46 protein-coding genes, 1 tRNA gene and 1 riboswitch are annotated in these 57,671 nt (G+C 48.5%); of the genes, 42 read left to right on the forward strand and 5 right to left on the reverse strand.

Annotation, left to right across the window (positions count from 1 at the left end; genetic code table 11):
• Positions 1-211 precede the first annotated feature (211 nt).
• The 17 genes from QZV31_RS05985 (at position 212) to thiC (ending at position 25,663) form a co-directional block, all read left to right on the forward strand.
• Positions 212-1,372, forward strand: a complete 1,161-nt coding sequence (locus QZV31_RS05985) for a glucose-1-phosphate adenylyltransferase (RefSeq protein ID WP_093730911.1) — start codon at positions 212-214, stop codon at positions 1,370-1,372.
• Between the two features lies 1 nt (position 1,373).
• Positions 1,374-2,483 carry a glucose-1-phosphate adenylyltransferase subunit GlgD gene (glgD, locus tag QZV31_RS05990; RefSeq protein ID WP_176760518.1) on the forward strand — a complete coding sequence of 370 codons (1,110 nt, stop codon included), beginning with the start codon at positions 1,374-1,376 and terminating at the stop codon, positions 2,481-2,483.
• Between the two features lie 10 nt (positions 2,484-2,493).
• Positions 2,494-4,908 (forward strand): glycogen/starch/alpha-glucan phosphorylase, encoded by a 2,415-nt coding sequence (locus tag QZV31_RS05995; protein ID WP_295359038.1) that lies wholly within the window; start codon positions 2,494-2,496, stop codon positions 4,906-4,908.
• A 141-nt stretch (positions 4,909-5,049) separates the two neighbouring features.
• Positions 5,050-7,032, forward strand: a complete 1,983-nt coding sequence (glgB, locus tag QZV31_RS06000; protein ID WP_295359040.1) for a 1,4-alpha-glucan branching protein GlgB — start codon at positions 5,050-5,052, stop codon at positions 7,030-7,032.
• Entirely contained in the window at positions 7,029-9,101 is a 2,073-nt protein-coding gene (glgA, locus tag QZV31_RS06005; protein ID WP_295359042.1) for a glycogen synthase GlgA, read from the forward strand. The genes glgB and glgA overlap by 4 nt, the downstream gene beginning before the upstream one ends.
• Before the next feature lie 189 nt (positions 9,102-9,290).
• Positions 9,291-12,890 carry a 4-alpha-glucanotransferase gene (malQ, locus tag QZV31_RS06010; RefSeq protein WP_295359044.1) on the forward strand — a complete coding sequence of 1,200 codons (3,600 nt, stop codon included), beginning with the start codon at positions 9,291-9,293 and terminating at the stop codon, positions 12,888-12,890.
• 694 nt (positions 12,891-13,584) lie between these two features.
• Positions 13,585-14,964, forward strand: coding sequence for a tagaturonate epimerase family protein (locus tag QZV31_RS06015; RefSeq protein WP_295359046.1), 1,380 nt, complete (start codon positions 13,585-13,587; stop codon positions 14,962-14,964).
• A gap of 34 nt (positions 14,965-14,998) precedes the next feature.
• Positions 14,999-15,724 (forward strand): NAD-dependent protein deacylase, encoded by a 726-nt coding sequence (locus tag QZV31_RS06020; RefSeq protein ID WP_295359048.1) that lies wholly within the window; start codon positions 14,999-15,001, stop codon positions 15,722-15,724.
• Positions 15,725-15,954: 230 nt separating this feature from the next.
• A complete protein-coding gene (rpsF, locus tag QZV31_RS06025) occupies positions 15,955-16,239 on the forward strand; it encodes a 30S ribosomal protein S6 (RefSeq protein WP_093730905.1) in 285 nt (94 codons plus the stop codon).
• 30 nt (positions 16,240-16,269) lie between these two features.
• Entirely contained in the window at positions 16,270-16,731 is a 462-nt protein-coding gene (locus QZV31_RS06030) for a single-stranded DNA-binding protein (protein ID WP_295359051.1), read from the forward strand.
• Between the two features lie 21 nt (positions 16,732-16,752).
• Positions 16,753-16,983 carry a 30S ribosomal protein S18 gene (gene rpsR / locus QZV31_RS06035; protein WP_093730903.1) on the forward strand — a complete coding sequence of 77 codons (231 nt, stop codon included), beginning with the start codon at positions 16,753-16,755 and terminating at the stop codon, positions 16,981-16,983.
• 323 nt (positions 16,984-17,306) lie between these two features.
• Positions 17,307-19,469: a GGDEF domain-containing phosphodiesterase gene (locus tag QZV31_RS06040; protein WP_295359054.1), complete on the forward strand. Its 2,163-nt coding sequence runs from the start codon at positions 17,307-17,309 to the stop codon at positions 19,467-19,469.
• A 258-nt stretch (positions 19,470-19,727) separates the two neighbouring features.
• Positions 19,728-20,657, forward strand: a complete 930-nt coding sequence (locus tag QZV31_RS06045) for an exopolyphosphatase (protein WP_093730901.1) — start codon at positions 19,728-19,730, stop codon at positions 20,655-20,657.
• 89 nt (positions 20,658-20,746) lie between these two features.
• The gene (serS, locus tag QZV31_RS06050; RefSeq protein ID WP_295359056.1) at positions 20,747-22,033 is read left to right on the forward strand and encodes a serine--tRNA ligase; all 1,287 of its coding nucleotides are present in this window, start codon (positions 20,747-20,749) and stop codon (positions 22,031-22,033) included.
• A gap of 18 nt (positions 22,034-22,051) precedes the next feature.
• Entirely contained in the window at positions 22,052-23,155 is a 1,104-nt protein-coding gene (locus QZV31_RS06055; protein WP_093730899.1) for a hypothetical protein, read from the forward strand.
• A gap of 16 nt (positions 23,156-23,171) precedes the next feature.
• A complete protein-coding gene (locus tag QZV31_RS06060; protein WP_295359059.1) occupies positions 23,172-23,963 on the forward strand; it encodes a YgcG family protein in 792 nt (263 codons plus the stop codon).
• Between the two features lie 23 nt (positions 23,964-23,986).
• A riboswitch (TPP riboswitch) is annotated at positions 23,987-24,117 on the forward strand.
• Positions 24,118-24,349: 232 nt separating this feature from the next.
• Entirely contained in the window at positions 24,350-25,663 is a 1,314-nt protein-coding gene (gene thiC, locus QZV31_RS06065) for a phosphomethylpyrimidine synthase ThiC (protein ID WP_295359061.1), read from the forward strand.
• Positions 25,664-25,940: 277 nt separating this feature from the next.
• Here the strand turns inward: thiC and QZV31_RS06070 are convergent, their stop codons facing one another.
• The gene (locus QZV31_RS06070) at positions 25,941-27,230 is read right to left on the reverse strand and encodes a diguanylate cyclase (protein WP_295359063.1); all 1,290 of its coding nucleotides are present in this window, start codon (positions 27,228-27,230) and stop codon (positions 25,941-25,943) included.
• A gap of 303 nt (positions 27,231-27,533) precedes the next feature.
• Here QZV31_RS06070 and htpG point away from each other — a divergent pair, with 303 nt between their 5' ends.
• The 4 genes from htpG to QZV31_RS06090 all read left to right on the forward strand — a co-directional run bounded on the left by htpG (position 27,534) and on the right by QZV31_RS06090 (position 33,231).
• Positions 27,534-29,531 (forward strand): molecular chaperone HtpG, encoded by a 1,998-nt coding sequence (gene htpG, locus QZV31_RS06075; protein ID WP_295359065.1) that lies wholly within the window; start codon positions 27,534-27,536, stop codon positions 29,529-29,531.
• A 183-nt stretch (positions 29,532-29,714) separates the two neighbouring features.
• Positions 29,715-30,491, forward strand: coding sequence for a heparan-alpha-glucosaminide N-acetyltransferase (locus QZV31_RS06080; protein ID WP_295359067.1), 777 nt, complete (start codon positions 29,715-29,717; stop codon positions 30,489-30,491).
• Between the two features lie 75 nt (positions 30,492-30,566).
• Positions 30,567-30,642: transfer RNA gene (locus QZV31_RS06085), tRNA-Ala, on the forward strand.
• A 372-nt stretch (positions 30,643-31,014) separates the two neighbouring features.
• Positions 31,015-33,231 carry an EAL domain-containing protein gene (locus tag QZV31_RS06090; RefSeq protein WP_295359068.1) on the forward strand — a complete coding sequence of 739 codons (2,217 nt, stop codon included), beginning with the start codon at positions 31,015-31,017 and terminating at the stop codon, positions 33,229-33,231.
• Between the two features lie 99 nt (positions 33,232-33,330).
• Here QZV31_RS06090 and QZV31_RS06095 read toward each other — a convergent pair whose 3' ends face one another.
• The 4 genes from QZV31_RS06095 to QZV31_RS06110 form a co-directional block, all read right to left on the reverse strand.
• A complete protein-coding gene (locus QZV31_RS06095; RefSeq protein WP_295359069.1) occupies positions 33,331-33,819 on the reverse strand; it encodes a hypothetical protein in 489 nt (162 codons plus the stop codon).
• Positions 33,820-33,855: 36 nt separating this feature from the next.
• Positions 33,856-35,145: a dicarboxylate/amino acid:cation symporter gene (locus QZV31_RS06100; protein ID WP_295359071.1), complete on the reverse strand. Its 1,290-nt coding sequence runs from the start codon at positions 35,143-35,145 to the stop codon at positions 33,856-33,858.
• Between the two features lie 275 nt (positions 35,146-35,420).
• Positions 35,421-36,485 carry a site-specific integrase gene (locus tag QZV31_RS06105; protein WP_295359072.1) on the reverse strand — a complete coding sequence of 355 codons (1,065 nt, stop codon included), beginning with the start codon at positions 36,483-36,485 and terminating at the stop codon, positions 35,421-35,423.
• Between the two features lie 155 nt (positions 36,486-36,640).
• Positions 36,641-37,066 (reverse strand): helix-turn-helix transcriptional regulator, encoded by a 426-nt coding sequence (locus QZV31_RS06110; RefSeq protein WP_295359074.1) that lies wholly within the window; start codon positions 37,064-37,066, stop codon positions 36,641-36,643.
• A gap of 162 nt (positions 37,067-37,228) precedes the next feature.
• On the opposite strand from QZV31_RS06110, the gene QZV31_RS06115 reads away from it, so the two are divergent.
• From QZV31_RS06115 to QZV31_RS06215, 21 genes are all read left to right on the forward strand, one after another.
• Positions 37,229-37,432 (forward strand): helix-turn-helix transcriptional regulator, encoded by a 204-nt coding sequence (locus QZV31_RS06115; protein WP_295359076.1) that lies wholly within the window; start codon positions 37,229-37,231, stop codon positions 37,430-37,432.
• Positions 37,433-37,518: 86 nt separating this feature from the next.
• The gene (locus QZV31_RS06120) at positions 37,519-37,695 is read left to right on the forward strand and encodes a hypothetical protein (RefSeq protein ID WP_295359078.1); all 177 of its coding nucleotides are present in this window, start codon (positions 37,519-37,521) and stop codon (positions 37,693-37,695) included.
• A gap of 255 nt (positions 37,696-37,950) precedes the next feature.
• Positions 37,951-38,217: a hypothetical protein gene (locus QZV31_RS06125; RefSeq protein ID WP_295359080.1), complete on the forward strand. Its 267-nt coding sequence runs from the start codon at positions 37,951-37,953 to the stop codon at positions 38,215-38,217.
• A gap of 268 nt (positions 38,218-38,485) precedes the next feature.
• Positions 38,486-40,552, forward strand: coding sequence for a VapE domain-containing protein (locus QZV31_RS06130; protein ID WP_295359082.1), 2,067 nt, complete (start codon positions 38,486-38,488; stop codon positions 40,550-40,552).
• A 273-nt stretch (positions 40,553-40,825) separates the two neighbouring features.
• Positions 40,826-41,041 (forward strand): hypothetical protein, encoded by a 216-nt coding sequence (locus QZV31_RS06135; protein WP_295359084.1) that lies wholly within the window; start codon positions 40,826-40,828, stop codon positions 41,039-41,041.
• Between the two features lie 11 nt (positions 41,042-41,052).
• The gene (locus QZV31_RS06140; RefSeq protein ID WP_295359086.1) at positions 41,053-41,214 is read left to right on the forward strand and encodes a hypothetical protein; all 162 of its coding nucleotides are present in this window, start codon (positions 41,053-41,055) and stop codon (positions 41,212-41,214) included.
• Between the two features lie 1,039 nt (positions 41,215-42,253).
• Positions 42,254-42,454, forward strand: a complete 201-nt coding sequence (locus QZV31_RS06145; RefSeq protein ID WP_295359088.1) for a hypothetical protein — start codon at positions 42,254-42,256, stop codon at positions 42,452-42,454.
• 152 nt (positions 42,455-42,606) lie between these two features.
• The gene (locus QZV31_RS06150) at positions 42,607-44,115 is read left to right on the forward strand and encodes an aminotransferase class I/II-fold pyridoxal phosphate-dependent enzyme (protein ID WP_295359090.1); all 1,509 of its coding nucleotides are present in this window, start codon (positions 42,607-42,609) and stop codon (positions 44,113-44,115) included.
• 100 nt (positions 44,116-44,215) lie between these two features.
• On the forward strand, positions 44,216-44,860 hold the full coding sequence (tmk, locus tag QZV31_RS06155; protein ID WP_295359092.1) for a dTMP kinase: 645 nt from the start codon (positions 44,216-44,218) through the stop codon (positions 44,858-44,860).
• Positions 44,861-45,091: 231 nt separating this feature from the next.
• Positions 45,092-46,138 carry a DNA polymerase III subunit gene (locus tag QZV31_RS06160; RefSeq protein WP_295359094.1) on the forward strand — a complete coding sequence of 349 codons (1,047 nt, stop codon included), beginning with the start codon at positions 45,092-45,094 and terminating at the stop codon, positions 46,136-46,138.
• 125 nt (positions 46,139-46,263) lie between these two features.
• Positions 46,264-47,112, forward strand: coding sequence for a stage 0 sporulation family protein (locus QZV31_RS06165; protein ID WP_093730919.1), 849 nt, complete (start codon positions 46,264-46,266; stop codon positions 47,110-47,112).
• Between the two features lie 64 nt (positions 47,113-47,176).
• Entirely contained in the window at positions 47,177-47,995 is an 819-nt protein-coding gene (locus tag QZV31_RS06170) for a methyltransferase (protein WP_295359096.1), read from the forward strand.
• 239 nt (positions 47,996-48,234) lie between these two features.
• A complete protein-coding gene (rsmI, locus tag QZV31_RS06175) occupies positions 48,235-49,074 on the forward strand; it encodes a 16S rRNA (cytidine(1402)-2'-O)-methyltransferase (RefSeq protein WP_295359098.1) in 840 nt (279 codons plus the stop codon).
• A 140-nt stretch (positions 49,075-49,214) separates the two neighbouring features.
• A complete protein-coding gene (gene metG / locus QZV31_RS06180) occupies positions 49,215-51,524 on the forward strand; it encodes a methionine--tRNA ligase (protein ID WP_295359100.1) in 2,310 nt (769 codons plus the stop codon).
• The gene (locus QZV31_RS06185; protein WP_295359102.1) at positions 51,525-52,313 is read left to right on the forward strand and encodes a TatD family hydrolase; all 789 of its coding nucleotides are present in this window, start codon (positions 51,525-51,527) and stop codon (positions 52,311-52,313) included. It begins immediately after the preceding gene.
• 23 nt (positions 52,314-52,336) lie between these two features.
• Complete coding sequence (locus tag QZV31_RS06190) at positions 52,337-52,984, forward strand: nitroreductase family protein (RefSeq protein ID WP_295359104.1); 648 nt, start codon at positions 52,337-52,339, stop codon at positions 52,982-52,984.
• A gap of 106 nt (positions 52,985-53,090) precedes the next feature.
• Entirely contained in the window at positions 53,091-53,627 is a 537-nt protein-coding gene (locus QZV31_RS06195; protein WP_093730917.1) for an HAD-IIIA family hydrolase, read from the forward strand.
• A gap of 133 nt (positions 53,628-53,760) precedes the next feature.
• Positions 53,761-54,579, forward strand: a complete 819-nt coding sequence (locus QZV31_RS06200; protein WP_295359106.1) for a VanW family protein — start codon at positions 53,761-53,763, stop codon at positions 54,577-54,579.
• A gap of 139 nt (positions 54,580-54,718) precedes the next feature.
• Complete coding sequence (locus QZV31_RS06205; RefSeq protein WP_295359108.1) at positions 54,719-55,387, forward strand: hypothetical protein; 669 nt, start codon at positions 54,719-54,721, stop codon at positions 55,385-55,387.
• A 212-nt stretch (positions 55,388-55,599) separates the two neighbouring features.
• Positions 55,600-56,793 (forward strand): ABC transporter substrate-binding protein, encoded by a 1,194-nt coding sequence (locus QZV31_RS06210; protein WP_093730884.1) that lies wholly within the window; start codon positions 55,600-55,602, stop codon positions 56,791-56,793.
• 183 nt (positions 56,794-56,976) lie between these two features.
• Entirely contained in the window at positions 56,977-57,576 is a 600-nt protein-coding gene (locus tag QZV31_RS06215; RefSeq protein ID WP_093730883.1) for a hypothetical protein, read from the forward strand.
• Positions 57,577-57,671 lie beyond the last annotated feature (95 nt).

The raw sequence follows: 57,671 nt of genomic DNA on the forward strand, positions 1-57,671 counted from the left end.
ACGCGTCGAAAGTACTGGGCTGGAAGCGGCCTGGGAGGATAGATTGTTGCCGGTCAGAGACGAAGCCCCCGTACTACACGTGCGGGGGCTTTTACTATGCGAGAATAAATTCTTTATAAAAATAAGAAGATTAGTCTTTTGTTATATCTTTATTCTGCATTTTTTGGTATAATAGGTACAGTGGGAAAATCTGTGCGTAAGGGGTGATTACATGCAGAGAACGGAATGCCTGGCTATGATTTTGGCAGGCGGTAAAGGAAGCCGTTTAGGAGTTTTGACAAAAAATGTGGCAAAACCGGCGGTATTGTTTGGAGGTAAATACCGGATCATTGACTTCACATTAAGTAATTGCCGTAATTCCGGGATAAGTACAGTTGGCATCTTAACCCAGTACCAGCCGCTGGAACTGAACTGGTACATCGGCAACGGCAGCAGCTGGGACCTGGATTCCGAACGCGGAGGGGCTTTTATCCTGCCCCCGTATATGAATGACAAGGATTCCTCCAACTGGTATCAGGGTACGGCAGACGCTATTTTTCAGAATCTGAATTTTATGGATATGATTGATCCGGAGTATGTTCTGGTCTTATCAGGCGACCATATTTATTCCATGGATTACGCAAAAATGCTGGCGTTCCATAAAAAACACAAAGCGAAAGCTACGGTCAGCACAATTCAGGTACCGTTATCGGAAGCTTCCCGGTTTGGCATCATGAATACAGATCCAAACCTGCGGATCAGAGAATTTGAGGAAAAACCGAAAAATCCGAAAAGTACGCTGGCTTCCATGGGAATTTATATTTTTAACAAGGAAGTGTTGAAAGAGTACCTGATTGCAGACGCAAAACGAAAAGACTCAGACCACGATTTCGGGAAAAATGTAATTCCGGCCATGCTGAATGACAAGCTGCCGGTTTACGCATATCCTTTTGAAGGCTACTGGAAAGATGTGGGAACCTTTGAAAGCTTGTGGCAGGCCAATATGGATCTGCTGGCAGACGAACCGCTTTTGAGCCTGAATGATCCGAACTGGAGGATCTATGCAGGCAACCATTCTTTCCCGCCTCATTATGTGGGACCGAAAGGACAGTTGCACAGTTCGCTGGTGGGCGAAGGCGCGGCTATTTCCGGCAAGGTTTCTCATTCGGTAATTTTCTATAATGTGGTAGTTGAAGAAGGAGCCCAGGTTACGAATTCCGTTATCCTGCCGGGAACCGTAGTAGAGAAAGACGCGGTAATCGACAGAGCCATTATCGGAGAACGCTGCCGTATCTGTGCCGGTGTACAGATTCAGGGGACCAATTCCGAGGTGGCTGTATATGGGAATGATGAAACCGTAAAAGCGGAAAGAAAAGGAAAGGGGGCAAAATAACATGTCAGATATTTTAGGATTGATTAATTTGCAGTGCCCCAATACGATGAAAGAATTAAACGCAAAGCGGCCATTGGCCTCTGAACCCTTTGGCGCTAAATTCCGGCTGATGGATTTTGCGCTGAGTAATATGGTCAATGCCGGAATTGATACGGTGGGCCTGATTCTGCCTTTCCATTCCCGTTCCGTGCTGGATCACGTACGTTCCGCAAAGGAATGGGATCTGGCCCGCAAACAGCACGGCCTGTATTATTTGCCCATGGATGAGGAAGAAGAGCTTCTGCATCCGAAGGAAGGCGATATTTACAGCTATTACAAGAACCTGCGTTACGTAGAAGCCGGGCAGAGGAAGTATCTGCTGCTTTCCGGCTGCGATGTGGTAGCTAATATTGACTATGAAGAAGTATTGCATTTCCATCGTAAACATAACGCAAACATTACTCTTGTATATAAAAAGCAGGATGCAGATTGTCCGGGAGAAGGTTATGTTTTGAAAACCAAGGCCAACGGACATGTTACCGGTATGAAAAAAGCCGAAAACGTCAAAAAAGATGAGAATCTGTTTTTAGGCGGCGTATTGATTGACTGTGAATTGTTCCTCCGGATGATCCGCCGGGCTAATTTCGGCGGCAAATGGAAATTCTTTAATGAAGTGCTGGCCGACAATGTGGAAAATCTGCGTATTTTCGGTTTTTCTGTGAAAGGCTATGCCAAACGGATCAATTCCATTGACAGCTATTTCCAATCCAGCATGGACATGCTTAAACTGGAGAACTGGCGGGAAATTTTCCATCAGGATAACCGTATTTATACAAAGATAAAAGACGAAGCGCCGGCAAAATACATGGAAGAAGCCCGCGTTACCGATTCCCTGGTGGCTAACGGCTGCATCATTGAAGGAACGGTGGAAAACAGTATCCTCTTCCGTAAAGTGCGGGTAGGCCGTAATGCCGTGATCCGCAACAGCATTATCATGCAGAACACAAATGTGGGAGAAGACGCAGTCCTTAATTATGTCATCTGCGACAAGGACAGGGAAATTCAGCCGGAAGCGGTATTAGAAGGAACAGAAAAGGAGCCATTGTGTATTATTAAACACGAGGTACGGTAAATATCAGATTATGCGAACCTGGAAAACCAAAAAAGAATTTAAAAAGTTATTTATTGAAAAGGCAGAAGTTTTATTTGAAAAAAACGTAAAAGAGTTATCCCACAGGGAAGTGTACCAGATTATTGCCACCATGATCAAAGACCTGGTGAGCGACGACTGGATTCAGACGGAAAAAATTTATAATCACAAACGAGTCCGTCAGGTTTACTATTTTTCCATTGAGTTTTTACTGGGCCGTTTGCTGAATACAAATCTGCTGAATTGCGATATGGAGGAATTATGCCGCAGCGCGTTGCAGGATTTTGGCTTTGATCTGGAAGACATATTTCCGGAAGAGCCGGATCCCGGCCTGGGTAACGGCGGGTTAGGCCGTCTGGCTGCCTGTTATATTGATTCCATGGCGGCCCTGCAGTTACCGGGACACGGATGCAGCATCCGGTATCAGTACGGACTGTTCGATCAGCGCATCATTGACGGGCAGCAGGTAGAACTGCCGGATGCCTGGCTGCGAAACGGCTTTCCCTGGGAAATCAAAAAATCAGATAAGGCAGTAGACGTTCGTTTTGGCGGTCATGCTTACATGCGCCCCGGAAAAGGGGGAGCGCTGGTCTGCGTTCACGAACAGTATAATACGGTGCGGGCTGTACCGTATGATGTTCCGGTGCTGGGATATCAGAATCGTACAGTGAATACGTTACGCCTCTGGAAAGCAGAGTACACGCGGGAAAATATGTACGGCCAGCTTCGTTACGGTGATTACCGAAAGGCTCTGCAGTATAAAGATCAGGCCCAGCAGATTTCTCGTTTCCTGTATCCCAATGATTCAACGTATGAAGGCCGCAAACTGCGGCTGATGCAGGAATATTTCTTTGTTTCCGCAGGCCTCCAGAGCATTATGCGCCATTATAAAAAGCATTATGGTTCCCCGAAATTATTTGACCGATATATTGCACTGCATATCAACGATACCCACCCGGCCCTGATTATCCCGGAACTGATGCGTATCTTAATGGATGAAGAAGGCCTGAGCTGGGAAGATTCCTGGCGCATAACTACGAATTCCGTAGCCTATACCAACCACACCATCCTGCCGGAGGCGTTGGAACGCTGGTCCATACCCATGTTCCAGGAGCTGTTGCCCCGTATTTTCCTGATTGTAGATGAAATCAACAGACGCTGGCTGGAAGCCGTGCAACAGCGTTTCCCCGGTCAGGAAGACAAAGCCCGGGAGGTCGCGATCCTCTGGAACAACCAGGTGCATATGGCCAGTCTGGCCGTAGTGGGAAGCCATAGCATAAACGGTGTGGCCAAACTGCATTCTGAAATTTTGAAGATTAACACATTAAAACCGTTTTATACATGGTTCCCGGAACGGTTTAACAACAAGACCAACGGTGTTACTCATCGCCGCTGGCTGATTGAATCGAATCCCCAGTTAACGGAACTTATCTGTGATACCATTGGGAAAGACTGGATTCACGCTCCGGAAAAACTGCTGGCGCTGGAACCCTTCGGTAATGATGCGGCATTCCGGGAGCGGCTGGCTGAAGTAAGGCAGAAACGTAAAGAAATTCTGGCAGAGTATCTGCTTAAGGAAAGAAATATTACGTTAAATCCTCACTCCATCTTCGATATCCAGATTAAGCGGATGCACATGTATAAGCGGCAGCTTTTGAATATCCTGCATGTGTATCATCTGTACCGGCAGCTGGTGGAAAATCCCGGTATGGATATAATTCCCCGGACCTTTATTTTCGGAGGCAAGGCGGCGGCCAGTTATGGGGAAGCAAAGATTACCATCCAGCTGATCAACACCGTGGCCCGGCTCATTGATCAGGATTACCGGGCGGCCAGAAAACTGAAAGTGGTGTTTTTGGAGAACTATAATGTGTCCCTGGGACAGAAGCTGTTCCCCGCTGCCGATGTCAGTGAACAGATTTCCACCGCCAGCAAGGAAGCCTCCGGTACTGGCAATATGAAATTTATGTTCAACGGGGCCGTTACCCTGGGCACTATGGACGGAGCCAACGTGGAGATCCATCAGGAAGTCGGGGACGAGCACAGCGTGATTTTCGGGCTGCGGGCGGACGAAGTGCAGCGGTATTATCAGGAAGGAGGTTATTCCTCCTGGGATATTTATAACAGTGACGCAGATGTCCGCCGGGCGTTGGAAGTATTGGAAGAAAATCCCATGTTCGGACAACTGCGGGAAGCGTTGCTTGACCGCAATGATGAATTCTTTGTATTGAAAGATTTTAAATCCTATTGTGCAGCCCAACAGGAAATTGAACGGCGTTACCGGGATACGGATGGCTGGTTCCGTTCCAGCACCGTAAACATCGCCCATGCGGGACATTTTTCCAGTGACCGGTCCATTCAGGAATACGCTGATGAAATCTGGAATCTGGATGCAGTTAAAATTTAAGGGACACTGATTTTAAAAGGATACCGGTTGCCCGGAACAACGAGTCAGCCGGGAGAACCGGAATGCTGGCGGACTGATGCCCGGAGCACTCATTAAATCCGTGTTTCCTTAGAAAAATTTTAGAAGTAACGAGGAAGTATTATGCGAATCAGTGCGATTGATGCGTACAGTACCTATCTGTTCCATCAGGGGACCAATTACAGCAGTTACCGTCTGTTTGGCGCCCATTTAACCAGCTGGAAACAAAAATCCAGCGTCCGCTTCTGCGTCTGGGCGCCCCATGCCCGGGCGGTCAGCGTGGTGGGGGACTTTAACGGCTGGGATGCCAAGGCGACGCCTATGGAACGAGCCAAACAGGGCATCGGCCTTTGGGTCGCCTATGTTCCGGAATTGAAAGAAGGGTCGACCTACAAATATGCGATTGAAACCGCATCAGGAGAGGTTATTTTAAAAAGCGACCCCTACGGGTTTGCCGCGGAACTACGCCCGAATACCGCTTCCATTGTGAAGAACCTGCACTATCAGTGGCATGATAAGAGCTGGCAGAAAAGCCGGAAGGACTATGATTCCTATCATAATCCCATGCTGATCTATGAAGTGCATCTGGGTTCCTGGAAGCGGGACGCTTCGGGCAAGGTGATGACCTACCGCGACATAGCGGAGCCACTGGCGCAGTACGTGAAAGAGATGCACTATACCCATGTGGAACTGATGCCTTTGTGCGAATATCCTTTTGACGGCTCCTGGGGTTATCAGGCGACCGGGTATTTTGCCGCTACCAGCCGCTACGGCTCGCCGGAAGATTTCATGTATCTGGTAGATACGCTGCACAAAAATAAAATCGGCGTGATTTTAGACTGGGTACCGGGGCACTTCTGCAAGGATGCCCACGGTCTGCGGCATTTTGACGGAGAACCTTTATATGAGTCCGGGAATCCCATGCTGGCGGAGAACAAAGACTGGGATACCATGAACTTTGATTACGGTCGGCCGGAAGTGCAGAGCTTCCTGATTTCCAGTGCCTGCTTCTGGCTGGAACAGTTCCACCTGGACGGGCTGCGGATCGATGCGGTAGCCAACATGCTGTACCTGGATTACGGGAAAAAACAGGGAGAGTGGCAGGCTAACAAATACGGCGGCCGGGAAAACCTGGAAGCGGTAGACTTCCTGCGCAAACTCAATACAGCTGTATTTAAAAATATTCCTCACGCATTGATGATTGCGGAAGAGTCCACGTCCTGGCCCATGGTCTCCGGACCGGCGGACAAGGGCGGGCTGGGGTTCAACTATAAATGGAACATGGGCTGGATGAACGACATGTTGCGGTATATGTCCATGGATCCCCTGTTCCGGAAAGGTTCCCAGAACCTGATTACCTTTTCGCTGTACTATGCCTTTGCGGAGAATTTCATCCTGCCCTTAAGCCACGATGAAGTAGTGCACGGCAAACATTCCCTGCTGGACAAGATGCCGGGGGATTACTGGAAAAAATTTGCCGGCCTGCGGGCATTTTACGGATATTGGATGAGCCATCCCGGGAAAAAGCTGCTGTTCATGGGCGGTGAGTTCGGCCAGTTTATTGAATGGAAATTTGATGACAGCCTGGACTGGCATCTGCTGGATTACCCGTCCCATCAGGAGATGCAGCGGTACATGAAAGCCCTGAATCTGTTTTACAACCAACACCCGGAATTCTGGCAAATTGATTATAACTGGCAGGGTTTTAACTGGATCAGCTGTGACGATAACGACAACAGCGTTATCAGCTTTTACCGGAAGGGTAAGGAACAGAAGGACCAGACTATCGTAGTTTGTAATTTTACGCCGGAAGTACGCCGGAATTACCGGATCGGCGTGGAAGACGCAGGAACGTATAGGGAAATTTTCAACAGTGACAGTCCGGAATTCGGCGGTTCCGGGGTAAGTAATCCGGGTCTGATCGAGAGCGAAGCGACTCCCTGTCATGGAAAAGAACAATCGATTACCCTGACACTGCCGCCGTTGGCAGTGCTGTATATAAATTTCAAAAAGAAAAAAATTACAAAGAAGAAGAAGGGTGAAAGCAAAGCAGAAATAGTTCAATCCCTTCCGATTCTTTCACAGAAAGGCGGAATTAAAAAATGAAAGTATTATTTGTTGCATCGGAGGCAGCTCCGTTTATCAAGACCGGCGGACTGGCCGACGTGATGGGAGCCCTGCCCAAAGCACTGCAGGCCCTGGGGGTAGAACCGGCTCTGGTGATCCCCAACTATGAAGGTGTCGGCGAAGAATATAAAAACGCAATGGAAACCGTGTTTGAAGGATCGGTGGACCTGTCCTGGCGCAACCAGTATCTGGGTGTGAAAAAGCTGGTGCAGGACGGCATCCCCGTGTATTTCATTGACAATGAATACTATTTTAAAAGAGATAAACTGTACGGCTACGACGATGATGCGGAACGGTTTGCCTATTTTTCCAAAGCGGCGCTGACCCTGCTGCATTACATCGATTTCAAACCGGACGTGATTCATACCAACGACTGGCATACCGGCCTGCTGGGCGCCTACCTGAAAGAAGATTTCATGCAGGATCCCTACTTTCAGGGGATGAAAAACGTTTACACGATCCACAATCTGAAATATCAGGGCGTATTCGGCCGGAATATTGTGGAAGATGTGCTGGGACTGCCCCTGCACCTGTTGTATAACGGCAACATTGAAAACGACGGTGATGTGAATTTCATGAAAGCCGGCATGTGTTATGCTGACTTTATCACTACGGTGAGCCCTTCATACGCGGAAGAAATTACCTATCCGTATTTCGGCGAAGGGCTGGAAGATTATGTGGCGCTGTGTGCGGGAAAGATCAGCGGTATTTTAAACGGTCTGGATGAACAGGAATATAATCCGGAAACGGATCCACATATCCCTGTCCGCTTTGACGCATCCAATGTGCTGGTGAAAAAGCCCCTGGCCAAGGAAGCCCTGCAGCGTGAACTGGGGCTGACGGTAAACCGGGAGATCCCGGTCGTCGGCATGATCACCCGCCTGGTGGAAGCCAAAGGGCTGGACCTGGTGATGCATATCATGGATGAACTGATGGAAGAACAGGTACAGCTGGTCGTGGTGGGTACCGGCGACGAAGAATATGCCAACGCGCTGCGTGAACTGGCGTGGCAGCATCCGGGCAGTGTTTCCGTCAACATTCTGTTTAATGAGGGACTGGCCCGCCGTGTGTACGCAGGGGCAGACATGTTTATCATGCCCTCCCGGTATGAAGCCTGCGGTCTCAGCCAGATGATTGCCATGCGCTACGGCACTGTTCCGGTAGTGCGGGAAACCGGCGGCCTGAAAGATTCCGTAATTAATTTTGATAAATACAACACACCGGAAGGAAACGGTTTCAGCTTTGCCAATTTTAACGCCCATGAGCTGTTGTTTACCATTAAACGGGGGCTGACCTGCTTCGCGGAAAAACCCCTCTGGGAGAAAATCGTGTATAATGCGATGCACAGCGACAACAGCTGGAACCGGTCCGCACAGGCTTATGCTGACCTGTACGCGAAAGTTACGGAGGATAATACCGCAACGGTTGAACCTGTTTCCGAAGAACAGGTAGAGGAAGCAACGGAAGAATTATTGGCAGCTGTAAAAGGCGAAGAAACTGCAGAAGAGCCGGTTAATGCTGTTGAGGCGGCAGAAACTGCGGAAGTTGAAAAAGCGGCTCATATCGCTGATGAAGAGGTTATTGCAGAAGCTGCACCGGAAGCTGAACAGGCTCCGGCAGCAGAAACAAAAGCAGAAGAAGATAAAGCGCCCGAAAAACCGGAAGAGGCCGAAGCGGCAGCCGAACCTGCAAAGAAGAAAACCACAGCAAAGAGAACAACAAAAAAAGCAGCAGACAAAGCAACAGAAGCTAAAAAAACGGCAGCGAAAAAGATTACCGCTAAAAAGGCGACTTCGAAAAAAAGCGCTGCTGCCACAGAGGAAGAAACGACAGTAAAAAAGACCACCGCGAAAAAAACGACTTCGAAAAAGAGCGCCGCTGCCACAGAAGAAGGAACGGCAGCAAAAAAGACTTCTGCAAGAAAAACAACGGCCAAAAAGAAAGCCGATACAACCGCAGAGGTAACAACGGAAGCTGTTGAAGCTGCCGCACCGAAAAAACGGGGGCGGAAACCCGGAACAAAAACTACAAAGAAAGACGCTGAGTAACAACGTATAGGGAAAGCAGAGACATTTTCCTGCCTGTCGCAAAACCAGGCGGCAGGCATTAAAACCTGTTTAATCAGTGTTTACTTACCAGGCGAAAGTGATTTCTGAAAAGCGGGAACACTTTCGCTTTTTCTGTAAGCGGGAAAAAGATAAATACCCGGATGTTTCCGGGGGAAAGGAAGTCCTTCAATGATCTTGCTGTTGGACGTAGCGCAAACTATGCAGCCCGTAATCGTTCACGATTCAAGAAATACAACCTATCGCTGTCCTTTTGGTGCTGTGGAAGCCGGTTCCGTTGTTACATTGCGCTGTGATGTGGAAGGGGACGGAACAGAACAGGTGACCCTGCGGTTATGGCAGGAAGGCGCCGGGGAAACGTTGGTTGCCATGCAGCTCGAAACCTGGAAACGGAAGCAGGATACAGAAAAAGAAGAAAATCGGCCTGATGAAATCATGGCGTCGGCTGAAAACACAAAAGAGCTGCTTCCGAAAGAAGAAACAAAAACGAAGAAGGCTTCCGATTCCTTGACCCGTAAAGAAGCGCGAAAACAGCGCCGTTACGTCTGCCGTATTACCACGCCGGAAAGCGGCTGCCTGCTCTGGTATTATTTTATTGTAAAAACAGGGGACAAAACATTTTACTACGGTAATAACGCCGCCCGGCTGGGAGGCTGGGGGCAGCAGTACGAGCAGGAACCGCCGTCTTACCAGATTACGGTGTACGACCGGGGCGCGGTCACGCCGGACTGGATGAAACAGGCTGTGGTGTACCAGATTTTTCCGGACCGCTTCAACCGGGGGGATGTTCCGCTGTCCCAATTCAGCGGCAAACCCAATGCGCTGCTGCACGGAAACTGGAATGACCTGCCCCGCTATATCAAAGACCCGGCGGGGGGCGGCATTTTGTATTTTGATTTCTTCGGCGGCACCCTGAAAGGCATCCGGGAAAAACTGGATTACCTGGCGGACATGGGCATCACCTGCCTGTACCTGAACCCTGTTTTTGAAAGCCGCAGCAACCATCACTACGATACCGGCAACTATAAAAAGATAGATTCTTTCCTGGGTACGGAAGAAGATTTTATAAACTTGTGCAAAGAAGCAAAAGAAAAGGGCATCCGTGTCATTCTGGACGGGGTCTTCAGCCACACAGGGGATGACAGCATTTATTTTAACCGGCGGGGTAATTATCCGGGAACCGGGGCGTACCAGTCGAAAACGTCGCCATATCATTCCTGGTATCAGTTTAAGAAGTTTCCGGAAGAATACAGCTGCTGGTGGGGCGACAAGAGTCTGCCGGAAGTGGATGAAACGGACAGCAGTTACCAGGACTTTATCATACGGGACGAAGACAGCGTGCTGAAGCACTGGCTGAAAGCAGGGATCAGCGGCTGGCGCCTCGATGTGGCGGACGAGTTGCCGGACGAATTTTTGAAGGTGTTTTACAGCGAGTTAAAAAAGAGTGACCCGGACGCTGCCATGATCGGCGAGGTCTGGGAGGATGCCTCCAATAAAATCAGTTACAGCAAACAGCGTGCCTACCTGTGCGGCGGCAAGTTGGACAGTGTGATGAACTATGTGCTGCGCCGACTGATGCTTGACTTTTTGGTGGGCCGGGCTGACGCGGGCTATACCAACACCCTGTATCTGCAGCAGATGGAAAACTATCCGAAAGAAAACCTGTACGCCATGCTGAACCTGGCCGGCAGCCATGATGTGGAACGGGTCCTGTCGGTGCTGGAGGAGCAGGTTAGCAGTAATAATAAGGAAAACAATCTGGAAAAAGAAGCATCAGTTGAGACGGTTCAGCCGGAAAAAGAAACGGTGCTATCTAATCTTAGTACAGGCGAACAGCGCCTGCTGTTGCTTTGGGCCTGGCAGATGACACTGCCGGGAATGCCCTGCATTTACTACGGGGACGAGGCCGGACTGAAAGGCGGAAAAGACCCGGATAACCGACGTCCCTATCCCTGGGGCAGGGAAAACAAACAATTACAGGCATACTGCCGCGCCTTTGTTCAGTTGCGGAAAAAGCATGACGCCTTGCGCACGGGGCGGATGATTCCCGTTTATGCAGAAGGGGATGTGTATCTTTATGCCCGTTCCATTGAAGGCGGAAAAGATGTTTTCGGCAAGCCGGCAGAGGACGGACTGTTTTTTGTGGCGCTGAACCGGGGGAATACAGCACACACGGCGCGTGTCTATACCGGGGAACTTGCCTTTGGGGAATTACTGCCGGTGGGGCCGGTGCCGGCGGAACCGGTTTCTGTCGTCAACGGGGTCTTTACGGTTACGCTGCCGCCCCTGAGTCAGCAGATTTACCAATGTGCAGAAAAGCATACCTACTGCGAACCTGCAGAAGGAAAGCCTGACCATGCGACGGCAGAGAATAAAAACAGCCGGCTTGATTTACGGAAGGCAGGAATTTTACTGCATCCTACTTCGTTATGGGGTGAAAACGGGAAAGAAAAAAAAGAAGCTGCCAAAGAGTGGATCGACTTTTTAGCAGCCGCCGGGCAGAAAATCTGGCAGATCCTTCCTCTGAACCCGCCGGGCCTGGGTGATTCTCCTTACCTTTCCGTATCCGCGTTTGCCGGACATGAAACCCTGTTTGCTGGGACAGACGAAAAAACCTGTGACACAACAAGGGAAACGGTAAGCAGCGCAAACAAAAATATAAAAACGGTAGAACAACAAAAGTATCTTGCCTTTTGTCAGAAAAACAGTTACTGGCTGCCGGACTATGCCCTGTTCCGGGCGCTGCAGGACTATTTCCATAAACCTTGGCAGGAGTGGCCTGAAGAGATACGGACGCGGCAATCGGCTGCGGTAAAAAAATATGAAAAGCTGCTGGAAAAGCAAACAGAGATATTTAAAAGGAAGCAATTTGAATTTTTCTGTGCCTGGCAGGATATCAAAGCCTATGCCAATGCAAACGAAATTGAAATTTTAGGCGATATGCCCATCTTTGTGGCGGCGGACAGCGCAGACTGCTGGGCTCATCCGGAATATTTTTACCTGGACGAAGAGGGATACCCGGAAGAAGCTGCCGGGGTGCCGCCGGATTATTTCAGCGCCACCGGGCAGATTTGGGGCAACCCTCTGTACCGCTGGGATGTTATGGAAAAAGACGGGTTCCGCTGGTGGAAAGAACGATTCCGTGCCATCACACAGTTCACCGACAGGGTCCGGGTAGATCACTTCCGGGGCTTTGTGGCGGCCTGGGGCGTTCCCCGGGGAGAAAAGGACGCCACCACCGGCAGCTGGAAACCGGCTAAAGGCAGGGAGATGTTTCTGGCTTTACGGAAGGAACTGCCGGGATTACAGCTGGTGGCAGAAGACCTGGGACAGATTACAGAGGATGTATACCGGCTGAAGGATGAACTGGGACTGCCGGGCATGCGGATTCTGCAATTCCATTTGCAGAACCGGGCTGACGGCCTTTGCGATTTTGCCACGGAACCGAACTGTGTGGCCTATACGGGAACCCACGACAACAATACCTTGCAGGGCTGGCTGGAAGAAGAAGTCTCGCCGGAACTGCGTAACCAGCTGCGTGGTCTTTGTGGTAAAGAACCGGATACCTGGGCGCTCATGGAATATCTGTACAGCCGCCGGGCAGAAACGGTCGTTGTGCCTGTACAGGATATGTTAGGCCTGCCATCCTCATGCCGCATGAACACACCGGGAACTCCTTCCGGTAACTGGACGTGGAAAATGGAAAAAGGGTGCCTGAGCGAAGCGTTGGCCAACAGGCTGGCGGCGTTGGTGAAGCAATACAGGCGATGAACGTGTAAATCGTTTTTGTCCACCAAAACGAGAACGGGAAAATGCAAAACGGGTAAATCTAATGTAATAATATTTTTGCAATCGTTAATTATGAGAGCAAAATTAAAATCTGACAATTCCGTGAAAATAAAACTGCTGATTTTATCACACCTCTGTGGTGCGCGAAAAAAGTCAACAACTTTTAAAAATTAATTTTGTCCGGTTTACAAAAATTGTACTTGACAAAACAGTAAAAATGCTCATTTACATAGATGTTCGGTTCTTTTCACCAAAGATTTACTACATGTTGTGGTGTGAATAAAATGAAAGTTATACACATGACTTATCCACAGGCTGTGTATAACAATGGTGGAAAAAAGGGTTTTACCGGAAAGAATTGCTGTTTTTCACGTTTTTTAAAGGAAAAACACCTGTTTTCTGTGGATAACTCTGTGCATAGTGTGTATAAATCTGTGAGAAACATAAAAATCGTAAACCGATTATGTGGTATGTTTTCCTCAGTGGACAGAATTCTTTTTCAAAATTGTTTTGCAAATCTGCAGTTTGCGCTTTTGTATTTATATGGTAAAATATAACGGTATGAATTATAACAGCCAAAGCCTTCGGTCTGCGTGCAGACGAGTTAATCAGTGTTTCCTTAAATCTGTAAATGGCAAGCAGGGCTTTGTAGAACAGAAAGACGAGGATTAATTTTATGGCAATCAAACGTGATATTGCGGAAAAACTCATGTGCGGGAAAGGGAATTTGAACAGTTCTTCTTTCAGCGTAATTCCGGACGGGTATCTGGGCCTGGTAGAAAACAGCAGCGGCCGTCACCTGGCAGTGGTCTGCGGTGAAAAATCCGAATGGAACAAGGCATGGAAGGGCGCAGAATTTGAAACTGCAGATGAGCATAAAAAGATAAAAATCGGTATGTTTCCCTTAAATCCCAACAATGCGGCCCTGGTACGGCGCCTGATAGGCTGGGCGGCTCCTTCGTCCTGCGGAGTAAACGGAATCAGTGTGGCGTTCAGCGACTGGTTGGGTGTGGCGAACAGCCAGCAGCCCAATTTATTTGTACATAAACAAATCAAACCGGTACTGGTGGATTATACGCCGGAATACAGCAACCTGTTGCAGTGGAATTTTCTGGAAGCGATGGACACTGCAACCTGGAGCGTGCTTTCTTCCGGCTATAAAGGGGACTGGGCGGCCAATGCGGCTGGACTGAAAACAGAAGAAGAAATCGTCAAGGCGCTGTTGTACGGTTACAGCGGTATCGGCGTGGACTGCAGCGATAAGATCGATCGCGCCGTGGAAGAACTGAGCGTGGAAGAATCGGAAAAACGTTTTGGGGAGCTGGACAAAGATTTTAAGGAAGCCATTGATAAATCTTATTTGGATGCGGAATTCCAGGTTGGCGATGTAAAAATCAAATTTGAAGAAAAGGCTTTGCACCGGATGGTACTGGAGTTCGGCCAGGCCATCATGTTCCTGCAGAACATGTACAAGGATTATCTGGATGACACACCCTGGGATCTGGATTTTGAAGTGGACCTGTCCCGCTGCGATAAAGCACTGACCCCCCAGGAGCATTATTTCCTGGCAAACGAGCTGAAACGGGCTGCGGTGAAATTTGACACCCTGTGCGTCAATGCCAATACATTTAAAAATGAAATGGAAGAAAATCTGGCTTACCATGCGGGCATTGCCAAAGCCTTTGACTACCGCATGAGTTTCGCAGACACGGCCCTGGCCTTTGACGATTTGGCAGCTGTGGCAAAAAGTTTCCATCAGCGTGTGAATTTTAAACTGACCCATGTACTTTGGCTGGCTGCACTGCAGACAATAGCAAAGACGGACGGCACTCTGCTGAAACAGATTGCGGAGAAAGCCGGGCTGCAAGTTCCGGAAGCAGGAGAACTGACCTTTGAGAAGGAAGCCGGTCGTGCTTTTGCTGCCGCTTACGATAAAATATTAGGATGCGAAGAAGGGAAAGAAAAACTTCCGGTCAGGGAAGCGGTGGAAAAAGAAATTGGGTTGTACGAAGCAAATCTGGCAACCTTGGTGAACGGATTTATTCGCAAGCTGTAATTATAAACGATAATCATTGCAGGGAGGTGTTCGCATGGACGAAAAGATCGCCAGATTAAACGAAATGATACGGGAATCAAAACGTATTGTGTTCTTCGGCGGCGCCGGGGTTTCCACGGAAAGCGGCATTCCGGATTTCCGCAGTACCGACGGTCTGTACAACCAGACCTATCAGTACCCGCCGGAGATGATCGTCAGCCACACTTTCTATGAGGATTGCCCGGAAGAGTTTTTTGATTTCTACAAAAACCGCATGTTGTTTCTGGATGCCAAACCCAACGCCGCCCATTTAAAACTGGCGGAACTGGAGAGGGCCGGCAAGCTGACGGCTGTCATCACCCAGAACATTGACGGACTGCACCAGGCAGCCGGCAGCAAGACTGTAATGGAACTGCACGGCAGTGTGCTGCGAAACTACTGTGAGGACTGCAACAAGTTTTTTGACGTGAACTACGTGAAAAATTCCAAAGGTGTTCCTGTCTGCGACAAGTGCGGCGGCCGGGTGAAACCGGATGTAGTATTATATGAAGAGAATCTGAACATGGACATCATGGAAGCTTCGGTGAACTACATTTCTCAGGCGGACATGCTGATTATCGGCGGCACCTCGTTAGTGGTGTACCCGGCGGCGGGGCTGATCCGCTACTACCGGGGCAACAAACTGGTGCTGGTAAACAAATCCGAAACCTCGGCAGACCGGGGAGCCAACCTGGTCATCCACGACAGCATCGGTAAGGTGTTCAGTCAGATTGTACTGTAACTGTAAATTGAAAAGTTTTTCTGCAGAACCGGAGCGGCGCAATACTGTTGCTCCGGTTCGTTTTTGGGCAGAATGTTTGTCTTTGTCTGGAATATTTCTGCAACCTGTTGATTTTTACTTGACAACTCTCTCAGCAGGTGATAATATAATTAAGCTTGTGATAGAGCATATTTTACTTCTTCTGCTCTCCAGACAGGGGGAGCCGAAAGTCCAGAGGAGGAGGTGATTTCGTGAGAGCATACGAAGTCATGTACATCATTAAACCGGTTGAGGATGAGGTTATCGATGGCGTGATTGCCAAATTCGAAAAACTGCTGACCGATAATGGTGCTACAGTAGAAAAGACAGATCGTTGGGGCAAAAAACACCTGGCTTATCTGATCCAGGATTTGTCCGAAGGTTACTACGTACTCGTTAATTTCAAGGCTGAACCTGCCGCTGTCAAAGAACTTGACCGTGTAATGAAAATTACCGACGAAGTGCTGCGCCATATGATCATTAAAAAGGAAGACTGATCAGAATTATCAGTCTGTGGAGGTAACTGAATGAACAAAATAGTTATTTTAGGTCGACTGACAAAAGATCCGGAAGTGCGCTATACTCCTTCCCAGAAGGTGGTGTGCTCTTTCACACTGGCAGTTGACAGACCTTTTTTAAATCAACAGGGCCAGCGCGAAGCAGATTTTATCCCCGTAGTGGTATGGGGTAAGGCTGCTGAATTATGTGGAAACAGTCTCGCAAAAGGACATCGTCTGTTAGTGGAAGGGCGTCTCCAGATCCGCAACTTTGATGCCAAGGACGGCACCAAGCACTGGGTGACGGAAATCATCGCCAATAACGTTGAATTTATTGAACGCAAGAGCGAAAGCGCCAACCGCAACCAGAACTTTAGCCAGCAGTATCCCGGACCGGATGCCGGTGCGGCGGAAGCTGCGGCTCCCGCGACTAAATCGCCTATGGGCGGTTTAGGCAGCGATGTTCCCTTTGACGAAGAAGTTCCGTTCTAAACAACAGGGAGGATTAAGCTAATGAAAATGCAAAGAGGCAGAAGACCGAGAAGGAAAGTTTGCAGCTTCTGCGTAGATAAAGCGGAGAGCATCGATTATAAAGACGTTGCCAAGCTGCACAAATTCGTAACCGAACGCGGCAAGATTTTACCTCGCCGTATTTCCGGTTGTTGCGCTAAACATCAGCGCGAACTGACCACTGCGATCAAACGCGCACGTAACGTTGCGTTAATGCCGTTTACCGCTGACTGATCAGTATAAGATCTGTACAATCAGAGTCCCCGTCGCAATTGCGGCGGGGATTTTTTGATGGAAGAAACACTGTACCGGGGAATCATGGGCAAAGCTTGTATAGATAATGTAGCGTGGGGAGCGGGCTGAAGTATAACCGGAGGGCTTTGTGAAAACGTTCTCTTCATTATTTTCAGTTTTAGTAAGATATTTCATTTTCTCCTATAGTATTTTAAATGAGAATATGTTAAAATATGCTAACATAAATCATAGAACAGAAACAGAGGCCCATCATACTATTACCGGAACCGGTCGCATCAGCAGGCAGGTCCACAGGAGGGAATATGGAAAAGTATCAGTTTGATCAAACGTTAATGCAAACCATGGAAGATTCCCATATTCCGTTTGCCGTTTACCAGTTCATTGATAAACGGGTGGTTACCCTTGTTCTTTCGGCAGGCTTCCGCAAGTTGTTTGAGTTTGACAAAAAAGAAGACGCCTACTACGTGATGGATAATGATATGTACCGCGCGACGCACCCGGACGACAAGGCGCGGATTGCCGATGCGGCATTCCGCTTTGCTACGGAAGGCGGGAGTTACGAGGTGGTGTACCGCACAAAGACCCGAAACCATGGCCATTATCTGGTGATCCATGCCCAGGGCGAGCACGTTTATACTCAAAACGGCGCCCGGCTGGCGATCGTATGGTATACCAACGAGGGAATCTATTCCCCGACAGGTTATGGAACTGACAGCAATGCTTTAACGGATTCTTATAACCGGATGCTGCGGGAAGGAAGCCTGATTCACCACGCCCATTATGATGCTCTGACAGGCTTGCCGAACATGGCATACTTTTTTGAGCTGGCAGAGGCCGGGCGGAAAACGCTGGCAGCTGAGGGGAAACAGACGGCTATCCTGTATTTTGATCTTTGCGATATGAAATCGTTTAACCGGAGGTTCGGTTTTTCCGGTGGGGATGAACTGCTGCGTGCTTTTGCCAAATTGCTGGCCCGTTATTTCCATAATGAAAACTGCTGCCGTATCAGTGCGGATCATTTTACCGTTTATACTGACGCGGCCAACCTGGAAGACAGGATCAAGAAAATTTTTGATGAATGCAGGAGCCTGAACGACGAAGCGACCCTGCCGGTCAGAGCAGGCATTTATCTTGACAACATCGAAGGCATTGATATCGACCGGGCTTGCGACCGGGCGAAGATTGCCTGTGATACCAACCGGAACAAGTTCATTTCCGTCTATGAATATTTCAGCGAAGATATGCTTAAAACCATACAGGCCCAACGTTATTTTGTGGAAAATCTGGACAGGGCCCTGGCGGAAAAATGGGTTACCGTTTACTATCAGCCTATCGTGCGTACGGCCAACGGCTGTGTGTGTGATGAAGAAGCGCTGGCGAGGTGGGTTGATCCGGAGAGGGGCGTAATTTCTCCGGCGGATTTTATTCCGGTGCTGGAAGAAACCATGCTGATTTACAAGCTGGACTTGTATGTGGTGGAACAAGCGCTGGCGAAAATGAAAAAACAGGCTGAAGCGGGCCTGTATGTTGTGCCTATTTCCATAAACCTGTCCCGGGCGGATTTTTATGCCTGCAATATTGTGGAAGAAATCTGCCGCCGGGTGGACGGGGCCGGTATCGGCAGAGAAATGATAACGATAGAGATCACGGAAAGCATCATCGGCAGTGATTTTGAATACATGAAGGGACAGGTGGAGCGGTTCCGAGAGTTGGGCTTCCAGGTGTGGATGGACGACTTTGGCAGCGGGTATTCCTCGCTGGATGTGCTGCAGCAAATCCATTTTGACGTAATCAAATTCGACATGCGCTTTATGAAACAGTTCGACAATACGGACCGAAGCCGGATCATCCTGACGGAGCTGATGAAGATGGCCACCGGCCTGGGCATCGAAACGGTGACCGAAGGGGTGGAGACCATCGAACAGGTAGATTTCCTGCGGGAAATCGGCTGTACAAAATTGCAGGGATTCTTCTACTGTTGCCCGCTGCCCTTTGAGAAAATACTGCGGCGTTATGAAAAAGGAAGGCAGATCGGCTTTGAAAATCCGCAGGAGTCGGATTATTATGATGCAATCGGGCGCATTAACCTGTATGATCCTTCATATATTGCGAAGGAAGACAGCGAAAGTCTCCGGCAATATTTCAATACCCTGCCCACCGCGATTCTGGAACTGCAGGGAGACAAAGTAAAGCTGATACGCTGCAACCGTTCCTATCGGGAGTTCCTTGAAAAAACGGTGGGGGTTGACGTGAAAAACAAGCGGATATATAATGTCAGGCTTGCCGATCAGCCGGATTCGTACTTTATGAGTGAAATAAAGCGTTGTGCTCTGGAAGGAAACCGGGCCATCACAAAAGGAAAAGTGGGGGACGCAACGGTACACTCGTTTCTCCGTCGCATTGCGGAGAATCCGGTTACCGGATCTGTGGCGGTAGCTATTGTCGTGCTGAATGTTGTGAGGTAAATATAAATCGGATCCATGCAAAGCGGAAGCAGCGTTTTGCATGGATTTTTTAATTTGCGTTCAAATATAAATAGGTAGGTTGTTTTGTATACCGTTTTGGAAAAAGTCGGGCGTTGCGTTTCGGCAAGGAAAGGCCTATTTTTTCTTGACCGCTCTATAGTCAATTTGTTATAATTACCCTGTATAGCTATGCCGTTTTTAAGCGGCTCATTTGTATGCCGGATAAGGAAAAACCGGTTAACAGGAGGCAGAAACATTATGGAGGCAAAAAGAAGACTGGTAACCCGCAGCGATTTTGACGGGCTGGCCTGTGCAATGATGTTACGCGATTTGGATCTGGTCGACGAAATCAAGTTTGTACATCCCAAGGATGTACAGGACGGGAAGATTGAACTGACGAAAAGTGATATAACTACCAACCTGCCCTACGATCCGCGGGTCGGGCTGGCCTTTGACCATCACGAATCGGAAATGGACCGGCTGAAGGCGATTGAGACCGGCGGCAAGCTGATCATTGATCCCCATGCCCGCAGTGCGGCCCGGGTGGTATATGATTATTACGGCGGCAAAAAAACATTTAAGAAGATCAGCGATGAGCTGATGGCAGCTGTAGACAAAGGTGACAGCGCCGACTTTACCATCGACGAGATCCTCAACCCGAAAGGTTGGGTGCTGCTCCATTATCTGATGGATGCCCGTACCGGTCTGGGACGGTTCCATCAGTTCCGCATTTCCAATTATGACCTGATGATGGAACTGATCCAGTATTGCATGGATCATACGATTGATGAGATTCTGGATCTGCCGGATGTAAAGGAACGCGTGGATTTGTATTTTGAACAGTCAGAACAGTTTGTGGCACAGCTGAAACGCATTGCCAAAGTGTATGATAAAGTGGTGGTTCTGGATCTGCGCAACGAGGAAGTCATCCATGCGGGCAACCGTTTCATGATTTACGCTCTGTATCCGGAAACCCAAATTTCCGTGCATGTGGCCTGGGGCTTCCGCAAACAGAATACAGCCGTTATGATCGGCAAGTCCATTGTGAACAAAGCTTCTAATGTGGACATTGGTGAACTGTGCCTGAAATACGGCGGCGGCGGTCACCACAATGCCGGTACCTGCCAGCTGGACAACGACGAAGTGGATAAACAGCTGCCGGATATTATTGCAGCGCTGAATGCATAAGGAATAACAGGTAATTGTACAATTTTATTTGTTCAGCCCGGGTTATCGTATCGGTCGAGCTGTGGCAACATAATGGAGGATAGGTCAATATGTTAGATATGAAATTTGTGCGGGATAATCCCGAAAAAGTAATGGAAGCCGTTCGCAAAAGGAACGGCGAACTGAACCTGGATGAGTTTCTGGCACTGGACAAGGAACGCCGGGAAATCACCCAGCAGGTGGAAGCGCTGAAAAATGAACGCAACACAGCTTCCAAGGAAATCGGCAAACTGAAAAAGGCCGGGGAAAACGCAGAAGAAAAGATGGCGGAGGTCCGCGCCATCGGGGATAAGATTGCAGCGGACGATGTTCGCCTGCGGGATATTGAAGCGCGGTTAAAAACCATCATGCTGGCCATTCCCAACATTCCGGCTGAGGATGTTCCCGTGGGCAAGAGTGACGCGGACAACCCGGAAGTGCGCCGTTGGGGCGAACCCCGCAAGTTTGATTTTGAACCGTTGTCCCACTGGGATCTTGGCGAAAAGCTGGACATTTTGGATTTTGAACGGGGCCATAAGATTTCCGGCGCCCGCTTTACGGTGTATAAAGGTCTGGGTTCCCGTCTGGAGCGCAGCGTAATCAACTTCTATCTGGATCTGCATACCGCTGAGCATGGGTACACGGAATTTTTCCCGCCCTTTATTGTGAACAGCGACAGCATGCAGGGTACCGGCCAGCTGCCGAAATTTGCGGAAGATATGTTCAAGCTGCAGGGTATGGATATGTACCTCATTCCCACGGCGGAAGTACCCATTACCAATCTGCACCGGGATGAAATCCTGAATGGTGATGACCTTCCCCTGCGTTACTGCGCCTACAGTGCCTGCTTCCGTGCCGAAGCCGGCAGCGCGGGCAAGGATACCCGGGGCCTGATTCGTCAGCACCAATTTAATAAGGTAGAGTTAGTTAAGTTTACCCGTCCGGAACAGAGCTGGGACGAGCTGGAAAGCCTGACAAACAACGCAGAGCATGCATTGCAGCTGCTGGGCCTGCCCTACCATGTGGTACGACTGTGCACCGGTGACCTGGGCTTCTCCAGTGCCACTACTTACGATTTGGAAGTATGGCTGCCTCAGGCGAACTGCTACCGGGAAATTTCTTCCTGCTCCAACTTCCTGGACTTCCAGGCCCGCCGGGCTAACATCCGGTTCCGCCGGGACGCCAAGTCCAAACCGGAATTTGTGCATACCCTGAACGGCTCCGGTCTGGCAGTAGGCCGTACCGTAGCCGCGATTCTGGAAAATTACCAGCAGGAAGACGGAAGCGTAATTGTTCCGGAAGTCCTGCGTAAATATATGGGTTGTGACGTGATTCCCGTACCGGAAAAGAAAAAATAAAAGAATTGAGGTGACAACATGGCAGATACATCTGTAAGCTACAAGTGTCCTAATTGTAGCGCACCCTTAAGCTTTCTGCCCGGCCATGACAAAGTGACCTGTGAATACTGCGGCACGGAATTCGAGGTTAAGACCATCGAAGAAATGTTTGCCAAGCAGGAAGAACGGGCGGCTCAGGCAGATGAAGCCAGAGAAGCAAAGTGGGATACCGCTCATGCGGGCAGCGAATTTACAGAAGACGAAACCGCCTTCCTGAAATCGTTTACCTGTTCTACCTGCGGTGCGGAACTGGTCTGCGATGAAAACACCATGGCGACAGAATGCTGCTATTGCGGCAATCCCACCATGATTCCGTCCCGTTTCAAAGGAATGCTGAAGCCGGACTATGTCATTCCGTTCAAGAAGACAAAAGAAGAAGCGGTGGAAGCCCTGAAGAAATTCTACGAAGGACGGAGACTGCTGCCGAATGAATTTACGGCCAATAACCGTGTGGAAGACATTCAGCCCATGTATGTGCCTTTCTGGCTTTTCGATTCCGAAGTTACCGCTTCGGCAGCTTTCAAAGCAGAAAACGATGTGGTGTTTGACACAGCGGATTCGGTCATTACCGAAACTAGCGTTTACGACGTGGAACGTGTCGGCACCATGAAGTTCGAACGGATTCCGGTAGACGGCAGTGAAAAGATGGATGATGCCTACATGGAAAGTATTGAGCCTTTCGATTACAGCGAAATGGTTCCCTTTACCACGGCATACCTCACCGGTTATCTGGCAGATAAGTATGATGTAAGCGCGGAAGACAGCGTGCCCCGGGCCGATAAGCGGGTAGAATACAGCGCGGCCGGCGTGCTGGAGGAAACCGTGACGGGGTACATGCGCCACCAGGTGGAATCCTGTGCCATCCGGAAAGATGTAGGCAGTGTAAAATATGCGCTGGTACCGGTCTGGATTCTGACCACTCGATACAAAGACCAGCCCTACACCTTTATGATGAACGGACAGACCGGCAAGTTTGTTGGCAGCCTGCCCTGGGATAAGGGTAAGGCGACAAAATATCAGGCGCTTGCCACCCTGATTCCGTTGCCCATCGTCTATTTCATTGCGAAATTCTTATTAGGATGAGGGGAGGCGGCAGATTATGAAAAAAATTTTTGCAATTGTAACCATGCTGGTTTCCCTGTTAGTGGCTGTTTCTACCGGGTTCACGGCAACAGTGTCTGCTGCCGGGCAGCAATATCCCAGTTTTGTAGACGGCGCCGCCCTGGTGCAGCCGGTTGACAAAACAAAACTTCTGAGCAAGCTGCGGGAGATTGAAAGCAAACACGGCATCCGTTGTGCCGTTTTGACAGTAAAAACTACTCAGGGCATGAATATCCGGGATTACGCCCAGTCCGTCCAGGATCAGTATTTTGCCAATGCGCCCAAGGGCAGTATCCTGATGGTTATCAGCATGGACAACCGGAAGTGGCATATCACTACGGACAAGACCATGCGTACAAAGATTATTGATGACGTAGTGACGGGCGATTTAAAAGATGCTTTTATCAATGATTTGAAAAAGGGAAGATACGCGGCTGCCTTCACCAATTACGGAAACAAGGTTGATGAACTGATGACCTATTACGAAAAAGAAGGCGAAGCCTATGACCCGTCCAAAGAATTCAGTTTTGGCGCGGGGGCTGTGGCAGCCATCATTTCTTTCCTGATTGGCGGCGGCGTGAAGAAGGGTATGATAGCCTCTATGAGCAACGTAACGAACGCTGTGGAAGCCGGACAGTATCTGAAACGCGATACCTTCAATCTGATAGGCAGTAACGACCGGTATTTGTACACCCATACTACCGTAGTACCCAAAGCCAAGTCGCGCGATAATGACAGCGGCAGCAGCGGAGGCACCGGAGGGCACGGCGGCGGAGGCGGCAGCTTCTGACGATAGAACATAAAATTTAATAGTACCATGACATGGGGAGCTTATTTGCTGAGAGGAGCCTGCCGGTTGCGAAATAAAATCTGCAATCGTCTGAAGGTTCGACCCGGAACCTGATTTGGATAATGCCAACGTAGGAATGTCAGAGAAAATTTTGCAAAAGAGTTGCAGACAAAAAAGCAGGCAGCGTCCAAAAAAGACATTGCCTGCTTTTTGTTTCACGTGGAACGTAGTTTAAATTGATGGTTAATATTATTTTGTAATTTCGGATCATACAATAAAGATAGGTTTCTGTTTCAAAAATAATTTGGAAAAAAGGCTGGAAACTATTTGCCAAAATATTTTAGGAAAAACATAATTTGATTTTTTGCGGAAGGGATAAAGTAAAAATGAAAAAAAAGTATTACACCCAAATGGAAGCCGCCCGAAAAAATATCATTACACCGGAGATGAACATTGTAGCGGCGAAAGAAGACCGCCCTGTTGAATTTATCCGGGAACGGGTGGCCAACGGTACGATTGTCATTCCTGCCAATCCGTTGCATATCAGCCTTGACCCTAATGGAATCGGCAGCATGCTGAAAACCAAAATCAATGTGAACCTGGGCGTCAGCCGGGACTGCAAGGATTATGATATTGAAATGAAAAAAGTCATGAGCGCCGTGAACCTGGGAGTGGAAGCCATCATGGACCTGTCCAGCCATGGAAACACGCAGCCATTCCGGCAGAAATTATGTCGGGAGTGCCCGGCCATGATCGGTACCGTACCGGTGTATGACGCGGTGATTCACTATCAGCGGGACCTGAACACGCTGGCGGCCAAAGATTTCATTGACGTGGTGCGCCTGCACGCAGAAGATGGGGTGGACTTTGTAACCCTGCACTGCGGTATTACCCGTAAAACCATTGAACAGATCCGGGCCGGCAAGCGTAAAATGAATCTGGTGAGTCGGGGCGGCAGTCTGGTTTTTGCCTGGATGAGCATGACCGGAGAGGAAAATCCGTTTTATGAATACTATGATGAAATTCTGGATATCTGCCGGGAACATGATGTGACCATCAGTCTGGGGGATGCCTGCCGTCCCGGCTGTCTGGCGGACGCCACGGACCAATGCCAGATTGAAGAACTGGTCCGGTTAGGCGAATTGACGCAGCGGGCCTGGGAAAAGGATGTGCAGGTCATGGTGGAAGGTCCGGGTCATGTGCCGTTGGATCAGATTGCGGCTAACATGAAGGTACAGCAGACGATCTGTAAAGGCGCGCCCTTTTATGTGTTGGGACCCTTGGTTACGGATATCGCTCCGGGCTACGATCACATTACGGCAGCCATCGGCGGGGCCGTGGCCGCTATGTCAGGCGCGGCGTTTTTGTGTTATGTGACGCCGGCAGAACACCTGGCCCTGCCCAACGTGGAAGATGTGAAACAGGGCATCATCGCCAGCCGGATTGCGGCACACGCGGCAGACATTGCCAAAGGCATTCCTCACGCCCGGGAACAGGATGACCGGATGGCAGAAGCCCGCCGCAAACTGGACTGGGAGGCTCAGTGGAAAGAGGCGATCGATCCGGAAACTGCCAAAGCCGTCCGTGCCAGCCGGGCGCCGGAAGACGACCACAGCGACACCTGCAGTATGTGCGGCAAATTCTGTGCCGTACGCAGCATTAATAAGGCGCTGGCAGGAGAATTGATAGATATACTGTAAGAATAAAAACCAGCAGCCGGTAAGGCCGTCGCAAAACCATTCCTGTTTGCTATTGCATGGGCTTATTTGCCTGCGGCTTCGAAACTCGGACTTCGCCCTCAGACAGCTCGCCGCTACGGCAAATTTCGCCTCATGAAATATCGCAAACACTCATGACGTTTTGCTTACGCCTTATCGGCTGCTGGTTTTATAGAAAACAGAAATCCACTAAGCTGCAGGTTTCATTCAACCGCAATCGCTTAGTGGATGATTCAATGTTTAATCGGTTCTGCGTTTCCTATTCTTTTTCCATTTCCGGCGTGTACATCTTCCAATTGGCTCGCCCGTGATTCTTAACATAATATAATGCCTTGTCCGCCGCATGGTACAAATCATCAAAAGTCTTCCCATGTTCGGGGAACATGGCGATGCCAACGGAAACGGAGACGTAAGCACATATATCTTTATGGAGTATCAGTTGATTTGTCTTTTTTTCGATGCTTTCAGCCAAATGCAGTGCATTATCCGGTTTTTCGATGTCCCGTAAGAACACCATGAATTCATCGCCGCCGGTTCGTCCGGCCACGTCCATGCCCTTGAAGGTGTTCTTGATTATATCGCCGATAGCGCTGAGAACGATATCACCTTTGGCATGACCCAACGTGTCATTGATAGTCTTGAATTTATCTATGTCAATCATCATCAGCGCACACGCACTGTTTTCTTTATTATCTTTGTAATAATTGAGCAGCATCATGCGGATCAGTTCTTCCGTGGCGCTTTTGTTCAACAGGCCGGTGAGGCCGTCGGTTCTGGAACGCTTTTCCAGTTCCAGTTCCAGAAGGCGCTGTTTTGTCACGTCATTGATCAGGGCGATGATGCCGTTGATATTTCCTTTTTCATCATAGGTAGGGCGTTTGATCAGCTGCAGAAATTCCTGTACGCCATCATAATTTTCTTCAATGACATAGTCGGTCCCCTGCCCGGTAGTCAGGATTTTTTTATCTGCCTCCATGGCGATTTTTGCATTGTGCTTATCCTTACGGATATCCATATCCGTTTTGCCGCGGAGGGTCCAGTGGGGATCATCCTGTTTGATATGGCGCCAGTAATGGGTCATGAATACATAGCGGCCTTCCGTGTCCTTCCAGAAAATATTAGAAGGAAGTTGCTGCAGCATCCTGACAATTTCGTTAAAGGTGAGGGAGTCTTTGGCGCGTATAGCATTGTTGATACGCTTTTCCAAAAGTTCCCATTCATTGGGAGGCGTGAGCAGTTCCGAAAAACCGTGTTTCAGGCAATCAATATCTTCCTGATTCGGAAGTCTGGGAGAAAGGGCGATAACCGGAATGGAAGTGAACAGTTTATCCATACTGATTTTATCCACAAACGAAAAATTGCTTTGCCGCGCCAGATCAAGATCAAGCAGCACAGCTGAAATATTTGCGGTACGCTGAATTAAGAACCGGTAGGCATCTTCTTCGTTATCCATAGTAAATACGGTAAATGCATTAGAAAGCTTTTCGATAAATTCTGTGGATAAAGTCATTGGTGGAACAATCACAAGGAGCTGCATTTTTTTTTCCATATCAGGCTGTCGTCCTCCTTTCTTCAAGAATTATGATATAAGTTATAATAAGTATAACATTCGATAAAGAATTAGAAAACCCTCTTTTCATTAAATCCAAAAATATTTGTGAAATATCAATTGACTTTTTGACTTTCTGTAAAAAGAGTGGTATTATAATTGTGCTGGTTGGCACTCTGTATAAAAGAGTGCCAACGAATCTTTGCAGCAAACTGTTTGCTGAACCACGTTTGTTTTGCAACGATGTAGTGCATTACTGTTTTGTTTATAATTATTTAAAAATAAAAAGGAGCTGTAACTACCATGGAAAATGAAAAAGAAAAGTTTGAGTTTCAGGCCGAGACCAAACAACTGCTGAACTTAATGATTAATTCCATTTACACCAACCACGAGATTTTTCTGCGTGAGTTGATTTCCAACGCCAGCGATGCCATCGACAAGCTGCGTTTTGCATCCCTCACCCATAGTGACCTGCTGGAAGGGGACAGCGAGTTTGTGATCCGCCTGACTCCGGACGAAAAGGCAAAAACCCTTACCATTACGGATAACGGGATTGGTATGACCAAAGAAGAAGTAATCAAAAACATCGGCACCATCGCCCAGTCCGGTACGAAAGAGTTTCTGGCAAAACTGGAAGAAGCCAACAAGATTGCGAAAAAGGCAGAGGAAGAAGCCGGCAAAGAAGCGAAGACCGACGCTACCACCAAAGACCTGATCGGTCAGTTCGGCGTAGGTTTCTATTCCGCGTTCATGGTTTCGGATAAAGTCACCCTGATTACCCGCAAGGCCGGGGAAAAGGACGGCTGGAAATGGGAGTCTGCTGCTGACGGCACCTACACCATCGAGCCCTGCGAGGTGGCAAAACACGGCACCAGCATCACCCTGCAGCTGGGCGAAGCCTATGCAGGCGAAGGGGCGGAACAGGATATGACCAGTTACTGGACACTGGAAAGCCTGGTGAAAAAATATTCCGATTACATCCGCTATCCTATTAAAATGGAAGAAACCACAGAAGAACCGGCCCGCAACGACAAGGGTGACATCGACGACAAACTACCGCCTATTAAAAAAACAGAAGACAAGACCCTGAACTCCCAGACCCCGCTGTGGAAACGGAACAAGAGTTCCATCAAGGCGGAAGAGTACAACGAATTCTTCAAGCACCAGTTCCACGAATGGGAAGACCCCATGTGGTATTACCACACCCGGGCAGAGGGCACCGTGGAATACACGGCGCTGCTGTACATTCCGGGCAAGGCGCCTGCCAATCTGTATTTCCAGGAATATGAACCGGGCCTGCAGCTCTTCTCCCGTTCCGTATTTATTATGGAAAAATGCAAAGACTTGCTGCCGGACTACCTGCGCTTCGTCAAAGGCCTGGTGGATTCCCCGGACCTGTCCCTGAATATTTCCCGGGAACTGCTGCAGCAGAACCACACCATCAAAGTGATCGGCCGCAACCTGGAGAAAAATATCCTGAAGCAGCTGGCGGATATGCTGGCCAAAGAACGGGAAAAATATGAAAAATTCTGGAACGAGTATGGACGTTCCTTAAAAGCCGGCGTATATAACAGCGTGTACGATCCGGACACTAAAAAGGACCAGCTGGCAGATTTGCTGTTGTTCATGACCAGCAAGGAAGGCAAACTCTGTACCCTGAAGGAATACACGGACCGCATGCCGGAAAGCCAGAAGGCCATTTACTATGCAACTGGCAAAGACAAAGAGGCCATCGAACACCTGCCCCAGATGGAAGCGGTGAAGGACAAAGGTTTTGAAGTGATGTTCCTGCTGGATCCGGTGGACGAGTTCTGCCTGGAAGCGCTGCAGGAATACGCAGGCAAAAAGTTCCAGTCCCTGAGCCGGGGCGATTTGGATCTGGGAGACGTGGAAAGCGAAACCAGCAAGAAAGAAACGGAAGACATCGCCAAAGACAATGAGACCCTGCTGAAAGATTTCAAGGAAGTGCTGGGAGAAAAAGTCAACGAAGTGAAGCTGACCAACCGGCTGAAGGACAGCGCCGTCTGCCTGGTGGCCGGGGAATACGGCCCCAGCTTTGCCATGGAGCAGGCTTTTGCCATGGCCAATGCGCCCATGTTCAAGGCCCAGCGTATTTTGGAACTGAACCCGAAACACAAACTGTTTGCCAAATTGCAGGAAGCCCACGATCAAGGCAAGGACAGTCAAGACTTTAAAGATTTCTGCGCCCTGCTCTTTGACCAGGCTCTGCTGCTGGACGGCATGATTCCGGACGATCCGGCTGCGTTAGCTCAGCAGATCGCACGGATGATGGCAAAATAAAAAATTGTAAATCAGAACGACAGCGTTTTCGGCGGAAGGCGCTGTCGTTTTCAGTTTCTGTTTTACAAACTTATTACATCGGCATTGCGTTACTCTGTCGTTTACTTACACAATTCTTGGAGGATTGTGATATAATTACATAAATTAATTATACAAAAAGATGTAAAGGGTAGGAAGAGTTTCATGCGTTATCGATTACTGGACACGCTGCGGGGTTTTTCTCTGGTGAGCATGATTTTGTACCATATCTGCTGGGATTTGGTGCACATGTACGGGTTCGACTGGCCCTGGTTCATGAAAACCCAGGGATATCTCTGGCAACAGAGCATCTGCTGGCTGTTTATTTTTGTCAGCGGGTTCTGCCAGGGACTGAAACGGGATGAACGCAACTTGTCCTCTGTCTGCAAACGGGGCCTGGTTATCATGGCTTCCGGTTTATTGGTGACAGCAGCAACTCTGGTTTTTGCGCCGGAGTCAAAAATCATCTTCGGCGTACTGTTCTTTCTGGGTTTTTCCATCATGCTGACTGCCTGGCTGGATCCGCTGCTCCGAAAGATTCCGGCAAAAGCGGGGCTGTTTTGCAGCACTATCCTGCTTTTCATTTTTCGCAACATCAATGAAGGAAATCTTGGCTTTGAAAATATAATTCTCTGCCGGCTTCCGGATTTTCTGTACGAGCATGGAATGCTGGGAACTTTTTTGGGCTTGCAGGATAAAAACTTTTCTTCCGCAGACTATTTTTCTTTTATTCCCTGGTACTTTTTGTTTATAAAAGGGTATTTTATTTGCCGGAATCTTCTTCAAAAGCGAGAGACAAAAGGATTGTCCGGTCTGCCTGCTGTTTTTACAAAAGGCATTCCCGTGCTGGAAACGCTGGGGCAGCATTCGCTGTTGGTCTATTTGCTGCATCAGCCGGTCATTTTACTGATCCTTTCCCTCGCCTTCAAACCGGCGCTGTAATTTTTAACGCGTACCCTGATTTTCCTCTTGCTTTTTTTTGCAAGTTGGCGTAATATAGTAGAGTAATCTTTTAGTGGGGATGTAGCTCAGCTGGGAGAGCGTACGGTTCGCATCCGTAAGGTCGAGAGTTCAAACCTCTTCATCTCCACCATCGAAAAGCACAATTTTTACAGGTTTGTAAAAGTTTAAAAAAGCGCGTGGTTATCGCATTTGCAGCGACTCTAACGCGCCTTTTTTATTGCCTTTTAACCTGTATTGTTTCAGGTCTTTTTGGTTCAAAACTGCTGAGTTTTGAGCATGAGTTTTGTGTAATTCTCGAAACTCTCTAGAGTTTTGATAATGTACCGGAGGTTTTCATTTTGTTCGCTTTGTTGCCAATAATGATTCACGGTCTTTCATTTCCATGGAAGTTTTGTTATAATAAGATGTAACTGTTGATGCATCAGTTGTTTTTCAATAACTTAAAGTTACTTTATTAAAGTTTTGTTTTTTATCAGAACCGATGGCAGGAGAGGTGTCAGCTATGAAAGAAACAGGTATTTCAAAACGATGGCTAGCCTCTCTTTTGTGTGTTTTTGTTTCGCTGTTCTGCGTTTTTGCAACCTCGTCAGCCGCTTCCGGTAAAGAGGACGGCGAGACGTTAACGGTAGGGATTCCTGCGAATCGCTGCCCGATTTTTTATCAGGATCCCAAGACGAACGAGATTGTAGGTATTGGCGTGGATCTGATGCGGTCCGCTGCGGCAAAGACAGGGTATCATGTTACCTTTCAGTTTGTAAAGGAAAAGAACCTGAAGGACGCGCTGGATAATAAATCATACGATCTGGTTCTGCCTTTCGGCAGTGCTATCACCGGCAGCTCCGGACATCCGAGCATTGTTTCGGATCCGTTTATGCAGACCCCGTTTACTCTGGTTACCAGAGAAAAGCATGAAATACCACCGCTGAATAAGCTCCGGGTCGGCATGCTTCGTTCTCTTGGCGGCGTCATAGAAACGATACACCAGATGTATCCGGGCATTCGAATTACCATGTATGAGACGATGGATGAGAGCGTGGATGCACTGCGTGAAGGGAAGATCGACGCTCTGTTGAATAATTCCTATGTCTGGAGTTATGTGTTACAGAAACCTTCCTATTCTAATCTGGCAGTTCAGCCTGCGGCCGTGTTTTCTGTAGATTTCCGGGCCGGCACGCTGGATACTCCGAAAGGGAGGGCGATTATTGAACGATTGAACAGCGGCATCGCTGCGTTGAGCGATATGCGTCATCGGGCTATTATTCTGGATTACACGTCTAGGAGGCTGTACCGGTATAACATTTTCGATTACCTTTATGAATACGGACTTGTCATTCTTTTGGCAGTACTCCTGCTGGCTTCCCTGATTGTAATTTTCGTGCAGAAACAACGCGCGCTCCGCATGGAACAGGAGGAGAGGCTGCACAGGCTGGTGGATCACGATCCGCTGACCGGACTGCTCAGTGTGAGCGGATTCCGAAAGCGGGTAGAGGAACTGTTGCGGGCGCATCCGGATACGCCGTATTTCCTCTCTTATAACAATATCCGGGACTTCAAGTTTATCAATGACAGCCTTGGCCGGGAGGCCGGGGACGAGCTTCTTAAATTCTGGGCGGACAAATCCATGGAGTATCTTTCGGATGAAGAAGCGATGGGTCGGATCACCAGCGATCGTTTTGTTGTACTCCGTGCTATTGAGAGCGAAGAGAAGATGCAACTGGATAAGAAGAACGTGCTCGATCCGGTGCAGAACTATTTCATCAACCAGGGAAGGGAAACGCAGGTTCAGATATGCAGCGGGATTTATGTGCTGACGCCGGAGGACTTCCGGAATATTGATGTAGACCGCATGTTGGACTATGCCCGTGTGGCGGAGCAAAAAGTCCGGGGCAGCCGTATCGTCGATTATGCGTTTTATAATCCGGAGCAGTGGGAAAAAGGAAAACATGTTGCGGAAGTGATCAATTACCTGCCTGCTGCCATTCAGTCGGAAGATCTCAAAGTATGGTATCAGCCCCAGGTTGATTATGCAACTGGGAAAATCATCGGTGCAGAGGCTCTCTGCCGCTGGGCTCATACCAAACTGGGCTGTCTGCAGCCTGCAGATTTTATTTGCACGCTGGAAAAAACCGGTCTCATTTATGATTTGGATAGTTTCGTTTGGGAAAGGGTGTGCCAGGACCTGCGCCGCTGGAATGAACAGGGGATCCGTCAGTCTGTTTCGGTAAACCTGTCCCGCTGTGATGTTCGTGAGGACCGGGATCTTGCCGGTCATTTCCAAAATCTGATCCGAACCTATGGCCTGACGCCTGACCAGCTGCGGATCGAGATTACCGAAACGGCCTATGCCGAGAATCCGGACCTGCTGATCAGTACGACGGAAACGTTGCGAGAGTGCGGATTCAAGGTTGAGATGGATGATTTTGGCAGCGGTTATTCATCCCTGAATATGCTCAAAGAAGTGCCGGTAAACCGCATCAAGCTGGATCTTCGTTTTCTGACAAACAAAGGCGATGCGGAAAAAGCCCGTATCATTATCAGTCATATGATACAGATGGTACGGTCATTGGGGATGGAACTGATTGCCGAGGGGGTTGAGACGGTTGAGCAGGCCGGTTTCCTCCAGAGCCAGGGATGTACCGAGATGCAGGGTTATCTCTTTTACAAACCTATGACAATGCGCCAGTTTGAAAAGCTGTTTGAAAGAGGTAAGCAAGAATAAATAGAATCAGAGCCGGACAACATGCAATTTTGTTGTCCGGCTCTTTGATTGTGTTAGCTGTTTTATTTTTCGTTTTTTGCTTCATACAAAATTAATAAATTATTTTTGACTGAGGATGGCGTGCAGTCCGTCCCTCAGTTCCCGGAAATGTTTCGGAAAGTTTTCCGAGCCTTCCGCCCTGATTTTCCTGTCGCCGTTAACGGTGGCCTGGAGAGAGAACATGATTCCGTCCTTAACGTCTTTCGGGTGTTTCCCGTGAAAGCCATCCCAGGAAACAAGCTCGCAGTCATTCAACAGTTTCAGTATCTTGTCAGCGCTGCACACCGTTTGTCTCTCGGGCACGCGCTTATCTTCATTTTTATTATACCGTATTGCGTATTCAACGACTTCGGCATCCTTGCCTTTCATTACAATTTCATACTCGGTGGTAAACCGCATGCCGCTCAGGCGGAGCGTGACAATCTCGAAAGATTCGATCTTTTGGGATGCTTTCCCTGTGCCGCATGTTTGTGCAACAGAGGTGAATGTCAGCATCGCTGCGGCTGCTAACAGGAGTGCGAAAAGTTTTTTCATGTGATTTTTGTTCATTTGCATTCCGCCTTTCTGCTTTTTAATGTTTGCTTCTCAGTCTTCTTCCAGCACGCCTTTCAGGTCTTTGTTGGTCATGGCGCAGACGCAGGAGTCGGACCACACGTTTTCTGCGGTTTCAATCATGTCAATGATCGTATAAATCGGAAGGATAACGCCCATGATGCCGATGGACGCGCCTACCGAACTCATCAGGGACAGGGTCAGGAAGTAGCAGCCCATGGGGACGCCGGCATTGCCGATGGCGGCCAGCACCGCTACAAACAGCCAGGAGATCATGGCGTCTGTGGTCAGGTTCATGCCGGAGTTCTGCATCACAAATAAGGAAGTGACCAGAATGAATGCGGCACAGCCGTTCATGTTGATGGTGGTGCAGATGGGCAGCACGAAGCGGGATACCCGGGGGTTGACTTTTACATTCTGTTCGGCGGAAGCCAGGGTTACCGGCAGGGTGGCGGCAGAACTTTTCGTGAACAGTGCAACTGCCAGGGCCGGGGACATCTTTTTCATGATATCCACCGGGTTCAGGCCCCGGGCCAGCAGGAACAGCGGCAGTACGATGAAGAACTGGAGCAGGTTGCCGCCGATGACAACCGCTGTGTATTTGCCCAGCGCGCCTACGATGACGCCGGCTTCAATCTGGGCGGCCAGCTGGCCGGCAAACGCTAAAATGCCAACCGGCAGTACATACAGGATGGCGCGGATCAGGGTGAACAAAACTTCCTGCAGGCCGTTGATGCCTTTCAGCAAAACGTCCCGGTTTTCTGTTTTCGGCATAAAAGCCAGGGCCAGGCCCACGGCGGCGGCTATGAACAGCACAGACAGCACGTTGCCGGACAGGAAGGGATATAAAATATTATTGGGAACTACGGAGAGAAAGTGGTCGTAGTAAGAAAGCTTGCCTAAATTCTGGGGTACCTGCGCCGCGCCTGCACCTACCACATCGGCAGGCAGGTTGCCCGGGGCGATCCAGAGATATAAAGCCAGGCCTACGGCTGCGGAGCAGATGGTGGTCAGTAATGTATAAACCAGCGTATGAGCGAAGATACGCTTCGTATCTTTTTTGGCGCCCAATGCCGACAGGGTGGTGATGACTGCCAGCGCAATGGTGGGAACGGCGATGAACTGGAACATGCGGGTGAAGATAGTAGCAATAAAGTTGAACAGCTCGTTCAGGGAGGGATTGTTCATCCAACCCAGTGCGCCACCGATTACCAGCGCGGCCATCCAAAGGATAAACTGCTTGCCATTGCTTTGCTTACGGCTTTCTTCAATGATTTCTCTTGCTTTGTCGTTAACCTGAGAAGGGTTCTTTTTGTCTGCCATGATACGCTCCTTGCAAATACTTTTTTAAAACTTCTTATAGTATAGTATCGTTTTTTTTCTTATGTCAATATATTTTATAAAGTTTATAAAAGAATTTATGAAAAATTTGGGAATGATACAGATTTTTGCATAAAAAAGAGTATCGTAACCTGTGTATGAAGAAAATGAATGTTGGATGTTTTCCTATAATATGGTAAAATAAAGAGTACTGCAAAAAAGAAGCCGTCAGCCCTGTGTTTTTCGGGTTGGCGGCTTTATTGCGTACTAAAATCGTACTACATTTTTAATTTTTCCAGTTTTTCCGCAACGCTGGCGGCTTTATCCGGGTAAAGGTGGCTATATATTTCCAGTGTAGTTTTTACGCTTTCATGTCCTAAACGTTCACTGACTACCAGCGGCGGAAAGTCTAAATTGATTAGCAAGCTGGCGTGTGAGTGCCGGAAGTCATGGATCCGTAACCGTGGCAGCCCTGCCGCTGCTGCTGCATTGTTTGCGGTGTACCGCAGTATTTCTTTACCAGCAAGCCAAAAGAAAAGCCGTTCTCCGGGCTGGGGTTCATAAAACTTGCTGGCGATGTAGTCGCTGATCTCCCGGATCAGGAACGGCGGCAGCGTGACAATGCGTTTTGACTTTGGCGTTTTGGGCGGCTGGGTGATTTTCAGTTTATCCGAAAAGGTTTTATTTATATCCAGCGTTCCGGCGGCACTGTCAAAGTCTTTTACCGTCAGAGCCAGCAATTCGCCAATGCGCAGCCCGGTAAAAAACAGTATCTTAAATACAAGCTGGTATTTTTCCGGCAAGAATGGCAGGAACTGCCTGAACTGATCCAGCGTGTAAAACTGGATCACTTTTTGTTGTTTCGGCGTTCCGATACTTCCGGCAAGCGTTGCCGGGTTGCGCTGCAAGCCGTAGTATTTAACGGCGTAATTCAGAACGGCGGCCAGCTGAACATTTATAGCGCGTAAATACCGGGGCTTTAAATCCCGCTTTAACAATTCGTTCTGCCAGTTTCGCACGAACAAGGGCGTAATATCTGCCAGCGGATAGCTGCCGAAAACAGGCGTTATATAAGTTTTAAATATCATTCGTTTTTGTAAAAGCGTGGTGGCCTTGAGCCGCTGGGCGCAGTCTGCAAGGTAATTTTCCACAAGGTTTTTAAATAAAATATCACTGCTGCCGGAGTGTTGCTCTGTAAAATCCTTTTCAAACTGTTTCGCTGCCGCTGCTGTGGTAAAGCCCTCTTTCTTTTTCTTTTTACGCTGCCCGGTGTAATCAGAATAATAAAAGGCGGCGTAATACTTTGTTTTTCCGTTCCTGTCCTTATAAGATTTTACTGGCATGGTGTCCTTTCCGGGCATATAAAAAAGCCCTTGACCGTCTGTTTTTGGCATAACAGGCGGCTTTTTTAATCGTGGTGGATAGATTATATTATTATGTTTATTCGCTGCCGTTCCCGGTGTTGGCGCGCCAGGGGCGGCGTTATTCTATGCGATTATCAGCTGAGAAGCACTTCCAGGGTAAACTGTTTAGCTAAATTTGTTTTGATGAAATCATCTTCAAGAGTGGCCTTATAGTATTTGATAATTTCATCAACAGATAATTTCCAGCTGGTATTTTTATCTTCTGCCGGATAACTAACAATATAAAGCCCCGCTTCATCTGCAGGGGCAATAACTATTCCCCATTTAGATAGGGCTTTAAAAATACGTTCTTCTTCTGCGGGTGCTACATAGCCCACAAGATCATCAACGGAACAGCCCAGGGCCTTAGCTAATTCTATAAGCATTTCCGGGCCCGGCTGTGTTCCTCTTGTTTCAATTTTGTTATAGGCGTTGGGCTTGATACCGATTTTAGCAGCTAAAGCGGCCTGCGACAAGCCGGCTTTTTCTCTTAAAAAGCGCAAACGCTCTGCAAAATTCATAAAATCACCGCTTTCATTGATTTATGACATTATACACTATCTGTCCAGAAAATGCAATGAAAAGTAAAATTTGTCTATTTTTCTATTGACATTGTACAGCCTGTACTGTATCATATTTATAGCAGTACAGTTTGTACATAAGAAAAGCGAGGTGAAAGCAATATGCAAATGGTGATCGATTCAAAGAAGTTTTACCTGGCCTGCGCGGATAAATGCAAAAGCGTTTCTGCCGTTGCTGTGGAAGCCGGGCTTTCCGGATCTACCCAAGCGCGGATCACAAAAGGCGACGCAAGGTTGAACGCTAAAACGCTGGGCCGCCTTGCTAAAGTGCTGGGTGTTGCGCCTAAAGACTTATTAAAAGAATGACCGGGCAGGCCAGCAGAAATCCACCACAGGGGCAAAAAATAACGCGCTGCCTGCGCCAACAAGCAGCGGGAAAGGAGTAAAACGCAATGACAGATGAAAGGTACATGATGAACGCGCCGGAAGTCGCCGCCGCGCTGGGCGTAAAAATCGGCATGGCCTATAAACTGATCCGGCAATGGAACACGGAATTAAAAGCCCAAGGCAAGCTGACGATCCGGGGCAAGATAAACCGTAAGTTTTTTGAAAGAAAGTTAGAGGTGTAACACATGGAAAGAGAACGGCGTAAAACGAAACGGCAGCGCAGACAATCCCGGCAGGGTGTTTCGCTGCCGTGTGTAGAGTTGCCTTGTGAGGAACTGCAAGGCGTTGCGCTGCCGTGCGCAATCCTGCCTTGTGAGGAATTACAGGGCGTTGCGCTGCCGTGTGTAGAGTTGCCTTGTGAGGAACTGCAAGGCGTAACACTGCCGTGCGCAGTCCTGCCTTGTGGGTATTGAGTTTATAAAGGGGGTAAAAATAAAATGACAGATACTAATTTTCAAGAAATGTTAAACAGGATCACGCCGGAATACCTGCTGGAAACACAGAAAGTCCTGCGCTATATCCAGGACGAATTAGCGAATACAAAAGTACCTGCACCGGACGGCCCGCAGGATTTAACAGAAGATCAACGCACGGTAGTAACGGCGGCTCTGTTAATAGCCTACGGGGAACAAAAGAAAAGCCCCGCCAGCGCGCCAACGCAGACAGGGCAGGCCGCGACTATCCACCACGATAAAAGGGCCTGATTCATTATATCATTGCAGAAGCGGCAGGGCAAGCTGGAAAGAGGTTTTTAATGAAAAAGTTTGCACAGTTTTATAAAGGGGTAAAAACTGGCGGGCGTAGGGGGATATGGACACCGGAAATAGATCCGCAAGTTACTCTAAACAGGGCCGCCAGGCGCAAGGTTGAAAGATCCAGGCGCAAGGCTGAACAGAAAAAGAATTAAAAGGTAAACGCTGGCCAGTATTACCGTGCTGGCCAGCGCAGCCGTATTAATAGGGGGTTGGTGCTATGACACAAAACTATAACAGTATCCCGGCAGAAATGAAAGCCCTGCCGAACTGGGTAGTACACAGGAAAAAAATGCCGTATGATCCAGGGACAGGCTGCCGGGCAAAATCAAACAAGCCTGACACATGGCGCAGCTTTAACGAAGCGGCCCAGGCGTTGCTACGATATGACGGTATTGGCTTTATGTTCGGCGGCAGCGGGTTTGTAGGGGTTGACATTGACCATTGTATAGACGCGCAAGGAACGCTGACCACGGCAGCGGCGGCCATTGTGGAAAATCTTGACAGTTATACAGAAATTTCCACAAGCGGCAGCGGGTTACATATTATCTTAAAGGGAAAAGTGCCGGGCAGTAAAAACAAAACTGGCAATTTTGAAATATATGACGCAGGCCGCTATTTCGTAATGACCGGGAATGTGTACCGGGATAAGCCGATCCGGGCAGATCAGGAACGGATCAATGCTTTTTATAGGCAGTATATTTCAGCAGATCAGGCAGCGGCACCGGGGCAGGAAGTGGCCACGCAGGAAGATACTGACGAAACGGCCCTGCTACTTTTAGACCTTGCCAGCGTTGCCCGGCAGAGCAAAAGCGGGGATTTGTTTATAAAACTGTTTGACCATGGGGACACAACAGATTATCCGAGCCACAGTGAAGCGGATCAGGCCCTTATGAATCTGCTTCCGTTCTATTGTCATGGGGACGCGGAAAAAATGCGGCAGTTTTTCAGCCTTTCCGCGCTGGGTAAGCGGGAAAAATGGCAGCGGAAAGACTACCAGGACGCAACGATAAAAACCGCGCTCAAGTCCTGGGACGGAACATGCTACGATCCGGAAGCATTGAAAATGCAATGGCCGGACGTAATGACAAAAGGCAAGAGTGTTATGCCTGTTAAATATTCCCGGAAAAACGTGGAATACTTATTGCAGCGGCTGGGTGTTACGGCGCGTTTTAATGAAGTGACAAAGACAGTTGATTTTACCGGGCTGTATAACTTATCTTTTGACGCGGTTGTAGCGGCACTGCGGCAGGAAGCGCACAGGCGGGGGCTGGGTATAGGGAAGCAGGATCTTATTGATCTGCTGGGCCTGATCTCTGAAAGGAACAAATATAGCCCGGTTTGCGATTATCTTACCCAGTGCCGCCAGGAATGGGACGGACAAACCGATTATATAGACAGGCTTTTCCGGCTTATTGAATTAGACGAAACATCAGTCCAGGACGCGGAATTTTGTAAAAGGCTGCTGCGCTTGTGGTTAATATCGGCAGTGCGTATTGCGTTCAATGACGGCAGCTTTACGGCGCAGGGTATGCTGATTTTAGAGGGGCGGCAGGGAATTGGCAAAACACGCTTTAAATATTTGCTGCTTCCTGTTTCCACATGGGCGCATGAAATGTCAATAGATCCGACGGTAAAAGACGATCTGTTAAAAGCCGCCCATTACTGGATCATAGAACTGGGCGAATTTAGGGACACAATGCGTTATCAAAAAATTGACCGATTAAAGCAATATATTACACAGCCAAAGGACGCGATCAGGCTGCCCTATACACGCGATACAATAGAATTTCCCCGGAAAACTATTTTTATCGGAACGGTGAACGGCAGTGAATTTTTGCAGGATCATACAGGTAACAGGCGTTACTGGCCCATTGCCGTACAAAATATAAACCTGGACGACAGTTTCCCCAGGAATCAGCTGTGGGGATATGTTATGTACCTGGCTTTTGATATGAAAGAACGCGCCTATTTGACGCAGGAAGAAATTGAAAAGCTTGATAAACAGAATGACTTTTACGAAAGAAAGTCTATTACAGAGCAGCTACTGCGCGATCTGCTGGCCTGGGGGGATCCGCCGGAAGAATGGCGGCAAGTCACAGCTACGGATTTATGTGAAGAAATAGGGCTGAACAAAACGCAAAATGCGCAGGTTGCCAGGGTAATCCGGGGAATGGCAGCGAGGGACAAACGGATAAAAGTACCAACAAACAACATGGAAAAAAATTACACGCTGCCGCGAAGAAATTACGGAGACTTTAAGGAATCGGAAGATGGTATTTTCTAAAAATAGGACGGTAAGCCCAAAATAGGACGGTAACAGGACGGTACATAAAACCATACTAAACCAGCATGGCTGCTGGTGTAGGACGGTGCGGACGGTAGAAAAGCTAAAAAGTTAAAAAAATTAATATATTTTATAATATATGTATGCTGAGGAATATGTGATTTTTTTTAGAGTTTTTCGTTTTTTTACCGTCCTAACCGTCCGCACCGTCCTAACTGACCAAAAAAATTACGGCCTTGTGGAAGAGAACAGAGTTGAAAGGGGTGAATGATAATGAATAGCCTGGAAAAGCTGTACTGCCCTTTAATGCTGGCAGCGGGGGTTATAGCAAAAAGCAGCGGCGGCCCGGTAAAAATGGAAGTGTTTTCCTGCATTAAAAACAGTTGCGCCTGGTGGGTAGGAAATACTGGCGGCGCACAGCCGGGCCCTGCGGAAGAAAGGCTGCACGGCTGCTGTGCTGTTTGTGCTGCGGCAGCGTCTAAAAGGTAGAGGGTGATATAATGGCATTAAGTGAAAAAGCAAAAGAGGAACTGCGGGAGTTTATCCGGCAGGAAGTTAAGAAAGCCGTGCATGAAGAAATGGAACAGGACAGGCGGGAAATGGCCAAACTGGTTTCCGATGTAGAAAACTTCATAGGGGAACACAGAACTACATACGATTAAGGGCAGCCGTAGCAGCTGCCCTTTTTCTTTTAACTGAACGAACAAAGAAAGAATATAATTTTCACAGCCGGAAGCCAGTACTTCCGGGTCTTTTTCCAGGGAACGCCGATAGAACACCGAAAGGATCCCCCCGGTGTTGCTAATCCAGGGGGCAGGGTAACGAATCGGAGGGCATACCCTTTTACGATCCGCACGGTGAATTTCACTTTTCCGGAAGCTGGGCGGCGTCCGGAGGGAATTTTTCCACCCCCTATAAAAAAAGGGGGAAAGGGGCGAAAAAGTATTCTGACCGGAAGCCAGTATTCAAGCGGACTTTTCGCAACGAACAAAGAAAGAACAAAGAAAAAATGAACGGTGAAAGAACGGTGAAACGTTACCCGGCTGGTAATTTCTTTCTTACAGGCAGGGGCGGGGTAGATCGCTACCGCCTTTTGGATCCAAACCGGGTAGCCAGGGACACGCAGAAAACCGCAGAATCAAACAAGGGGTATTGTGGAAAACTGCAAAAATGATCCGTTTTGTAACATGCCCGGAAAAAACAACGCTCTAAAATGGCCGTAGGCGCGTTTAAAACGAGCCACGCATATAAAGTATCAAGCCGAAATAAACAAACACGCCTGCGGCAGCAGGGGAACGGCTGGCGGGTATGCTGCTTATTTTTAATAATGTGTTTCCGTGTAGCTGGAAGTCATTTCGCTATTTCTTATCATTGCCGGGCTGTTTGCGGTGCTGCTGCCCGGCATTAAATATTTTATAGGCATGAAATAAAATGCCTGTTTTGTTCTTTTGTGGTGGACATTTCCTGTATTATTGTGTGTTTTTTCTAAAGACAAAGAAATAATAATATTTTTGGCAAGGAAAATAAAAGAAAAAACGCTGAAAGCCGCATGAATACTGGCGTTTCAGCGTTATAATTATTTTACGTCCGATAATATGAATTATGTAAAATTGTTACACTGTTACACAAAATAAATTGTTTACATCATAATATCAAAGGTGTATAATAAAGTCAAGCTAATTTTGAAAGAGGTGTTCACGAATGGCAGATACTACTGTTTCAGTAAATGTGCGTTTCCCACAAGCGGCAGCTGACGGAGTAAAAGCCCTTGCAGATATTCAAGGCGTTACTGTTTCTGATTATATCCGGGCATTAGTTGCGGCAGATCTTGAAAAGAATCGTGCTGTACTTAATGACTATCAAAATAAGCTGGCAGAGTTGCGGCGCAAAATGAAAGAGTAAAGCGTACTAAAATCGTACTACTTTTTGAAAAACAACATAAAAAAACGGTGTTTTATGAAAAGAAATAACGTAAAAATGCGCTTGTAAACTGGTTTTAAATATATTAAAATCGTGGTATAGTCTAAAGAGTACTGCCAAAGGAGGAAACTGTCGTGAAACAACCGTTAGTGGAGGCAATGGAACGTTATCTGCAGGAGCAGGTGTATCCGCTGCATACGCCGGGCCACAAAGGCGGCCGGGGCATGGCGGAACCGCTGCGTTCGCTGCTGGGTTCCACTGCGTTACGGATGGACGTTTCCCTCATGAGCGAGCTGGACGACATCCACGCGCCTTGCGGCTGTATCAGAGAAGCACAGGAAGAGGCGGCAAAGTTATATGGGAGCGATGCCTGCTTTTTTGCAGTGAACGGAACGACGGGCGCCATTCATGCCATGTTGCTTACGGCGCTGCAGCCGGGCGACAGGATTCTGGTTCCCCGGAATGCCCACCGCAGTGTGACAGGCGGACTGATTCTGGCAGACGCAGTGCCTGTGTATGTTCAGCCTGCATATATAAAAGAGTTTGGTATGCAGGGGCAGGTTACGCCGGAGCAGGTGAAAGAAGCGTTTGCGGTGTGCCCGGGTCTAAAAGCAGTGCTGCTGACGTCTCCTAATTATTTCGGCATGGCGGCAGAAGTAAAACAGATTGCTGAGATTGCTCACGCCCATAACGCGGTGCTGTTAGTGGATGAAGCGCACGGTCCCCACTTAGGTTTTCATGATCAATTTCCGCCTTCTGCCATGCATTGCGGGGCGGATATGGCAGCCCAGAGCACCCATAAAATCTTAGGGGCGCTGACCCAGTGTTCTTTATTGCAGGTGAAAGGTGCGCGTATCGATCTGCGTCACGCGGCGGATGTAATGAGCCTGCTTACTACGACAAGTCCCAACTATCTGCTGATGGGTTCTCTGGACGCGGCCCGCGCCCAGCTGGCGGAACGGGGTGCTGTCATGTTAGAGGATGCGTTACGGGCTGCGCAGATGTTGCGCAATAGTTTGGCGAAAATTCCGGGGCTGCACGTCATCCGTCCGGAAGACGTGGCAGGTAAGTATGGAATTGCTGCACTAGACAGTACAAAGGTTACTATAAATTTGAAAGAGTGGGGCGTCAGCGGTGTTACCATTGGAGAAGCCCTGCGCAAAGAAAAAATCGCGGTGGAACTGGTAGATCTGCAGAACGTTTTGTTCCTGGTGACGTATGCGGACTGGGCGCCGGTGCAGTGGCAGGATACGGTGAATCGGATCTGTAAAACATTGCAGAAACTGCGACCGGTGAAGAATCCGCTGGAAGCAAGATCTGTGGAACAGGTCAAAGCGTTGGAAACGGAAGCGGCGGAAAAAGAAAAGGCGCAACAGGCGGAGATTCCGGTAACAGAAGCTGCCGTGCCGATGCGTACCGTATTTTACGGAAAAAAGAAAACGGTCCCGCTTTCCGGGGCAGTCGGCCTGATTTGTGCTGAGCCAATCAGTTTTTACCCGCCCGGCATCCCCGTGATTTTGCCCGGGGAGCGGTTTACAGATAAAATTGTTGCATGGTGCTGTCTGATGAAACAGCAGGGGCTGCCTGTCAGCGGACCGGCAGACACTTCGCTGCAGACCGTGAGGGTGCTGACACAAGAGTGAAAAGAATGTAATTCTTTAACAGGTAAAAACGTTATAAAATACACTGCCTGATGACAGTGTGTTAAAGATATAGTATTTTTAGAAAGGAACATCCGGTTTTATGGCTGGATTTAATGTGAAAGCAATGAAAAAAGGTTGTTTCATTACGATGGAGGGGGTAGACGGCAGCGGTAAGACTACCCAGCTGCAGTTGACGGCCAGGTATCTGCTGGACCGCGGCTACGAAGTGGTGACCACCCGGGAACCGGGCGGTACGAAACTGGCGGAACGGATCCGTAACGTAGTGCTGGATGCAGATGCTGCTGTGAATCCGAGAACGGAAGTGCTGTTATATCTGGCAGCCCGGGCGGAGCATGTGGAAAAAGTAATCCGGCCTGCGCTGGAAGAGGGCAAAATTGTGCTCTGTGACCGCTTTGCGGATTCCACGATGGTGTATCAGGGGTTTGTCCGCGGGGTTGAGATTGATAAAGTAAAAGCTCTTTGTGCATTTGCCGCGGACAACGTGCAACCGGAACTGACGATCCTGCTGGACGCCGCGCCGGAAGCTTTGCTGCAGCGCAGGGCGGACAGGGGCGTGCAGGACCGTTTTGAACAGGAAGGTCTGGACTTCCAGAAAAAAGTGCGGGATGGTTTTTTACTGCTGGCGAATGCTGATCCGGAACGCGTTAAAAAGGTTCATGCGCTGCAGCCTGCGGAAGCCGTGCAGGCAGAAATCCAGAAAATATTACGGGATGCCGGATTTTAGAAACCGGACAGGAATAAACTTAATTTTTAAGTTAGAAAAAGTATTCGCAAAACCGTTCATGATTGCTATTCCATGGATTCATTCGCCTATGGCTTCGAAACTCGGGGCTTCGCCCCTCAAACAGTCTCGCCATAACGGCGAATTTCACCTCATGGAATGTTGCAATCATTCCCGACGTTTTGCTCATATCTTTTCCTAACCAATATTTTTAAGCTTTCTTACAGGTGCGCTATGTTTGACCAGATCGTAGGACATAAACAGAATAAAGAGTTCCTGGCACGATTCTTAAATCGGGAAGAACGGCCTCACGCGTTGTTGTTCTACGGACCGGAGGGAATCGGCAAATGCCTGCTGGCCAAAGAGTTTGCCAGAGCGTTTCTGTGCCTGGGTTCCTCACAGGGAGATAGGCCCTGCAATCAGTGTGAAAGCTGCCGCCTGCTGAACTTTGAAACCGGCAACTTCGCTCATCCGGATTACCTGTACTTCGACCCCATGACAGATGAGGAACAGGAAAAGAAAAAAACAAAAATTATTTCCGTGAGCCAGATCCGCAATTTAATTAAACAGTCCGCGTTCGGTCCCACATTGTCAAAACAAAAAATCTGCATTGTCAACGAAGCGGACACCATGAATACGGAAGCGGCCAATTCGCTGTTGAAACTGCTGGAGGAACCGCCGGACAAATGGTTCTTTATTCTGGTGGCTTCGTCGGTGAGCCGTCTCCTGCCCACCATTTTATCCCGGGTGATTCAGGTGCGGTTTACGCCGCTGTCTGTGCAGGAAACAAAAAAAGCATTACTGACTAAAGATATTCCCGAGGCCGAAGCGGACCTGCTGGCGCATCTGTCTGATGGGTCGTTAGGACAGGCGCTCCGGTTCCGGGAAGAACGGATCATGGACTACCGCAATGCAGCCTTGAAGTTTGTAGCGGAGTTTCCCATGCAGGCGCCCATGACCTATCTGCTGAATGAAGATTATTTTTCTGATGTGATCCCCTCTTCCGGTGGCAATGAGCAACTGCAGCGTTTTGTGACAATGACGGTTTTGCTGTTGCGGGACTTGCTGTTTGTGAAGAGCGGGTTATCGAATCAGATTTTTAATATAGATGCGTTGCCTCAATTGCAGGCCATAGCAAAAAAATGGGATGAGAGAAGAATCCATCAGGCCTCGGAGGCGGCGCAGGAAGCAGCGGCAGCCGCAGTGCGGCGGGCCAACACCAAAAGTGTGTTGGACAATGTAACCTTTAAGATTAATGCATGCTGCGAAGGAAGATTGTAATAATATGATTTGAAAGAGTTCTGTATTCCCGGCGGTCTGTCCTTTGGCAGAAAGGAGACCGGTATGAAAGAGTTCTTTCGTGAAGGTTTATGCCGCTGAATCCTGGCGGCGGAATGGAGGTTAGTGTGAAAAAAGTTGTAGGAATCCGTTTTAAGAAAACGTGCAAAATATATTATTTTGATCCGCTGGATATCGAATTTGTGTCAGGGGATCACGTCATTGTGGAAACGGCACGGGGCATGGAATATGGAACGGTGTCCATCGGTACCCGGGAAATTCCGGAAGAACAGATCAAGGCTCCGCTGAAGCCGATCCTTCGCAAAGCCACACCGGAAGATGAGGAAACGGTGATTCAGAACCAGGTACGGGAGCGGGAGGCTTTCAATATCTGTCAGCGCCGGATTCAGCGTCACGGGCTGGAAATGAATCTGGTGGATGTGGAATTTACTTTTGATATTAATAAAATCATTTTCTATTTTACGGCAGACGGTCGTATTGATTTCCGGGAACTGGTGAAAGATCTGGCTTCCGTATTCCGTACCCGCATCGAGCTGCGGCAGATCGGAGTTCGGGATGAAGCCCGGATGGTGGGCGGCATCGGCAGCTGCGGGCGGCCTTTGTGCTGTGCCAGCTGGCTGGGAGATTTTGAACCGGTTTCCATCCGTATGGCAAAGAATCAGAATTTGTCTCTGAATCCTACCAAAATTTCCGGCAGCTGCGGACGCCTGATGTGCTGCCTTAAATATGAAGATTATATGTATGCCAAAGAAAAAGGAAAAGGAAGCCGGCCCCGGAAGGAATATGCGGAAGCGCCTCAGGTGGGCTCCATGGTGGCCACCAGTATGGGCAAGGGCAAGGTTACTACCGTAAACAAAGCCAAACATACTGCTACGGTGCAGCTTTCCCCGGATAATGTGGTGACGCTGGAGTGGGATGAGTTGATTGACGCATCCCAGGCTATGGATGACGATTAAGAAAATGGAGTGTTGTGCTTAATGCCAATACCTGTTGGAATTAAGATAATTTTTACAAAAAGCTATGAGCGAAATCAGAGAAGATTACCTGCCGGGGTGCGGATATAAAATTTATCAGGACCCGGCGGAGTTTACCTTTACGACCGATTCCGTATTTCTGGCCCACTTTCCCCATTTGGCCAACAAAGCGAAAGTGTTGGAATTAGGCTGCGGCACCGGGGCTATCAGTTTTTATCTGGCAGCCCGGGGCGCGGTGGAAGTGACCGGGCTGGATGTGAATCCCCGGATGGTGGAACTGTTCAACCGCAGTGCGGAGGCGAACGGGATTTTCTGGCAGGAAGAGGCAGAGACCGGTGCAACTGAGATGAAAGCAGAAGTGCGAAAGCGCGGAGCTGTTTCTGTGACAGACGACTCTGTACCCGAATCCAAGAAACTTGCGCCTAAAGTTCATGCGCTGGAGTGGGATATAAAAGAAATAAAAAGTTTTTGCCCGACAGAATCGTTTGATTTGGTTGTTGCTAATCCGCCGTATCGAAACAGCGGCAGGGAGCGGACCATAGGAACCGGTGCCTGCCACGAAAAAACTGCAGTGCTGGAAGATTTTTTTGCGGCCGCCTGTTATGCGCTGCACAGTCGGGGGCGTTTTGCCCTGGTGCAGCTGCCGGAACGGTTCATGGAATCCATGGAACTGGCTATCAGATATAACCTGCAGCCTAAAAAACTTCAGTGGGTCCATGCTTCCGTAGATAAACCGGCCTGGATCTTTTTGCTGGAAATGGTAAAAAACGGAAGCTACGGATTAGAAGTGTTGCCGCCGCTGATTATGTATAATGCGGACGGCACGCTGACGGAGCAGGCGAAAAGACAAATGGAGAAAGATTAAAATAGATTAGAAGTTAGAAGAACACTAGCAGCGTGATAAGATTGAGCAAAACATTGAGAGCGTTTGTGTAATTCCATGAGATGAAATGCGCCGCGGTGGCGAGACTGTTTGAGGGGCGAAGCCCCGAGTTTCGAAGCCACAGGCGCATGAGTCCATGGAATCACAAACGTGAACAGTTTTGCGAAATCTTATCATGCTATAGAATTTTCAAACTTTTATGCTGTGTTTTTGGAGACCTTATGTCCGGTACATTATTTTTGGTCGCAACCCCTATCGGAAATCTGGGCGACATGACGCCGCGGGCGGTGCAGGTGCTGACGGATGCTGATTTAATTGCAGCGGAAGACACCCGGCGCACGCTGCAGCTGCTGAACCATTTTTCCATTAAGGGAAAGCTGATCCATTACGACGAAAACAATAAAGAGAAGCAGGGACCTGTTTTACTGCAGGAACTGCTGCAGGGAAACAATGTAGCGCTGGTAACTGACGCAGGCTTTCCGGGGATTTCGGATCCGGGGGAGGCCATGGCGCAGCTGGCTATTGAAAACGGCATCACCGTCACGCCGGTGCCGGGTGCCAATGCCTGCCTTACGGCTCTGGTAGCTTCGGGACTTCCGTCCACGCCTTTCTTTTTCGGAGCGTTTCTGCCAAAAAGCAAAAAGAACCGGAGAGAGCAGCTGGAAAAATGGAAGCAGATTCCCGCGACCGTTGTGTTATATGAAGCGCCTCACCGGATCGTGGAAGTGCTGGAAGAAATTCTGGCAGTATGGGGCGACCGGCAGATGGCCTTCGGCAGGGAGTTGACCAAGCTGCACGAAGAGTTCTGGCGGGGAAGTGTTTTACAGGCAATATCGTATTTAAAGGAAAACCCGCCCCGGGGCGAATTTGTGCTGGTAATCGCCCAGGCGGAAGAAAAACCGCCGGACGATGTGGGTGACACAGACCCGCTGGACATGGTGAAAGAAAAAATTACAAAAGGCGTTCCCAAAAAAGAAGCGTTAAGTGAAATCGCAAAACAGTTTAAAATTCCCAAACGGGATTTATATAACCGCTTGATTCAGGAGCAGGAAAAAGAGTAAAATATAAGATGTAGATAAATTTTCATGTTAGAACTTTTTTCTACACGATGAGATAAGCATTAGGAATTAAAGCGTTTGACAAAATTCAGGTAACAATTCTGCAAGGCAGACATACTATATAAAAGGAAGAAGGGTTTGTCATGGAAAACAAAGAAAAGAAACCGTTTTTTATTACCACGCCGATTTATTATCCCAGTGAAAAACTGCACATCGGTCATGCTTACTGCACCACGGTGGCGGATGCCATTGCCCGCTATCACCGGGCCAAAGGGGAAGATGTTTTTTTCCTCACCGGCAGCGATGAGCACGGGCAGAAGATTCAGCGCAAAGCGGAAGATCTGGGTATTACGCCCATTGAATATGTAGATAAAATCGTGGCTACCTTCCAGAGCTTGTGGAAACGGCTGGAAGTTTCCAACAATGATTTTCTCCGCACCACCCAGGAGCGCCACGAAAAAGTGGTGCAGGCCGTGATGCAGCAGATTTACGATAAAGGTGACATTTACAAGAAAAACTATGAAGGCTGGTACTGTGTGCCCTGTGAATCCTTCTGGACCGAGCATCAGCTGGTGGACGGGAACTGCCCCGACTGCGGCCGTCCCGTAGAAAAGATGCAGGAAGAAAGCTATTTCTTCAAGATGAGCAAGTACGCGGACCGCATGCTGCAATACATTGACGAGCATCCGGATTTCATCCAGCCGGTGGCCCGCCGCAACGAAATGATCAACTTTATCAAACAGGGACTGGAAGATCTTTGCGTAACCCGCACTTCCTTTGACTGGGGCATCAAGGCGCCCTTCGATCCCAAGCATGTAGTCTATGTCTGGTTTGACGCCCTGTTGAACTACATGACTGCCGTCGGTTATAAATCGGATGAAGAAATGTTCAAAAAATACTGGCCGGCAGATATTCACCTGGTGGGCAAGGAAATCGTGCGTTTCCATTCCATCATCTGGCCTATCATGCTGATGGCCATGGAAGAAGAAATCCCGAAAAAAGTGTATGGTCACGGCTGGCTGGTAGTGGACGGCACCAAGATGAGCAAGTCCATCGGCAACGTGGTTGACCCCAACGGCCTGATTGACGAATTCGGAGCAGACGCAATCCGTTATTTCCTGCTGCGGGAAATCAATCTGGGCAGTGACGGCAACTTCAGCCGCGACGCTCTCATCAACCGTATCAACGCAGACCTGGCCAACGATCTGGGCAACCTGCTGTACCGTACGGTCAGCATGGTGGAAAAATACCACGACGGCGAACTGAAAAACTGCCCGGCCGTAGCCCTGGATGTGGATACGGATCTGGTCAAACTGACAGAAGCCACACTGGTTTCGTATCAGGAACATATGGATAAGCTGGAAATCAATGACGCCATCAAAGCGGTATGGAGTCTTGTAGCCAGCGCCAACAAATATATTGATGACACGGCGCCCTGGAAGCTGGTCAAAGAACCGGCCGATGCCGACCGTCTGCATCTGGTGCTGTACAACCTGGCGGAAGTACTTCGCTTTGTAGCTGTGATGATCGAGCCTTTCATTCCGGGAACTACGCCGGAAATCTTAAAACAGCTGGGACTGGAATGCAAAGAACAGAACCTGCTGGAAGATTTAACGTGGGGCGGTATTGCCGACGGCACCAAAGTAGTGAAGGGCGAACCGCTGTATCCGCGTATTGATGTGCTGCCGGACGGTCGTACCCTCATCGGTGCCACCAAAAAATATGCAGGCAAGGTGTACAATCCGGAAACCGGAAAACATGAAGAGTATCATCCGGAACCGGTCAAAGCAGCCAATAATAAAAAAGAGAAAAAGAATGGTACTAAAAAAATCGATGCCTTAGCAGAAGCCCAGGCCAAGGCGGAAGAAGCCAAAGCCAAAGCCCTGGCGGCCAAGGAAGCGGCAGCGAAAAAAGCAACGTCGGCAGCGGATGCGGCCAGTGACGCAGTAGCGGCGGCGGGCGATGCAGCCAAAGCAGTAGGCGGCGCGGTGTTAGCGGCGGTGGCTTCGGCCCGTGCACGGGTCAGCGCGGCGGCGGACGATGCGGTGCGCACGGCAACGGAAGTGAAGAATGCTGCATTAGAAGCGGCACGGGGCGGTGACGCGGCAAAATCGGCGCCGGCAGCAGAGGGTGAAATTACCATTGACGACTTTGCCAAGATTGACCTGCGGGTAGCTAAAATCCTGTCTGCGGAACGGGTGCCTAAAACGGATAAGCTGATGAAGATTCAGGTGCAGCTGGGCGAAGAAGAACGCACCATCGTTTCCGGCATTGCCCAGTATTACACACCGGAAGAACTGGTAGGCCGAAATGTTATCGTCATTAAGAATCTGAAGCCTACCAAACTGCGGGGCATTATGTCGTACGGCATGCTGCTGGCGGCGTCAGATGGCGAAGGCAATCTGGTGCTGGCGGACGCGCCCAATATTAAGAGCGGGAGCAAAGTGAAGTAGATGTCAAGATTAGGTATCATAGACACTCATGCCCATTTAGATGACAACCGTTTTGATTCAGACCGTGCTGCGGTGATGGAACGGCTGGCCAATGATATGGAAGCGGTCATCACCCAGGGAACCACGTATGAATCTTCCGTTGCATCCGTCAACATGGCGGAGCAGTATGATTTTGTGTATGCCGCAGTGGGCTGGCATCCGGAAGATCTGGCTGGTATCAAAGACGAAAGCTACGTTGCCGAACTGGAACGGCTGGCCCGGGAGCATACAAAAGTGGTGGCCATCGGGGAAATCGGGCTGGATTATTATTGGAAGGAAAACGAGCCGAAGGAAGTGCAGCTGCTGCGGTTGAAACAGCAGTGCGACCTGGCATATTCCCTGGACTTGCCGGTCGTGATCCATAACCGGGAAGCCCACGGCGACTGCCTGAACTTTTTCCGGAATGAAGTTCCCAAAGAACTGAAGGTGGTGTTCCACTGTTATTCCGGTTCCCTGGAAATGGCGAAGGAACTGTGGAAACGCGGTTACTATTTAGGCTTTGGCGGAACATCTACCTATAAGAATAACAAGAAGGTGCGGGAAGTGCTGGCAGCCTGTCCGGAAGAGTCGTTTGTCCTGGAGACGGATTGTCCCTATCTGGCTCCGGAACCGTTCCGGGGACGGCGCAACGACCCAAGCCTGACAGAATATGTTGCCAAAAACGCGGCCCTGGTCCGGGGCACAAGTTTTGAGCATATTGCGGAGCAGACCACGAAGAATGCCCGCATGTTGTTTAACAAAATGAAATAAAAAAGCAAAAGAGGGATGAGACCATGGAGGATGGCGAAAAGAAGGTTTCCGTATCTGCATTAAAGGCGATTAAAGACAGACGCAGTATCCGTAAATTTAAATCAGAACCCATTTCCGAAATGGACCTGCACACAATTTTGGAGGCAGGGATAGCGGCTCCTTCTTCCAAAAACCGGCAGCCCTGGCACTTTACGGTGGTACGGGGAGAGGCCAAAGAAGAGCTGACCCGTGTCATGGAACGGGGGCTGAATCTGGAAGTGAAAGCCCACGAGCCGTTTTTGCCGGACAGCATGAAATTTATCAACGGAGCCTTTACCAGCGTGAATGTAATGCGGGAGGCTCCGGTGGTCGTGCTGGTCTCCAATGAACGGGGCAAAGGCATTGACTTTACAGATAATCTGTCCGTAGATGAGCGGGTGGCAGAAATCTGTAATGTGCAGTCTGTAGCGGCAGCCATTGAAAATATGCTGCTGGCTGCGCAGGAACTGGGAATCGGAAGCCTGTGGATCTGCGATGTCTTCTTTGCGTATCCGGAAATTTCCGCATGGCTGGAAAAGAAAAATCCGGGACACGGCATGCTGGTGGCAACTCTTGCTTTTGGTTACGGAGAGGAAGCCCCCAGGGCCCGGGCGCGGAAAACGCTGCACGACGTGGCAACGTTTATTAAATAATCCATAGCAGCGTTATTTTTATTGCTCTTACAGCGTCAAAAATCGCTGCCACTCAGGGAAGTCTTTAGAGTGAAAGCGATTTCGTTTTTAAGAGGAAGGTATTTTCATGTTCAGCCTGCTGTTTCCTTATGAATATGTGGACAGTGTGTTTTCTATCGATTACAAAAAATTATTGCAAAAAGGCTACAAAGGAATCATCTTCGATATCGATATGACGTTGGTTCCCCACGGAGCCGATTCAACAGCAGAAATAGATGCGCTGTTTAAATCCATTCAAGCTGCAGGACTGAAAACTCTTTTGTTAACCAATAACAGTGAAGAACGAGTGAAACGGTTTATCAGAAATATTGATACACTGTACCTTTGTGATGCACAAAAGCCAAATCCGGAATGTTATTTGAAAGCTGTTGAGATGATGGGCATCCGAAAAAATGAAACGCTTTTTATCGGAGACCAGATTTTTATCGACATTTACGGCGCTAATAAATGCGGCATAGCCAATATACTTGTAAAATATGTGACCGCTGAAGTAGAGACTAAAATAGGAATCCGGCGCAATCTGGAAAAAATCATTCTTGCGCTTTACAGAATCACCGGAGTTTATCAGCACCGGTTGGGAGACATTCTGAAGACGGAGCGGTAAGAAATACCGGTCAGGTGAGAAAATGTCCGGCGGGCATGCTGATGAATTAACCAGTGTTTTGTTCATTTAAAATACAGTAAAAATACAGTACGATTTTGCCTTTTCTGGCTTGAAAAACGGAGGCTGTTAGAAAATGCTTTTCTGTGAGATCCACCCGATTTGTTATGAAATTTCTTTAAAAAAGGAAATCTGCAAACGGCATATCAAGGATTATTTAAGTGATATAAAATTTGCCAAAACAAAAAGCGAAAAATGGCTGCCGAATGTGGTTACGGGCTACAGCTGCAATTTGATAAAACGGGGCAAAGGCGTTGATTTACGGCTGCAGGAAAATAAGGCCGTGAACATCCGGTTAGCCTGCGATAAAATTGACGGTCTGCTGATTCGCCCGGGCGAGATGTTTTCCTTTTGGCACACGGTAGGAAAAACGACCAAGAAAAAAGGCTATAAAGACGGACGCGTCATCATTCACAATAAATTAATTCCAGGACTGGGCGGCGGCCTTTGCAATTTGGGAAATACGATCCATTATATGGTTTTACACAGTCCCTTACAGGTTACGGAGTTCCATCATCATTCCGATGCGCTGGCTCCGGAAGAAGGGAAAAGAGTGCCGTTCAGTACCGGAACTTCTATCAGCTACAATTACATCGATTACCGTTTTATAAACAATACCGATCAGATGATCCAGCTGCATGTCTGGTGCGATGATGAAAAACTGCACGCTGAGTTACGCAGCGAAACGGAATTCCCCTGGAGGTATGCCCTGGTTGAGGAAGATCATCATTTTCAAAAAGAAGAGGAAAAGTATTTCAGGGTTTCCAAAATTTTCAGAGAGACGATTGAACGGTCAACAGGTGATGTTATAAATAAAGAACTCATTTTAGATAACCATTCGGAAGTAATGTACGATTACGACCTGATTCCAAAAGACCTGATTGACAACAGATAATTTTCAAAATGATTTGACAGACAACAGAGAGCGATTTACCCCGACAGATTTAATTGACAACAGAGTATGACCCAAATCCCAAATGTTTGATGTATCATAAACAGTAAATCGGCAGTTGAAGAAAGACGAGGATGTAATTATGGGAAACGCGCCGGAATTGATTGTCATGCTTACTCATAATGATCTCACGGTTCATAATGCATATGATATTTTTGATCAATGCAGGAACTCCAGGGCAAAATTTTGGGGGTTCAAAGAAGAACCGCTGCCTTTGGAACAAATGAAAAAGCTGTTCCGCTATATGAAGAGCTGCGGGAAAACCACGTTTCTGGAGGTAGTTGCGTACAGCGAAAAGGAATGCATAGACGGTGCAAAAAAAGCGGTTGACTGTAACTGCGATTTTCTTCTGGGCACCACGTTTTCGGATTCCATAAATGAATTTTGCAGGCTGAATCATATTAAGTACATGCCCTTTGTGGGAAAAATTACCGGCCGGCCGTCCGTTTTGGATGGCACTGTGAAAGACATGATACAGGAAGCAAAAACCTACATAGCAAAAGGAGTTTACGGTATTGATCTGTTAGGGTACAGATATACGGGCGACGCAACACGCCTGAACCGGGAATTCGTTGCCAGTGTCCATGCGCCGGTTTGTATTGCCGGCAGCGTCAACAGTTATGAACGATTAACGGAGCTTAAATCCATTGCGCCCTGGGCCTTTACCATTGGCGGAGCTTTTTTTGAGAATAAGTTTGACGGCTCGTTTCAAGAGCAGATTGATAAAGTGTGCGAATATGTAAATCAGTAAATTTTACCTCAAAAATGATAAATATGTTACTTTTTTCTTAGTTGCTTCTGATTGTATACACAGAACACAGAAAAACATTGACACTATTTCCGATTATCAATATAATTTCAAGCAAATAGTTACAAATATTGAAATGAAGTCCTTTATGAATGTGCATAAGGGTACAAGACAAAAACTTGTTGTAACTATAGAAGGGCGAGGGGGGGAAAATTATGAAATTCATGAAAAAAATGTCTGGCGTTTTAGTAGCAGCGGTTCTGTTGGCAGCGATGACTGCAGGCTGCGGCGGTGGCGGCGGCGCCAAGAAACCGGCGGATAACAAAGCGGCGGCTGCGGAAGCGTTGATCGGCGCCAACTATGAATTGACCGGTAATGTGGCCAGCTATGGGCAGGCAGCTCTGGCCGGCGGCAAAATGGCGGTTGACGAGATCAACAAAGCCGGCGGCATCAATGGCAAAAAACTGCGTATCGTAGAAGCAGACAATAAATCGGAACCTTCCGAGTCCGGTAATGCTGCAACTAAACTGATTTCCCAGAATAAACTGATCGGCATCGTCGGCCCGGCTACCAGCGGCTGCACCATGGCTGCGGAACCGATTGTTACCGCCAGTAAACTGCCGGTAGTAGCTCCGACCGCTACGGCGGAAAGCATCACCGTAGGCAAAGACGGAAAGACCCGTCAGTTTGTATTCCGCGCCTGCTTTATCGACCCGTTCCAGGGCAAGGTAATGGCAGCCTTTGCCAACCAGAAACTGAAAGTGAAGACCGTAGCGATTTACCGCGATAACTCCAGCGATTACTCCAAGGGTCTGGCTGAAGCATTTAAGAAGAACTTTGAAGCAGCCGGCGGCAAAATCGTTGCCGAAGAAGCTTATCTGGCCAAAGACATGGACTTCAAAGCCGGTCTGACCAAACTGAAAGCAACCAATCCGGAAGCGATTTATGTACCCGGTTACTATGAAGAAGTCGGCAAGATCGTAAAACAGGCCCGTGAAATCGGTCTGGAAGTTCCCATGATGGGCGGCGACGGCTGGGACAGCCCGAAGCTAATCGAAATCGCAGGCAAAGCTGCGCTGAACAAGACCTACTACAGCAGCGCATACAGTGCGGATGATACCGATCCTTCCACCCAGAAGTTCATCAAAGCGTTCAAAGAAAAATATCAGAAGGATCCGGACTTCTTCTCCATGATGGGTTACAACACCGTTGTGATCCTGGCCGACGCTTACAAACGTGCCGGCAGTGAAGACGGTACCAAGATCGCCGAAGCCATGGCCAAGACGAAAGACCTGCCGGTTGCCGGCGGCAAGCTGACCTATGATGACAAGCACAACCCGATTGTTCCTGCGCTGATCATCGAAGTAAAAGACGGCAAACCTACTTTTGTTGACAAGATTGCTTTCTGATCATTAAAAATCATAAAAAGTTCCTGCGGCTTTTGCTGCGGGAACTTTTTTAACTTGCGTATCGTTTGATAAAACAGTGGACTGCGGCAGATTGTTGCGGTCCTTTACTATTTGCGGTATTGATTATTTTTGTGTTGCGTGCTATTCTAAAAATATATTATAAACAGAAAACAGGTGAACTGTATGGATCAACAAATAGATAAGAAAGAACGTGACATTTGGGAGTATATTATACCGGGCGGCCTGCTTTTTCTTTCCTATGTGCTGTTGTACTATCTGCCTCAGGCTGAGTCGTGGAAATTCTGGGTCGTGTTTGTCATATCTGTATTCGTGTTTTGTGTAGGCTATTTCAGACTGCTGGAATCGTTACCGAAAGCTACGTCACAGACCGGGTCAGCCATCAAAACCCTGATACCGATGATCCTTGGTATGGGGATGTTCATTTTTGGTTTACACTATGTTTATATTGATAATGGCAGTATAAAAAGTCTGGCGGCAGTCACGTTGCTGCTGATAGAAAGCATGGTCATGTGCGGTGCGGTCAGCAGCAGCGATACGGGAACCGGTCAGCTTCCCAGAGCTCTTTTTTGGGTGCTTATCGTGGGCATGGCCGTTGCCGGTGTATGGTTTTTTGTTCAGGAAATTACCGCTGAAACCCAGGACAGCTATGGGCGTGTAGAGGTGGCAACGATGCTTTGGATTGCTGCCGGCGCCTGGTGGTATAGTATGCCGGTTGACTTGGACAGTACAACTAACATACGGAGAAAGAAAAATAAAAAATAGTAGTGGAAATTAATCCCTTCCGCAATATATGGTAGCGCAAACCGATATCCAGCAGTCGGTTTGCGCTTGTTGTAATTTTGTGATAAAATTATTCC

It is taken from the genome of uncultured Succiniclasticum sp. (assembly GCF_902793885.1).
Taxonomy (GTDB): domain Bacteria; phylum Bacillota; class Negativicutes; order Acidaminococcales; family Acidaminococcaceae; genus Succiniclasticum.

Coding starts and splice junctions, on each gene's coding strand:
- QZV31_RS05985 (WP_093730911.1), top strand. CDS start 212: ATGCAGAGAACGGAATGCCTGGCTATGATTTTGGCAGGCGGTAAAGGA.
- glgD (WP_176760518.1), top strand. CDS start 1,374: ATGTCAGATATTTTAGGATTGATTAATTTGCAGTGCCCCAATACGATG.
- QZV31_RS05995 (WP_295359038.1), top strand. CDS start 2,494: ATGCGAACCTGGAAAACCAAAAAAGAATTTAAAAAGTTATTTATTGAA.
- glgB (WP_295359040.1), top strand. CDS start 5,050: ATGCGAATCAGTGCGATTGATGCGTACAGTACCTATCTGTTCCATCAG.
- glgA (WP_295359042.1), top strand. CDS start 7,029: ATGAAAGTATTATTTGTTGCATCGGAGGCAGCTCCGTTTATCAAGACC.
- malQ (WP_295359044.1), top strand. CDS start 9,291: ATGATCTTGCTGTTGGACGTAGCGCAAACTATGCAGCCCGTAATCGTT.
- QZV31_RS06015 (WP_295359046.1), top strand. CDS start 13,585: ATGGCAATCAAACGTGATATTGCGGAAAAACTCATGTGCGGGAAAGGG.
- QZV31_RS06020 (WP_295359048.1), top strand. CDS start 14,999: ATGGACGAAAAGATCGCCAGATTAAACGAAATGATACGGGAATCAAAA.
- QZV31_RS06030 (WP_295359051.1), top strand. CDS start 16,270: ATGAACAAAATAGTTATTTTAGGTCGACTGACAAAAGATCCGGAAGTG.
- rpsR (WP_093730903.1), top strand. CDS start 16,753: ATGAAAATGCAAAGAGGCAGAAGACCGAGAAGGAAAGTTTGCAGCTTC.
- QZV31_RS06040 (WP_295359054.1), top strand. CDS start 17,307: ATGGAAAAGTATCAGTTTGATCAAACGTTAATGCAAACCATGGAAGAT.
- QZV31_RS06045 (WP_093730901.1), top strand. CDS start 19,728: ATGGAGGCAAAAAGAAGACTGGTAACCCGCAGCGATTTTGACGGGCTG.
- serS (WP_295359056.1), top strand. CDS start 20,747: ATGTTAGATATGAAATTTGTGCGGGATAATCCCGAAAAAGTAATGGAA.
- QZV31_RS06055 (WP_093730899.1), top strand. CDS start 22,052: ATGGCAGATACATCTGTAAGCTACAAGTGTCCTAATTGTAGCGCACCC.
- QZV31_RS06060 (WP_295359059.1), top strand. CDS start 23,172: ATGAAAAAAATTTTTGCAATTGTAACCATGCTGGTTTCCCTGTTAGTG.
- thiC (WP_295359061.1), top strand. CDS start 24,350: ATGAAAAAAAAGTATTACACCCAAATGGAAGCCGCCCGAAAAAATATC.
- QZV31_RS06070 (WP_295359063.1), bottom strand. CDS start 27,230: ATGGAAAAAAAAATGCAGCTCCTTGTGATTGTTCCACCAATGACTTTA.
- htpG (WP_295359065.1), top strand. CDS start 27,534: ATGGAAAATGAAAAAGAAAAGTTTGAGTTTCAGGCCGAGACCAAACAA.
- QZV31_RS06080 (WP_295359067.1), top strand. CDS start 29,715: ATGCGTTATCGATTACTGGACACGCTGCGGGGTTTTTCTCTGGTGAGC.
- QZV31_RS06090 (WP_295359068.1), top strand. CDS start 31,015: ATGAAAGAAACAGGTATTTCAAAACGATGGCTAGCCTCTCTTTTGTGT.
- QZV31_RS06095 (WP_295359069.1), bottom strand. CDS start 33,819: ATGAACAAAAATCACATGAAAAAACTTTTCGCACTCCTGTTAGCAGCC.
- QZV31_RS06100 (WP_295359071.1), bottom strand. CDS start 35,145: ATGGCAGACAAAAAGAACCCTTCTCAGGTTAACGACAAAGCAAGAGAA.
- QZV31_RS06105 (WP_295359072.1), bottom strand. CDS start 36,485: ATGCCAGTAAAATCTTATAAGGACAGGAACGGAAAAACAAAGTATTAC.
- QZV31_RS06110 (WP_295359074.1), bottom strand. CDS start 37,066: ATGAATTTTGCAGAGCGTTTGCGCTTTTTAAGAGAAAAAGCCGGCTTG.
- QZV31_RS06115 (WP_295359076.1), top strand. CDS start 37,229: ATGCAAATGGTGATCGATTCAAAGAAGTTTTACCTGGCCTGCGCGGAT.
- QZV31_RS06120 (WP_295359078.1), top strand. CDS start 37,519: ATGACAGATGAAAGGTACATGATGAACGCGCCGGAAGTCGCCGCCGCG.
- QZV31_RS06125 (WP_295359080.1), top strand. CDS start 37,951: ATGACAGATACTAATTTTCAAGAAATGTTAAACAGGATCACGCCGGAA.
- QZV31_RS06130 (WP_295359082.1), top strand. CDS start 38,486: ATGACACAAAACTATAACAGTATCCCGGCAGAAATGAAAGCCCTGCCG.
- QZV31_RS06135 (WP_295359084.1), top strand. CDS start 40,826: ATGAATAGCCTGGAAAAGCTGTACTGCCCTTTAATGCTGGCAGCGGGG.
- QZV31_RS06140 (WP_295359086.1), top strand. CDS start 41,053: ATGGCATTAAGTGAAAAAGCAAAAGAGGAACTGCGGGAGTTTATCCGG.
- QZV31_RS06145 (WP_295359088.1), top strand. CDS start 42,254: ATGGCAGATACTACTGTTTCAGTAAATGTGCGTTTCCCACAAGCGGCA.
- tmk (WP_295359092.1), top strand. CDS start 44,216: ATGGCTGGATTTAATGTGAAAGCAATGAAAAAAGGTTGTTTCATTACG.
- QZV31_RS06160 (WP_295359094.1), top strand. CDS start 45,092: ATGTTTGACCAGATCGTAGGACATAAACAGAATAAAGAGTTCCTGGCA.
- QZV31_RS06170 (WP_295359096.1), top strand. CDS start 47,177: ATGAGCGAAATCAGAGAAGATTACCTGCCGGGGTGCGGATATAAAATT.
- rsmI (WP_295359098.1), top strand. CDS start 48,235: ATGTCCGGTACATTATTTTTGGTCGCAACCCCTATCGGAAATCTGGGC.
- metG (WP_295359100.1), top strand. CDS start 49,215: ATGGAAAACAAAGAAAAGAAACCGTTTTTTATTACCACGCCGATTTAT.
- QZV31_RS06185 (WP_295359102.1), top strand. CDS start 51,525: ATGTCAAGATTAGGTATCATAGACACTCATGCCCATTTAGATGACAAC.
- QZV31_RS06190 (WP_295359104.1), top strand. CDS start 52,337: ATGGAGGATGGCGAAAAGAAGGTTTCCGTATCTGCATTAAAGGCGATT.
- QZV31_RS06195 (WP_093730917.1), top strand. CDS start 53,091: ATGTTCAGCCTGCTGTTTCCTTATGAATATGTGGACAGTGTGTTTTCT.
- QZV31_RS06200 (WP_295359106.1), top strand. CDS start 53,761: ATGCTTTTCTGTGAGATCCACCCGATTTGTTATGAAATTTCTTTAAAA.
- QZV31_RS06205 (WP_295359108.1), top strand. CDS start 54,719: ATGGGAAACGCGCCGGAATTGATTGTCATGCTTACTCATAATGATCTC.
- QZV31_RS06210 (WP_093730884.1), top strand. CDS start 55,600: ATGAAATTCATGAAAAAAATGTCTGGCGTTTTAGTAGCAGCGGTTCTG.
- QZV31_RS06215 (WP_093730883.1), top strand. CDS start 56,977: ATGGATCAACAAATAGATAAGAAAGAACGTGACATTTGGGAGTATATT.